Genomic DNA, 57,671 nt, shown 5'->3' on the forward strand with positions numbered 1-57,671 from the left:
AACATCTCACGACACGAGCTGACGACAACCATGCACCACCTGTCACTTTGCCCCCGAAGGGGAAGCTCTATCTCTAGAGTGGTCAAAGGATGTCAAGACCTGGTAAGGTTCTTCGCGTTGCTTCGAATTAAACCACATGCTCCACCGCTTGTGCGGGCCCCCGTCAATTCCTTTGAGTTTCAACCTTGCGGTCGTACTCCCCAGGCGGAGTGCTTAATGCGTTAGCTGCAGCACTGAAGGGCGGAAACCCTCCAACACTTAGCACTCATCGTTTACGGCGTGGACTACCAGGGTATCTAATCCTGTTTGCTCCCCACGCTTTCGAGCCTCAGCGTCAGTTACAGACCAGAGAGCCGCCTTCGCCACTGGTGTTCCTCCATATATCTACGCATTTCACCGCTACACATGGAATTCCACTCTCCTCTTCTGCACTCAAGTCTCCCAGTTTCCAATGACCCTCCCCGGTTGAGCCGGGGGCTTTCACATCAGACTTAAGAAACCGCCTGCGCTCGCTTTACGCCCAATAAATCCGGACAACGCTTGCCACCTACGTATTACCGCGGCTGCTGGCACGTAGTTAGCCGTGGCTTTCTGGTTAGATACCGTCAAGGGATGAACAGTTACTCTCATCCTTGTTCTTCTCTAACAACAGAGTTTTACGATCCGAAAACCTTCTTCACTCACGCGGCGTTGCTCGGTCAGACTTTCGTCCATTGCCGAAGATTCCCTACTGCTGCCTCCCGTAGGAGTTTGGGCCGTGTCTCAGTCCCAATGTGGCCGATCACCCTCTCAGGTCGGCTATGCATCGTGGCCTTGGTGAGCCGTTACCTCACCAACTAGCTAATGCACCGCGGGTCCATCCATCAGCGACACCCGAAAGCGCCTTTCAAATCAAAACCATGCGGTTTCGATTGTTATACGGTATTAGCACCTGTTTCCAAGTGTTATCCCCTTCTGATGGGCAGGTTACCCACGTGTTACTCACCCGTTCGCCACTCTTCTTTTTCCGGTGGAGCAAGCTCCGGTGGAAAAAGAAGCGTACGACTTGCATGTATTAGGCACGCCGCCAGCGTTCGTCCTGAGCCAGGATCAAACTCTCATAAAAAGTTCGAACAATCTCGCGATTGTTAAGCTCAATTTGTTTGCTAGCATATTGCTTGCTTGTTAAAAATGCTTGTTGTCTTGAATTGAATCAAGACGCCCTACACATTTGGTTTGTCTTACTTTGTTCAGTTTTCAAAGGTCTACTTCATCGGAAGTGTTTTTCCGATTTATTTTCGGCTGCCGTAGCAACTTTTATATCATACCAGAGCGACAAGTGATTGTCAACTCTTTTTTAAAAGTTTTTTTCGATTTCGTTTTTCAAAATCTTTCAGCAACTCATTTATCATAACTCATCGTTTGTTATTTGTCAAGAACTTTTTTGAAGTTTTTTTCGATAGAATCAAGCTTCGCAAGCTATTCTTTTTTAACGACTCAGTTATCTTATCATGTCGTTAGCAACATGTCAATAACTTTTTTGTTATGTTTTTGAAGAAATATTTCCTTCTGTCTTTTGGACAAGTAATAATATACCAACTAAATTTATCTTGGTCAACGAATTTTTTGTATTTTTTCAAGTTTTTTTCAATAAGCGATTATTCACTACTTTTCTTTCTTCATCGTTCGCTTTCGGCTCCATTAATGTCTGCAATATTTGATAACAGCTTTTGAACATTCGTTATTGTTTGTTGCTTTCTACATAGCAAAAGCTGCCTAAGGAGTCCCCTAGACAGCTTTTATTTGATTATCTCATTGTTGGGAATAGTAGAACGTCCCGAATGGATTGAGCGTCAGTTAGCAGCATCACTAATCTGTCAATCCCGATACCTAGACCACCAGTTGGTGGCATACCGTATTCTAATGCTTCCAAGAAGTCTTCGTCTACACCGTGAGCTTCATCGTTCCCTAGTTCACGTTCTTTTTCTTGTGCTTCAAATCGTTCTCTTTGATCAATTGGATCGTTTAGTTCTGTAAAGGCATTAGCAAATTCGCGTCCTACGATAAACAGTTCGAATCGGTCTGTGAATCGAGGATCTTCTGGATTTTTCTTCGCTAACGGCGAAACTTCGACTGGATGTCCGTAAACAAATGTCGGTTGTGTCAACGTTTCTTCAACAAACGTTTCAAAGAATTCATTGATAACATGTCCGACTCCCATCGCTTCTGTTACTTCTACGTTATGCTTTTCAGCTAAGGCTAATGCTTCTTCCAATGTCATTTCTTTCCAGAAATCTACACCAGTTTGTTCTTTGATTGCATCTACCATATGGATACGTTTAAAGTCGCTTTCTAAGTCAACAGCTTGTCCATCATATGTGATTTTCGCTGTCCCTAGTACTTTTTGAGCTGCGTTACGGATAATACCTTCTGTCAGATTCATTACATCATTGAAATCAGTATATGCTGTGTATGCTTCTAACATCGTAAATTCTGGATTATGCGTAGTGTCAATCCCTTCATTACGGAAAACACGACCGATTTCATAAACTTTTTCCATTCCGCCGACAATTAGTCGTTTCAAATGAAGCTCCAACGCGATACGCAAATATAAATCAATATCCAGTGCATTATGGTGCGTGATGAACGGACGAGCAGCGGCTCCACCTGCCTCATTATGCAATACTGGCGTTTCTACTTCGATATAGCCATTGCCATCTAAATAACGACGGATCTCGCTGATAATTTGGCTTCGTTTCATAAATCGGTCAAAGCTTTCGCGATTACTGATCAAATCCAAGTAGCGTTGTCTGTAGCGTTGTTCAATATTCGTCAAGCCATGGTATTTATCTGGCAGTGGACGAAGTGCTTTTGACAAAATCGTGATTTCTGAAGCTTTGATAGAAACTTCGCCTGTGTCTGTTTTCATGATTTGTCCAGTTACACCAAAGAAATCTCCAAGGTCTGCATGTTTGAATACTTCATAGGCTTCATCACCTACTTGGTCTTTTCTCACATAAATTTGAATTTGGCCTTCACGATCTTGTAGATGCGCAAATCCAGCTTTTCCTTTTCCTCGGCGAGTCATCATACGACCAGCTACACTAGCGGTCAATCCCATCTCTGCTAGTTCTTCTTTTGTTCTTGGATCAAATAGTTCATGCAATTCTTCTGAGTTGTGTGTGCGTTCAAATCTTTTTCCAAATGGATCGATTCCATCTTCACGCAATTGTTCCATTTTTTGACGACGTACAAGCATTTGATCATTTAAATCTTCTACTTGATGTTGTTGTTCCTGTGTCACAAAAGTTCCTCCATTCTCATGTTAATCTCTTTCCTATAATGCCAATGAAACACAAAAAAAGCAAGCCGAACTTGGAATTTCGGCTTGAAAATTCACGAAAAACTTAGAAATCACAACGTTTGTTTCAATAGTACTTTTTCCGTTTTTTCTACAAATTGATCCAGCAGATCATTGATTTCTTGCTGATTTTCTGTCTGATTGATTGCTACTTTCACTTTTGCTGCTCGAGGAATCCCTTTTAAATAATAAGCCGCATGTGTTCTGAATTCTCTACATGCTACTTTTTCTCCTTTGAGATCTGCTAAGCGTTGTAAATGAAGTTTAGCTGTAGCAATCTTTTCGGCTGGTGTTGGCTCAGGAATCAATTCTCCTGTTTCTAGATAATGCTGTGTACGATGAATCATCCATGGGTTTCCCAAAGCTGCCCGGCCAATCATCACACCGTCTGCACCAACATAATCAAGCATCCGTTTTGCATCTTCGGGTGTTTTGACATCCCCGTTCCCCATAAATGGGATGGTGAGATGTTTTTTTACTTCTTTTAATATTTCCCAATCTGCTTTTCCCTCATACATCTGAACCCGTGTACGCCCGTGCATAGCGATGGCACTTGCTCCAGCTGATTGTGCTGCTAATGCATTTTCTACAGCAAAGACGTGTTCTTCATCCCAACCGATACGCATCTTGACCGTTACAGGGATATCCACTGCTGAAGAAACAGCTTGGACCATTTCGTATACTTTCTCAGGATCTAAAAGCCACTTTGCCCCTGCTTCTGCTTTGATCACTTTGTTTACTGGACAGCCCATATTGATGTCTATTATATCTGCAGCTGTGTTTTCTTCGACAAATTGAGCAGCTTCAACTAGGCTGTCTTTGTTCCCGCCAAATATCTGTAAACTTAATGGATGTTCTGTTTCTTCAATGTGGAGCATCTCTAAAGTTTTTTTGTTTCTGAAATGGATACCTTGGTCACTGATCATTTCACATACGACTAAGCCTGCACCAAATTCTTTGACAGTGACTCGAAATGCTGAATTTGTTATTCCAGCCATCGGCGCAACAACGACACGATTAGGGATTTCAACATTGCCGATTTTCCATTTGTGTTCCACTTAAATTCCTCCTAAGGCTTCTTTCTTCAATCCAGCTAATTCTTCTTCACTATACTTGTATTTATTGTTACAGAAAGAGCATACCGCTTCTGCTCCATGATCTTCATCTATCATTGCTTGGATTTCTTCTGCACCTAGCGCGATAATTGCTTCTGCAAATTTTTCTTTCGAACAGTCACATTTGAATTGAATAGGCATTTTTTCTAAAACGTTCAGCTCTTCTGTATCAAGCAATCCCTTCAATATTTCTTCTGGTGTCTGTCCTTCATCTAAGAGAGTAGAGATTCTTGGTGTTGTTTTTAATTGTTCCTCAATCTTGCTGATTGTTTCTTCATCGGCACCTGGCATGATTTGAATCATGAATCCACCCGCTGTCTTGATACTGTCATCAGTATTGACCAGTACACTTAGTCCAACAGCTGAAGGGATTTGTTCTGAGATAGCGAGATAGTAAGTAAAATCTTCAGCGATTTCTCCAGAAACAATTGGCGTTTGTCCAGAAAAAGGTTCTTTTAATCCTAAATCTTTTGTGACAGTAAACATCCCTTGTGTCCCAACTGCTCCTCGCACATCGATTTTACCTTCACTATTCAAAGGAAGACTGAGATGCGGATTTTTGATGTAGCCTTTCACATCTCCCTTCCCATTTGCATCTACTACGATTCCCGCTGCTGGACCATCGCCTTGGATTCGAACAGTTAGTTTATCTTCTCCTTTAAGTGTTGCACCAAGCAGCAGACTGCCCACTAATGTTCGTCCTAAAGCAGCTGAGGACGTATGCCAAGTATCATGACGTCTTTGTGCTTCCGCTACGGTATTTGTTGCTTGAACGGCGTATGCTCGTACGAATCCGTCGTGAGCAAGTGCCTTAACCAGATAATCTTTCATTTGTTATGTACTCCTTTTTCCGTTTTTAAACTCATAGTGAATCATACTAGCAACTCCTGCTTTTTTCAACTTTGGAATGCTTCTTTTAAAAATAATTCAGAATCATCTAGAAAACAGGACATCATTCTATTTACATCTTAAATAAAGAAATCTCCCGAAAACCGGTTTTTGTTCCGGTTTTCGGGAGTCCTATCAGATCAATTGACCTATATTTTTTTATTTGTATCGATCGTCTGAATGATCATCTTCTGATTGTTGAGAATCTGAATCATGCTCTGCTTTATTTTCCTCATGCAGTTCATGTTTTGCTTCTTCAAAATCACGTTTTTCTTCTGCTTGTTTTTCAGCGTCTTTTTCTTCCAAAGCACGTTTTGCTTCTTCAAAAGTTTTCGCTTCTTTTTCGCTTGGATAATCATTTGACTCAGTACCTTCAGGCATCACACCGTGTTCGAATAACGATTTGATTGCTTTGGCATCCAATGTTTCGAATTCCAGAAGTTTTTCAGCAATCAATTTATGCTGTGCACGATGCGCTTCGATGATTTCATGAGCTTTGGCATGAGCTTCCATCAAAATCTTGCGTACTTCTTGATCAATTTCGAAAGCAACTTGTTCAGAGTAAGCTTTTGTTTGACCGTAGTCGCGGCCAACGAACACTTGATGATTGCCTTCATATTGAACGGGACCTAAACGATCGCTCATTCCATATTCTGTTACCATGCTTCGTGCTAAAGCTGTCGCTTGTTCAAAGTCATTGGAGGCACCAGTTGATTGGACATTGAAGATGATTTCTTCAGCTGTACGTCCACCAAGCAAGCCTACGATTTGTTCAAACATATCTTCTTTTGTCATCAAGAACTGATCTTCTTTTGGCAAAGCGATCATATATCCACCGGCGCGTCCGCGAGGGATAATCGTTACTTTGTGGACGACCCGAGCGCGACTTAACACTAATCCGACAATCGTATGACCAGCTTCGTGATAAGCAACCATTTCGCGTTCTTTTTTGCTGATTACACGATCTTTTTTAGCTGGACCTGCAATCACGCGATCTTCCGCTTCATCGATATCAGAAGCATCGATTTTCTTTTTATTTCTTCTAGCAGCTACTAGCGCCGCTTCGTTCAAGACGTTTTCCAAATCTGCTCCGGCAAACCCTGGAGTCTGTTGAGCAACAACTTTCAAGTCAACATCATCGGCCATCGGTTTATTCCGTGCATGGACACGTAAGATTGCTTCACGTCCTTTTACATCTGGACGGCCAACTAAAATTTGACGGTCAAAACGTCCGGGACGTAGTAACGCTGGATCTAGTACGTCAGAACGGTTAGTTGCAGCAATGACGATTACTCCTTCATTTCCGTCGAAACCATCCATTTCTACAAGCAATTGGTTCAATGTTTGTTCGCGTTCATCATGTCCGCCGCCCATACCGGCACCACGTTGACGACCTACTGCATCAATTTCATCGATGAAAATGATAGCCGGTGCGTTTTTCTTCGCTGTTTCAAACAAATCACGAACACGGCTTGCCCCGACACCGACAAACATTTCTACGAAATCAGAACCTGAGATCGAATAAAATGGTACGCCAGCTTCTCCGGCAACAGCTTTTGCTAACAAGGTTTTACCTGTTCCTGGAGGTCCTTCTAAAAGTACACCTGCCGGGATACGGGCACCTAATTCAACAAATCGGCGAGGATCTTTCAGAAATTCAACAACTTCAACTAGTTCTTGTTTTTCTTCTTCCGCACCCGCTACATCAGAAAAACGTACGCGATTAGCTTTTTTGTCTGCTTCTTTGGCTTTTGATTTACCAAAGTTCATGACACGGCCGCCACCGCCACCGCCGCCGCCTTGTTGTCCCATCATCATGTAGAAGAAAAAGATGATGATCACGATCGGCAAGAAGCTAAGCAATAACGAAACCCATACGCCGCTGCTTGATTCTTCTTTTACTGTTGTAGCAACTTTGTTTTCTTTTGCCAGTTCTGTTACTTGGCTCAATGTTGTATCATTTGGCAAAATGATTGTTGTGAAATGGGTAGTAGTCGTATCTGTTGAACCCAAGATAGCTAACCCGCCGCTGTTAGCGACTGTCTGCTGTTCCTTGTATTCACCAGTGATCTTATATACACCATTTGCAGGCTGCACTTCAAACTCTTTGATTTTGCCTGCTTGTAGTTGTTCTGTGAATTTTGAGTACTCGATATCTGACGATCGCTGGCCGTTATTACCAAAAATGAAATAAACGACCATTACCATCGCTAAGATTACGAGGACATAATACAAGGCATTTTTCATCATGCCATTGTTCTTTTTGTTCATAGTTGCCCTCCCTAAGCGTCAATTTAATTTAACAGTTTTTTATCAATCCTGACCATTCTATTGTACCATAATTTAATTGAGATACAGCATTAATTTGATTGATAAACACTAGGTTTCAATACACCGATGTACGGAAGGTTACGATATGCTTCTGCATAATCCAGGCCATAACCGACAACAAATTCATTTGGTACGTTGAACCCAACATAATCTGCTTCGATGTTTACTACTCTTCCTTCGGGTTTGTCAAGTAGTGTAACGATTTTGACTGATTTAGCTTTGCGGTATTTGAAAAGATCCACTAAATAAGCGAGTGTTCTTCCGCTGTCAATGATATCTTCAACGATCAACAGATCGCGACCTTCTACATTTGTATCCAAGTCTTTGACGATTTTTACTTCCCCTGACGAGACTGTTGCATTCCCGTAGCTTGAAACATCCATGAAATCCAATTCCAAATACGTATCGATAGAACGAACGATATCTGCCATGAATGGTACCGCTCCTTTTAAGACACCTACTACTAGGGGATTGGTGTTTTGGTAAATTTCTGTTAACTCTTTGCCTAGTTCTTTGCAACGAATTTTTATCTCTTCTTGTGAGATCAAAATTCTCTCAATATCCTTTTCCAACATCAGGTTCTCCTTCCAATTGCTTCTTTTTGATATTTGTAAAGAAGTATGTAGTGTATTTTATCAGTTTCTTCACGAATACTCAAATATGAAAAGGCAAAAGGTATCAAGCTATATATATTTCTTTTGGCATCTGTAATGATCCAAGCATGCTGCCTTTGTGAATTAGGTACTTTCTGATCGATAAAATATCTAGATACTTTTTTTGTAAGTTTCTCCGTTAATTGAATACGGTCTCCTGCTTTTCTTTTTTCGACATATAGTTGCACATCGGCGGGAACCCAAATGTCATGAGAAAACAGAGACCATGAATCTGTTGCTTTGATGTCCTCTGAATGTTCAGGTTTGAGCAGACCAATCCATTCTGTTTCGTTCAACTGTATCCCTTGTTCTGGAATAAGCAACAAGCGCTGATCTTCTGTCTGAGCAGTGGCTTGTTTTTCTTTTTTAGCGAGTACAACAAAATGGTACTCTCTTTTCAGTACCCAGTTGCTGCCGATGCTAAGCTGCCATTGACTTTTTTTCTGTTGCCACTGCTCTAAAATCGATGTCATTTGCTGCTCTTTCAAAATGACCCCTGTTTCTGAGAATACTTTGTCGAAGAAGGAGTGGAAAAAATAGTATCGTTCCGCTTCTTCCATTTTTTCTATCATTTCTGCTGAAAATTGAAATCGATCCTTTAACTGTTCGACTTCCTTTTCGATTAACTGCCCCATACATTTTTGAATGACTTGGTCTGCCCATTGAATCTGTTGCGAAAACTGCTGAAAATGTCTCATCACCTGGGTGTTTTCTTGTTTTAACTGAGGAACAACCAAATGGCGAAGCCGATTTCTTTGGACATCTAATAATTGGTTCGTCTGATCCTCAAAGTAAACAAGCTGTGATTCTGCTGCATAAGCATATAATTCTTCTTTACTGAAACTCAGCAATGGACGAACAAGCCTGCCCGTAGCAAATGGTTGTACTTCTTTGATTCCAGAAAAAGTACTTAACTGTCCTCCACGAATGATTTTCATCAACACCGTCTCGATTTGATCATCTCCATGATGAGCAGTCATCAACGTATCATATTGTTCTTCTTCCATCACGCGAGTGAATGCTTGATAACGAAAGTTACGGGCTGCTGTTTCTATGGCCGTTTTGTCCGGATCTTCCCAAACACTTACATATAAAGGGAGATTCTTCTTTTCACAATATGAGCGAAGATAAGCAGCTTCTTCTGCTGATTCTTCTCTCAATTGGTGATTGATATGGACGACGCCCAAAGAAAAACCGATTTGGCGTTGCGCTTGCAAAAGCAAATGGAGCAAAACCATCGAATCAACCCCACCTGATACCGCTGCTAAAATCCTTGATTCTTTTTGCCAGAATCTTTGTTCATTCCCGTGCCGAATAAATGACTGCTGCAATAGCGGTACTTTTTTACCGTCTTTTTCAACGCTCATTCTTTCCACACCCTTTCTTCCTAAAAAAAGAGAGCGGGAAAACGTCTAAAACGACAATTAACCTGCCCTCTGTTGATACTCTGACTAAAATAGTCGCATCATCATTATTTTCAGCTTTATTAGCTGCGGCGTCCGCCACGACCACCGCGTTTTCCTTCTGTGTTTCGCTTCAATGAAGATAAGCGGTCATCGCTATCTTTCAAAAATGAACTCATCAATGAATCGAAGTCTTCTTTTTGAGCTGAAGGCTGACTGCGAGAAAAAGATTTTTTCTGTGCTGGACGATTGCGGTTGTCACGGGAATCTTTTTGTTGAAATTTTTTAGGACGGCTTTCTTCTCCAGATTCTACAGGTTGTTCCTGCGCTTTGCGGATAGATAGTCCGATTTTCCCATCATCATTTACTGAAATAACTTTGACTGTTACTTCATCTCCTACACTTAAAACATCATGGATGTCTTTTACATATCCATTTGACACTTCGCTAATATGAACTAGACCCGTTTTTCCAGCACCTAGATCAATAAACGCACCAAAATTTGTAATTCCTGATACTTTTCCTTGCAGTTTTGCTCCTACCTCGATTGACATAAAAAAAATGTTCCTCCTAATTATTTCCCTTTTTTATATTCCTGCTTATTTTGCAGTTGTAGAACTAGTTGATTGATCTGTTTCATTTGTCGAGCTGTCTGTATTTGATTCTAATATAGGATAAACTTTTTCACCGTCTTTTGAGTAAAAGAATTTGCTTCTGGCAAGTTTAGCTACATATTCATCATCTTTCAGCAATGAAACATCTTGGTGCAGCTGATCAACGTCTGCGTTGACTTCTTTCATTTCAGCATTTGCTTCGACTCTCAATTCGTTCAATTGATGCATCCTTTGCATATCATGGAAAATCTGCACACCTATTATCGCGAAAATGACCAAAGCACCAACAAAAATTGCAGCCAGTCTGCGTCTTCGAAAAATCAGTTGTCGTTGTTGTTGCTGAAATTCAGCATACTTTTTCTTTGCATATTCCGTATCTAGCGCAGCGATTTTATTGCTTTTTTTCGTCACTTGGATTCGCTCCAATCTTTTTTGATTGTCTTTCTCATTATACCAATATCATGAAAGCTTGTCTAATCTATTTCTCTAGTGTTTCTGTGCGATTTTCAGAAATAATTTCGTACATTTTTTGTGCATCTTCTTTTTTGGTCGATTCATGTAATTCCGTAATTTTCACTTCCAATGTTTTGTTGCCGAACTGGACTTTCAAAATGTCGCCTACTTTGACGTCACTGGAAGATTTTGCCAATTTTCCGTTGATTTGGATCCTTCCTTTATCAGCCACTTCTTTTGCTACTGATCGTCTTTTGATGATTCGGGATATTTTTAAAAATTTGTCTAATCGCATATCTTATTCCTCACTTTTTGATTTTTTTGTTTAATCGTAGAATTTTCTTACCAAATGGCAACATGAGCCACTCTCTTACTGTAAACAGACGGAGACGAATCACTGCATAAATGAACACAGATGCGCCAACCCCAACGCCTATCACACTGACAAAAAAAGCAGTGGAACGATGAGTTACAGGACCAAACACTATATTCAATACACCATAATACAGCAGCAGGACTGCTGTCATACAAAGAAGGCTGATAATCAACTTCCGCCCAAAATGTCGTTCTTTCCAAAAAGCATTTAGCTCTTTCGTTTCGATTCGGACAAAATACCAAAGCGTCACACCTAATCCTAAAAGGGTAGACAGGCTTGCTCCGGCTGTTCCTAATAAACCAGTTAGAAAAGAAGTAGTCAATCCTTTTACCAAGAGCCCCCATCCTGCTCCTTTTAAAGAAGGGCGAAAAGAGTTCTTGCTTTGAGCAATACTTTGATAGGCTTGGATGACTGCAGTAAAAGCAATGGAAAAAACAAACAATACAAGCGCTGCATTTCCTGCATAATCTTTAAACAACGCATAATTAATATAAGGAAGCAGTAAGGCTAATCCTAAAGATGCAGCTAATGCCAAAGCGGTCGTCAATCTAAGATAGATTTTGGCTGTCTGCAAAAACTGACGATAGATCCGATTGGTCAAATGACGGGTCAATGCAGGCAGAAATGTCGCACTTAATGCGGTGGCAATCACTAAACCTAATTGAACCAAAGGCTGCCCTCGGTCATAGACCCCTTTTGCTATCTTCGCACCATATTCCGATAGACCGTAAACTTCCAAAGCATTTTTTACAAAGAAAGAGTCGATCAGCTGAAAAAAGATGAGTAATCCGCTATAAATCGAAACCAGACCGCCTTCTACTAGAAAGCGTCGGATCAAAGATTTTGGTGGCTGTTTGAATAATGGGAACCGGCGGAAGCTTAATACTCCTCCATGAATCTTTTGTTCATAGTAGTGAAGGATTCCATATGCGCATAACCCGCCAAAAACGGCTCCACTCATCGCTGCCGTCCCTGTTTGGTACACCGTCCATCCGAGCTTTCTAAAAGCAAATGCACTACAGACGATTACAGAAACACGAACGAACTGCTCAACTACTTGAGAAACTGCCGTTGGTTCCATCAAAAATCTTCCTTGAAAATTCCCTCGATAAAAAGATAAACCAGGCATCAGCAAAAAGGTAAAAGAAACTACTTGGATCAGTGGTTTCAATTGTATATCCCCCATCATCCAAGCAATCCAACTGCTAAATGAAAAGACAAACAGCCACAGAAAGACGCCTGTCCAAAACACCAAGGGATAAAGACTTTGCAAAGCTTGCTTTCGCTCGAAAGGATTCTTTCTTTCTGCAACGTACTTTGATATGAACTGCGGAAGACCTGATAAAGCTAAAGTCATTGCTATACCATAAATTGGATAAACTTGCTGATAAACATAAAAACCTTCGTCGCCGACTAAGTTTTGGAGGGGAATTCGGTAAAGGGCACTTAATACTTTTGCTATGAAAGAAGCAATCGTCAGTACAAATGCTCCTTGCATGACGCGCCGCATTTCTTTATGATCCAAATCGTTGCTCCTTCCTACGCTGACAGATATTTTTGCTCACGCAATGCTTTGACAAACTTTTGGATTTCCTGAAGCCACACTGCTTCTTCCATTTGGTTTGGAATCGTCAAGCGTATCACCATCTGTTCTTTTTCAACGCCTAGACTGGCTTTTAGTTTCGTCGCCGTTAGCGCTTCGAATAATTGTTCCACGCTGTAGCGTTTCGTTCCAACTTTGCTTAGAGTAAAGACGATATGCGGCTCCTGTTTCCTTATCGTTTCCAAGAGCGCTCGATCGCCATCCATTTTAATCTGTCCGATTGTCAGGAGGTGTGCTACTTCTTCTGGGTATTCTCCAAAACGGTCGAGCAGATCATCTTCCAGTTCATCTAGCATTTCTTGCGAATCAAGTTCACGAATTCGTTTATAGATCTCGATTTTCTGCCGCTGATCTGCCACGTATGTTTCAGGTAGATATGCGTCAACACCGAGGTCGATCTCAACAGTGGTCTTCTCCACTTGACTATTCTTTCCTTGTTTACGAGACACTGCTTCGCTCAGCATTTGAGAATACATATCGAAACCGACTGCATCAATAAATCCATGTTGCTGAGCACCTAAGAGATTACCTGCACCGCGAATGGAAAGATCACGCATCGCAATTTTGAACCCAGATCCCAGTTCTGTAAAATCTTTGATTGCCTGAAGACGCTTTTCACTGACTTCATTAAGGATCTTCTGCTGCTCATACATAAAGTAAGCATATGCGACGCGGCTACTTCTTCCTACCCGTCCGCGTAATTGATATAACGTGGATAAACCCATATAATCAGCGTTCTCAACAAACAATGTATTTGCGTTCGGGATATCCACTCCTGTTTCAATGATGGTCGTAGTGACAAGAACATCATACTGACCTTCAATAAATTCAAAGAGCGTATTTTCTAATTGCGCCTCTGTCATTTGTCCATGAGCATAGCCGATCCGCGCTTCCGGAACGAGTTCTTGGATTTCTTCTACTTTTTGTTCGATCGTTTCTACTCGATTATATAAATAGAATACTTGTCCACCTCGTCCCATTTCTCGATGGATTGCTTCGCGGATAGCCCCAGGATTTTTTTCCATAACATATGTTTGGATCGGATAACGATTCGCAGGCGGTGTTTCGATTACTGAAAGATCTCGCACGCCTAGCATCGACATATGCAAAGTTCTCGGAATCGGTGTTGCTGTCAGAGTCAAAACATCCACTTGTGCACGTAACTGTTTCAATCGTTCTTTATGTTTTACACCAAAACGTTGTTCTTCGTCAATGATCAATAGACCCAAATCGCTAAATTCAATATCTTTTGACAAGATTCGATGGGTTCCTACAACAATATCAACTTGACCTGTGCGCAGTTGTTCGATGGTTTCTTTTTGTTGCTTTCTTGTTCTGAAACGACTTAATAGCCCGATATTTACGGGGAAACCTTCAAATCTTTCCAGCATCGTTTCATAGTGCTGCTGTGCCAAGATCGTTGTTGGAACTAAAAAGGCTACTTGTTTGCTTTCCTTTATCGCTTTAAAGGCCGCTCGAAGCGCTACTTCTGTTTTCCCATAACCAACATCACCTACGAGTAGTCGATCCATTGGTTTTTCTTTTTCCATATCCCGCTTGATCTCCGCTGCACTTCTCAACTGGTCGTCTGTTTCAGAATAAGGGAAAGCATTTTCAAATTCTTTTTGGTAGGCGTCATCAGGACCAAAAGCATATCCTTTTTCTGATTCTCTTGCTGCGTATAGTTTGATTAAATCGTCAGCGATATCTTCGATTTTCGAAGATACTTTTCGTTTAGTTTTCGTCCATTCACTTCCGCCTAACTTATTGATGCGAGGTGCTTTGGCTTCCGAGGCGACATATTTTTGGATCAGATTCAGTTGAGTAACAGGAATAAACAGTTTGTCGTCGTTTTGATACAAAATAGTCATATAGTCTTGGTGAACGCCATCTACTTCTAGCGTTTCCATCCCAATGTATTTCCCGATACCATGATTGGCATGGACAACGTAATCTCCTGCTTTTAACTCATTATAGCTTTTCAATCGCTCTGCGTTTGTTACTGTTTGTCGTCTCGTTTGTTTTTTCGTCGTTTTTTGGAAAATTTCTTTTTCTGTGATAGCTACTATTTTTTCTTGAGGAAGTTCAAAACCAGCCTGCAAAGCTCCTTCAACTAATTGTACCTGTCCTCTGATCAATGCATTTTTTTCTGTTTCTACTACTAATATATCTTCATCTCGAAGCATTTGTTCTGCTTTACGTATTCTGTCCTTTGTCGGAATAAAGATCACAACAGTCTGTTTTTGCTTGCGCCAACGATCCATTTCTGTTTTCAGCAATGGCATTTGTCCGAAGAACTGTTGCATCGTCCGATAGTGAAAATTATGGATTGCTTGGAAACGAAGATTTCCCATCCCTTTTTGGAAGAGTGAGAAAAAGGTTGTAGTAAATTTTTCCTTTTGAACGATTCTTTGTACATCTGCTGAAAATGACTGCTCAGAAAAAACCCGCAATTCGCTGATTTTTTGAGTATGCCATTCTGCCGCTTCCCTTTCGATTTCCCGATTTGTTTCCATGATCCGCTGGTAATCATCAACGACTAGTAAACTATTTGAAGGAAAATAATCCAAGATCGTTACAAATTCTTGGTAAAGAAGATCTGAGTAGAATTTTGCTTCTTCTGTCGGGATACCTGCTTGCCAACTTGAAGTCATCTGACCGAAGTAATCTTGTAAAAACTCGCGGTCTGCTTCTTCTGTGGTCGCAGCAAGCCGTTTTTCTAGCATTTTTTGCATTTGCTCTATTCCATGTTCCAGATCCTCTGGTCCATAGACTTGTTCACTCGTTGGAGAAACCCAGATTTCTTCCGTTTTTTCGATTGAACGTTGTGTTTCTGCTTCAAAATACCGCATAGAATCTATCTCTACATCAAATAATTCTACACGAATAGGATAGTTTGTTGTTAATGGGTAAATATCGACGATGCTTCCTCGAATACTGAATTCTCCGGGTTTTGCGACCATTTCTTCTCGTACATAGCCCATCAAAGTCAATTGGCGAGGAAGATTTTCCACATCTATCTCATCACCAACATGCCAATTCAATTGCGCCTGTAGCCAAGTTTTCTTATTCGGCAGCCGCTTGTGCAAAGCTGCGACTGGCAACAAATAGATACCTGCTTTTTTTTCTTGAAGTGCGTTGAGCGTTGCGACTCTCTCGCCTCGCGCTTCTGGAGAAGAAAAGGCCATTTCAGCAGAAAGCACTTCATCCACTGGAAATAAATGGATCTGATCCTGCGGAATCACATGTTGCAGATCTTCTGCTAACTGATTGGCATAATACAAATTTGGCATCAGAATGATCATATTTTTATTTGTTTTCTTAAATGCTCGAGCAAATAGAAGCGTCTTCGCTGAGCCAGCTAATCCTGTGATTAGTTGTCTAGGCATTTTTTCTTCTAAATTGCTGATCCATTCTTTTACTTGCGGATCTTTTCCGACTAATTGAATGATATCCATTCCTTTTCCTCCTTTCTCAATTGAATTGATTCATCGCATCCACGAACGAATGCCCTTCTATGAGATATTCGACTGCTTTAACAGATTGAAATATGCTTTCTTCTATCAAAGGCTGATTTTCTTTGCTGAAAGGACTAAGCACATGCTGGACCACTGTTTTTTTTCCTTCTGGTCTGCCGATTCCCACCTTGATTCGATCAAAGACATTCGTATTCAAATGGGAAATGATACTTTTGATACCATTATGCCCGCCGGCACTCCCCTTTTGACGGAGCCGGATCTTTCCTACTGCCAGATCCAAATCATCGTAGATGACGACTAATTCTTCTGGATAAATCCCAAAATAAGTCATTAACGGTCCGACTGCACGACCAGATTCATTCATAAATGTCTGTGGTTTGACTAGAAGGATCTTTTCTCCATTATGAAAAAATTCGGCAACTTCTGCTTCGAATGGATTTTTTTTGAAAGTAGCTTGATGTTCGCGTGCAATTTGATCCACGACCATAAAGCCGATATTGTGTTTAGTATATTGGTATTTGGTACCTGGGTTTCCTAACCCGACGATCATTTTCATTTTTGTTTTTCCACCTAATTCTAAAAACAGCACAAAAGGCTGGACTGCTAATTAGCGGTCCAGTCCATCGAGCTTTTTTTCTTTTTTATACTGTCAATGTATAGTATACCACAAAACAAAGCGTTTCGGCTAAAAGAGAATCGTTAATAAATGATAAAGAAATTAAAAATTTCTTCAAAGTTTAATGAAATAATTGATTTATAAAAATAGTGAAATAACGCACATGTAAGCTTTTACATATAATACAACCTTGTTATCTGTTATATTTTATAGCCAAATAGCGTGACATGGGGCTTGAGAAATGTTAGCATAAGCATGGGAAAAAACAAATCAATGGAAGGATTGATACTAAATGACTGCAGCTGCAGAAAAAAAAGATCATCAAAAAGTTATTCTTGTTGGAGACGGCGCCGTAGGTTCTAGCTATGCCTTTGCTCTAGTTACTCAAAATATTGCTCAAGAAGTAGGTATCGTGGATATCAATACTGCTAAAACTGAAGGAGACGCAATTGACTTGTCTCACGCTTTGGCATTTACTTCACCTAAAAAAATCTACTCTGCTACTTACGCAGACGCACATGATGCTGACTTAGTTGTTATTACAGCTGGCGCACCACAAAAACCAGGTGAAACTCGTTTAGACTTAGTAAACAAAAACTTAAAAATCAACCGCGATGTTGTCACACAAATCGTTGAATCAGGATTTAACGGTATCTTTTTAGTTGCCGCTAACCCAGTAGATATTTTGACTTACTCAACTTGGAAATTCTCAGGTTTCCCTAAAGAACGCGTTATCGGTTCAGGTACGTCTCTTGACTCTGCTCGTTTCCGTCAAGCACTTGCGGAATTAGTTGACGTTGATGCACGTAACGTCCATGCTTACATCTTAGGTGAACACGGAGATTCAGAATTCCCAGTTTGGTCACATGCAAATGTTGCCGGCTTGCAAATCTATGAATGGGTGAAAAACAACCCTGAAATCGATGAAGAAGCTATGGTTAACCTATTCTTCGGCGTACGTGACGCTGCTTACACAATTATCGAGAAAAAAGGTGCTACTTTCTATGGTATCGCAGTAGCATTAGCACGTATCACTCGTGCCATCTTAGATGATGAAAATGCTGTTCTTCCTTTATCAGTCTTCATGAATGGCGAATATGGATTGAACGACATCTACATTGGTGCACCTGCTGTTATCAACCGTCAAGGTATCCAAAAAGTAATCGAAATTCCTTTAAGCGACAGCGAACAAGACCGCATGGCTGCTTCTGCTAAACAATTAAAAGAAATTCTAGATGAAGCTTTTGCTAAACTAGACGCTGAATAATTTTTGAATATGACGGAAAACATCTAAACGGTGTTTTCCGTTTTTTTATTTTATCACTCTTCTGGTTTCTAAATTTTTTCATAAAGAAGAGATAACCTTCGTCTTTTCGTCTAAATTATGCTATCATGAGACCGTTCCACCCTAAACTTTTACTTAAGGAGTTGTCGATATGACAAGATCTTCGCATCGAAAAAAATCGAAACATGTTGCTTTGCTTTCAGCTCTTGGTGTTCTCTTAGTGCTGATTAGCTTTTATACCTATCGCAGTACATACTACACAAAACATTTTTTGCCGAATACGGAAATCAACGGAATAAATGTCAGCGATCTAACAGTCGAAAAAGCAAATGAAAAATTAAAAGAAGCTTATTCCGATAAAAAATTAGCTATTAAAGAAGATGGAAAAGTCTGGCAGGAAGTACCAAAATCTGAGCTCGGCTATAAAGATGATTTCACTTCTGAGCTTTCTCCGATCCTAAATGAACAAAACGGATGGACTTGGGGAATGACTTATGTTTCAGCAGCGGAAAAACAAGAAATCGATCCTATCAGTCAAGACCACCAGAAACTGGATACTACCGTTCAGACATTGACAACTAAACTGACTGATCTGAATAAAGACCGGACACCTACAACTGATGCAACAATTGAAAAATCAGGCGACTCTTTTGTTATCAAGCCTGAAGTCAATGGAAATACCATCAACGTCGATGCTGCGGTCAAACAAATAAAAAGTGCAGTAAATTCCGGTAAAGATACGATTGAATTAACTGAGTTCAAAGAAAAACCAAAAGTAACCTCCGGAGACAGTTCACTGAAAGAACAGCTCGAATCCATGAATGCTATCGCAAAAGTAAAAGCTACTTACAGTATAAACGGTGAGACTTTCCAGATTCCATCAAGTGATATCATGAGCTGGCTGACCTACGACGGAAAAGTCGATTTAGATACAGAACAAGTACGTCAATATGTAACAGATTTAGGCACAAAGTATAACACAAGTACGAATGACACAAAATTTAAAAGTACAAAAAGAGGAGAAGTTACGGTCCCAGTTGGCACTTACAGCTGGACGATCCAAACAGATAGCGAGACAGAAGCGTTGAAAAAAGCTATTCTGACAGGCCAAGACTTTACTCGTTCTCCGATTGTGCAAGGTGGCACAACCGCTGATCATCCATTGATCGAAGATACGTATATCGAAGTTGATTTAGAGAACCAGCATATGTGGTATTATAAAGACGGAAAAGTAGCCCTTGAAACAGATATCGTTTCCGGAAAGCCATCTACACCTACACCTGCTGGGGTCTTCTATGTTTGGAATAAAGAAGAAGATGCAACTTTAAAAGGAACAAATGACGACGGAACGCCTTACGAGAGTCCAGTAAATTACTGGATGCCGATTGACTGGACAGGTGTTGGTATCCATGATTCTGACTGGCAACCTGAATACGGCGGAGATTTATGGAAAACCCGCGGTTCACATGGCTGTATCAACACTCCGCCAAGTGTAATGAAGGAATTATTCGGGATGGTCGAAAAAGGAACACCTGTATTGGTCTTCTAACAAAAAAGAATTGATAAAAAGAACGCACCAGTACGAATCGTACAGGTGCGTTCTTACTTATTATCTCAACTATGCGCTTGCTTACATTTCAGCAGCAGTAAAGACTTCTGAGACATCATCATCGTCTTCTAGCTTATCTACTAGACGTTCCAATTGCTCCCGTTGTTCCTCATTTAAATCGATCGTCGTTTGTGGGATCATCGTCAATTCTGCTTGCGCTAAAGTGAACTCTTTTTCCAGCTCATCTCGTACAGCAGCAAAATCTTCTGGTGCAGTATAAATCTCGAACACTTCAGGAGAAGTTTGCAGATCTTCTGCCCCCGCCTCTAATACATCTTCAAACATCGTCTCTTCATCCACAGCCAACCCATCGCGTTCAATGACGATATACCCTTTACGATCAAACAAGTAACTGACTGAACCCGTTTCTCCCAGTGACCCGCCGTTTCGAGTAAAAGCTACTCGGACATTTGTCGCTGTCCGATTACGATTATCCGTCAATGCATGGACTAAGATTCCTACTCCACCCGGACCATATCCTTCATACGTGATTTCATCGTAATTTGTTTCATCTACGGCACTGGTAGCCTTTTTAATCGCCCGTTCTACATTGTCGTTTGGCATATTTGCAGCTTTTGCTTTGTCCACAACAAGCCGCAGAGCTGGGTTCATGGATGGATCAGGACCGCCTGCTTTAGCTGCCATATAGATTTCACGAGAAAGTTTCTGAAAGACTTTTCCTCGTTTCGCATCTTGGGCATTTTTTCTTCCTTGGATATTATGCCACTTACTATGTCCTGACATGATTTTTCCTCCCTTGTTCTTTTGAGAATACACTTCTATTCTAGTACTATTTCACAAAAAAACAAAGCCACAGCCAATCTATAAACGCTTCTTGAATGCCGCAAAAAGCACACATAATACCACAGCAGTCAGAGCACCGATCGAATCCAACATGACATCTTGGAACATAGGTGTTCGTCCACCGGTCATCATTTGATGGAATTCGTCCAAACCTGCGTATCCTGTTGCTGAAAGCCAAGCAAGGATCGCTGTCAGCCACCAAATTTTTAGTTTAGGGAAAACACCTAAAAACAAGCTACCACCCAAAACAAAATAAGTACCAAAATGTGCGCCTTTTCTTAAAAAGAACTCTACAAATTTGGCGTAGCCCAGATGGTCGATACTCACGATACTTCCACCATAATTAAAATGTATACCTGCTAATGTGTCCTTAAATGGCTGATTAGGAAGCCAGCTTTCTAATCGCGAAACTTGTGATTGCTGTCCGTAAGTTTGAGAAGAACTGTAAAATAAGATGGCAACGACTATAAGTGCGATCACTAAATAAATATTTCCGTTTTTCAGTTGTTTTTTTGAAGAATTCATAAGTCACCTCTGTATTTATCTTAGACTTTTTTTGAAGAAACAACAATCATTTTCATAGAGACTTCTTCTATAAAAAAGTGCTATACTTAATTTTGTATTACAATATGAAGGGAGTTTTTTCATGAGTTATTCATTAAATTGGGATCTAGAATCTATTTTCCCCGGAGGAAGTCATTCTGATGCTTTGAACCAACGGATGAAGCAATTGGAAGACCAAACGAACGAATATTATCAACGTGTAACAAAATGGTCACCTAGTTCTGACAATGCAGAGCAGCTAAAAGCGGTTCTTCAATTGCAAGAAACGATTACGAACGGCTTTACCCAATGCAACAGCTATATTACTGCATTGCTTTCTGCCAATGTCAATGATTCAGATGCAAAGATCTTATCAGGTAAGCTTTACGCCTTGCTTCCTCGTCTACAATCAGCCGAAACAGTATTGTCGAAGAAATTTGCAGAAATATCTGACAATGATTGGAATCAGATGCTTTCCCATGGTTCGTTTGAAACAATCGCGTTTCGTTTAAACGAGATCCGTCGTGACGGTTCACAATTATTATCAGAAGCTGAAGAGAACATTATCAACACGCTCTCATTAGATGGTCTAAATGCCTGGAGCAGTCATTATGATACGATTGTAGCCAGCATTTCGATTCCCTTCGAACAAGATGGTCAAGTTGTCGAATTATCTGCTGGCCAAGCCTTCAATAAGATGATGGGCGATCCAGATCCAAAAGTCAGAGAAACACTTTTCGCAGCATGGGAAAAAGCATGGAAAGAAAAGGCTCCCCTCTTCACAGATACTTTGAATCATTTAGATGGTTTCAGACTTTCTAACTATGAACTTCATGGCATCACAGATTTTCTGCAAAAACCATTAGAATACAACCGTTTGAAAAAAGAAACATTGTCTGTCATGTGGGAGACGATCCAAAAAAACAAACAACCCCTTGTTGATTACTTGACTAGAAAAGCCAATCTTTTCGGTAAAGAAAAAATGGAATGGCAGGATCAAGATGCACCTATTATTTTAGGCGATTTGAAAGAAAAAACCTTTAGTTTTGACGAAGCAGCTGCATTTATTATCGAAAACTTTAATAAATTCAGTCCAAAAATGGCTAAATTCGCACAATCTGCTTTTGAAAAGAGCTGGATCGAAGCAGAAGATCGTCCTGGAAAACGTCCTGGTGGCTATTGTACTGAGTTACCAGAAACAAAAGAATCAAGGATCTTTATGACCTACAGCAATTCTGTTAATGAGGTTGCGACACTTGCTCATGAATTGGGTCATGCTTTCCATAGCAGCACGATGTGGGACTTGCCTTCTTTAAATCGCGAATACGCAATGAATGTCGCAGAAACAGCAAGTACATTCGCAGAACTGATCGTAGCCGATGCTACATTAAAAGCCGCAAAAACAAAAGAAGAAAAAATCAATTTGCTAGATACAAAACTGCAAAATGCTTTAGCTATGTTCATGAATATCCATTCTCGATTCATTTTTGAAAATCGATTCTATGAAGCACGGCAAGAAGGATTAGTCTCAGAAGATAAGATCACAGAGATGATGGTTGAAGCACAAAAAGAAGGCTACCAAGGAGCTTTAGCCACTTATCATCCATATTTCTGGGCTGCAAAATTACATTTCTTTATTGATGACGTACCGTTTTATAACTTCCCATACACCTTTGGCTACCTGTTTAGTTTAGGCATTTATGCTTACGCTAATCAAAAAGGGGCAAATTTCGAAGAAGAATATATCCATTTACTACGTGATACTGCTTCAATGACGACGGAAGAGCTTGCAAAGAAACATTTGAATGTCGATCTCACTCAACCAGATTTTTGGCAAGCAGGTATCGATATGGTGATTGAAGATATCCAAACGTTCATGGAATTGACAGAAGAATTCATCTGATTTCTATTTTCTCTCAATAAAAAAAGAGTTAGTCCAGAAAAGGGCTAACTCTTTTTGATTAATCATTCTTACATGCTGACAGCAAAGTCAGGTGCAAACCATTGAACTGAACCAACTTTTACGCTTTCGCCTGGTTGAGGAGCATGGATATATTGTCCTCCGCCTAAAGCAATCGCTACGTGGTAAGTTCCGCCTGGTGAACCCCAGAATAATAAGTCTCCAGCTTTTGCTTGAGAAACTGAGATTTTTGTTCCAGCTGATTCTTGAGGAACTGTCCAACCACCAATGTCACGACCAGTTACTTGCAAGTAAACATAGCGTGTGAATCCTGAGCAGTCAAATCCACTTGGATCTTTACCGCCCCAAACATATGGAGTACCGATATATTTGTAAGCTTCTGCTACGATTGCTGCACCATTCACACTTCCAGAAGGCGTTGGCGTTGGCGTTGGTGTTGGTGTTGGTGTTGTATTAGTTGTGTTATTAGTTGCATTACTACCAGTACCGTTCCCAGGATCAACACTTTGATCTGTTGATGGTGTTGTAGGCGCAGGTGTTGTTGATTCTTCTGTTGAAGATTCAGGTACAGTTGTTGACTCTTCTGTTGTTGAAGATTCAGGCACTGTTGTTGATTCTTCTGTTGTTGAAGATTCAGGCGCTGTTGTTGATTCTTCTGTTGTTGAAGATTCAGGCGCTGTTGTTGATTCTTCTGTTGTTGAAGATTCAGGCGCTGTTGTTGATTCTTCTGTTGTTGAAGATTGAGCAGCTGATGATGATTCTTCAGTCGTTGAAGATTGAGCAGCTGATGATTCTTCTGTTGCTGAGCTTTGTGCAGCTGATGAAGCTTGAGTAGCTTGTGCTTCAGCTTCTGCTTGTTCGCGTGCTTCTTTTTCAGCTTTTTCTTGTGCTGCTTGTTGACGTGCTTGTTCTGCTAGACGTTGTTGTTCACGAATGCGTGCTTGTTCTGCTTCAGCTTCTGCTTTTTGGCGGTTCAAGTCAGCTTTCTTGTCTTCAGCAGTTGCTTGTTCAGCAGCTAATGAAGTTTTCAGTACGTTCAAATCAGCTTGTTTAGATAAAAGATCGCCTTTTTGAGATTCCAAAGCAGCTTGGTTTTCAGCTAATTCTTTTAGTTTAGCATCGTTTTCAGCTTTTTTGTCTTCTACAGCTTTTTTATCTTGTTTTTGTTGTTCCATCAAGTCGTTGTTTGCTTTTACCATCGTTGTCATTGCTTGAACGCGTCCGATAGCATCTGCTAATGAATCAGCATTCAATACAGCGTCAATATAGTTTGAGCTTGTATTGCTTACTTGTGCTTCACGTGCTTGTTTTTGGATTGTATCTTCACGTTTTTCAATACGTTCTTGTAAATCTGCAATATCTTTTACTAATTGTGCAGATTCTTGACGCAATGTGTCTTGTTTTGCTAATAGATCTTGTGCTTGTGTGTTGATTTCAGAAACTTGGCTTTCTAGGGCATCGATTTGTGATTGTGCATCTGCTTGTTGGTTTTTCAAGTCTGCAATCTTTTGATCTTGTTGTTGTATCTGAGAATCAAAATCGTCCGCCGCGGCAGCGATCGGTGATGCTACGGCAGTCAAGGTCATTGAACATACCATTACTGCTGATATTAAACTCTTTTTCACTCTTCATTCCTCCGACTGGCTTAATTTAATAAATATCTAAATATATTTAAGTCTTTCTTAACGATATAAAAATTGTACCATAGCAGTATGTCAGCGATATAATAGTTATGTTACAAAAATGTTTCAAAACAACCTCTAAAAATGACAAAACTGTTCGTTTCAGAAAATGATCATGAAAAAGGCATGCTAAGACGGGCTTTTTTTAAGATAACAACAATTCTTTTTTACTTTCAGAGGAAAAACAAAAAAAGAAATTATTCATCACTGAATAATTTCTTAAATGGAAAAATGAATAATACAAAAATAATCATGTTCAACAGCAGTGTAGGCCCTAAGAACCTTGTAATAAAATACGTGTTATTTACTACTGCTAGTTTAAAAATCAATTGGACCACCATCGTAAACAGTTCATACCCCGTGACAAAGATAATCATACTGAAAAATTCAGTAAAGATGTTGACGTGGATGACATCTTTCATTACATACATCAACCATACGATCAAAGGGAGAGCTACGGCATAGATACCGATAACACCGATATAGTAAACATCATAGACTGCACCGAGAACAATCGTGGTGATTAGCAAATAGCGTTTTTCAAATGCCATACTGCAACATAACAATGCCAAGATCAGAAAGTGGGCATTTGACATATAACTGCCTTTCGACCACTCTCCTAGCATTCTTGTTAAATGGCCATCTATCAACATCAAAAAGAAAAGAACGATTGGCAGATAGTACTTCATTGTTTCTTTTTTCAACATGGACTAATCCTCCGCTAGCCGTTGGACAATCGTCACAACTGACACATCATACATTTCTGCATAAGGTTTCACATAAACTTCCCGATCCAGGCCATAACTGTCTGGTTTCGTTTTGATAACCGTACCGATCGGCAAGTTAGCTGGAGAATTTCCTCCAAGACCGGATGTCTGAACAACATCCCCTTCTTTGATATCCGTATCACCAGTCAATTGGGTCACCACTAATGCATGGAGTTTTTCATCATAGTTTTTAAGCAAACCGAATGCTTCGCCATTAGCCGAAGATACCCGTACTGGAAAATGATTGGAGCTTTCGTTAGAGGATGACAGTAATTCGATTTTAGACGAAGCTGTATTGACTTCGATCACTCGGCCGATCAATCCTTTTTGCGACATGACTGCCATATTTGCTTCGATACCGTCTTTAGAACCCTTGTCTACGATCAGCATGTCCTGCCAGCTATCTGGTGAACGAGTAATGACATTTGCCGTTACTTTTTCGTAACTCGTCAGCGTCTGGTTCAAATCAAGTTCTTTTTTCAAAGATTCGATTTCTCTCTCGTAATTCTTGTTTTGCTGTGCAACGTCATCATAGCTATCGATTTTTTCTTTTAGCCGCTCATTTTCGGCATAAGTTGAAAAAAGATTATGGACAGAATCTACTCCGTTTCGCACCCACCGTACTGGGGCAGAGATTGTTTTATCAACCATTGCAACACTGTCATTAACGATGGATTGGAAGAAATTAGGCTTTCCTTCATTCGCTCGCTGTGCAGCGGTCACACTTAGTATCGTCACCACGATGATAACAATAACCAAGGTAATAATAATATTTTTATTAGGATTGAACTTCTTCACAAAGACACCTCGAATTAATTAGACTCTTGTGTTCAATTTTATCACTAAATGCTGGGAAACAAAAGGCAAGTTGCTCCTCTTAAGCTTTTTTTTAGTAAATAATAGATTCTGTCATTTTTAGCCTGAAAGACAAAACTTTTCCTTTTGTTCATTGGTCAGTCTTTGCTTTGAATAACTGCAATCATACCATCTGAAAAAGAAAATTCAGCGGTATCTGAAAGAAACTCGTTACTTGCATAAGATGTCGGGTATTCAACTGCTTTATTTTCCAATACATACTTACTGCCTTTCAATGTAAGAGCCGAGACGGGCGTCAAACAGCAATAAGCTAGATACTTCATACTTGGAACCTGTCTTACTATATGCTTTCCAGGCAAATAATAAGCCAAATAATTTTGACGATCTCTAATAATAAGCTGATGGGCAAACGGTTTGAATCGAGGTTCCAGACCTAACCAGAGATTGGCTAAAAGATGATCCAATCTTCCGCCTGTGGCGCCGATCAAAGTGACTTCAGCTTGCGGATAACGTTCAAATGTCTTTAAGATCCCCAATTGTGTATCTGTATCGTCTTTTTCTGCGGGTGAACGGGCATACTCTTTGGCTTTTGCAAATACTTCCTCCTGCTCTTCGTTCGACAATGAATCAAAATCACCTACTGCCAGATCTACTGGGTAGCCTGCTTGAAGCAGATACAGCGCACCACGATCTATTCCGACATAGGCATCGTATTTGGTCAGTAGAGGCTGCGGCCAGTTTTCCGGATTACCTCCAGCAGCTAATAAAATTTTCATTTAATTTAATGCCTCTTTTAACCGTTCGATTTGTCCGACTGGATTTTCGGCTCCATAGATATATGATCCTGCAACAAAGACATCCGCCCCTGCATCTTTACAGATTTTTGCTGTTTCTGGAACGATTCCGCCATCTACTTCGATTGCATAAGACCAATTGTTCTCTTTACGTAGATCAGCGAGTTCTGTGATTTTTTCTACCGTTTCTTCAATAAAGCTTTGTCCGCCAAACCCAGGATTGACAGTCATGACCAGCACTTGATCAGCCAAAGGCAAAACATGTTTGATCATGGAGACTGGTGTCCCCGGATTAATAACTACTCCAGCTTTGACACCTAAGCTTTTTGTCATTTGGAGTGCCCGATGGATATGAGGAGTTGCTTCTACATGAACAGTAATGATATCTGCTCCAGCTTTCGCAAATGCTGGAATGTAATTTTCCGGATCAACGATCATCAGATGGACGTCTAGCGGTAATTTAGTGACAGGTCGGATTGCCTGAACAATATTTGGCCCTAACGTGATATTTGGGACAAATTGGCCATCCATGACATCTACGTGGATGTAATCTGCGCCTCCTTTTTCTACTAACTCAATATCTCTTTGCAAATTGGCAAAATCTGCGCTCAAAATGGATGGTGCTATTTTCATTCTTGGTTCCTCCTATTTTCGTTTACCTTCTTTTTTCGTATACATGGGTTTTCTTTTCTCGATTTCTTGTAAGAATTGCAAATAATTATCGTAACGTGTCTGTGCGATACCACCTGTTTCTACTCTATGTTTCACTTCACAGCCAGGTTCTTTGGCATGCATGCACTCTCTAAATTTGCAATGGGCAGAAGCTTCCACAAATTCCGGAAATTGTCTTGGCAATTCTCCTGCTTCGATAGTCAAAAAGTCAATCGAGCTGAATCCTGGTGTGTCTGCTACTAACCCACCGTAGATAGGGAGCAGCTCCACATGCCGTGTTGTATGCCGCCCTCTTCCAAGTGCATCAGAAATCTCTCCTGTTGCTAAATTCAGTTCTGGAGATATTTGATTCAGTAGTGTTGATTTTCCTGCTCCAGACTGTCCCATGAAGACCGATAGCCGTTCTGGAAAATAACGGATCAATTCTGTCGTGTCACCCGCATGATTGGGTACAATCACTGGGTAGCCTATTTTAGTATAGATTTGCTTGATTTCTTCGATTTTTTTCGGGTCGTCTGACAAGTCGGTCTTCGTCAAAAAAATAAGCGGTTCGATTGATTCATATTCCAAGGTAACTAGAAAGCGGTCAAGCAGATTATAAGAAAATGCAGGTTCCACGATACTTGTGACAATGATTCCAAGATCAACATTTGTGACTGGCGGGCGAACTAATTGATTTTTTCTCGGCAAGATTTCCAGAAGATAGCCGTCTGTTTGATTTTCACTCTCAAAGATTACCTGATCTCCGACAAGCGGCGTGATTTTCCGATTCCGGAAATTCCCTCTTCCTCTTGTTTGATAGGTCTCTCCGTCTGCGTATACATAGTAAAAACCGCTGATTGCTTTTCTGATTTGTCCTTTGATAAGTGCCACCTCCGTTTTTGTTTATTTTACCATATGAAGAGGAAAGTAGGTGTCGTTCCACGCAAACTTCTCAAAGTAAAAGGCTTGAAAACTAATCAAAAGGGATAGAAAACACAAAAAAGGGACTGCGGCACAGTCCCTTCGAATAAACGGTGTTCCAGAAGTAGCTTCTGTCACAACCTCTTTGTTCTATTTTATTAAAAACTTATTTTGAGCTTTCTGAGGTACTATCTGATGAACTTGTAGTGCTGGAAGATTCTTCTTTGGAAGAGCTGCTCGTACTGCTAGAGCTACTTGAGCTGCTAGAACTGTCTGAAGAATCTTTCTCAGAACTAGAAGACGCTGGGTCTGGTCCTTTAGAGTAAATCACGTTTACAACCATTCCTTTGGTAATCGTCGTACCTGCCCCTGGCACTGTACGGATTACTTTGTCCTTATCCACCGTGCTTGAATATTCAGAAGTCTCATGACCGATATATTCTGCACCAATACTAGCCAAATAACTTTGTGCTTCGCTTTTTGTATAGCCGGAGATGTCATTCAGTTTAGGTTCTGTTCCTTGGCTTACGACAAAACTGATGTAAGTTTCTTCTGCTACAACTTCACCTGAGGCTGGATCCTGACTAATGATCGAACCCGATGGCACAGTGTCGCTATAGTCATAAGTAGCACTAATGTTATTGATATTGAATCCTTGTGTAACAAGCCAATTACGGACAGTTTCGTAGTTTTCTCCTACATGACTACTCAAAGTCACTGTTTCTGGTCCTTTGCTGACTGTGAAAGTAATCGTGTCTGTTTTAGGATCGACTTCTGTATCTTCTGATGGAGATTGCGAAATGATCATTCCGCTTTCTACCTCTGAACTGAATTCCTCTTCTTTTTGAATCAAATCAGCAGAAAATCCTAATTCTTTCAAACTTGCTTCAGCATCTTCATAACTTTTACCACTGTAATCATCTAATTTGATTTTTTTCGTGCCACTGCTGATATAAAGAGTGACTTCGCGTTTTTGCTTGACTGTCGTTCCCGCTGCCGGGTCTGTCTTCACCACATTGCCTTCTTCGATTTTGTCATCTGCAATTTCTTCTGTTTTTGTTGCTACTTCTAATTTCGCTTTTGCGAGTGTTTCTCTGGCAGAAGCTTCAGAAAGATCAGAAACATCAGGAACAACAACTTCTCCTCGTCCGCCAGAAGCAAAGAATACAGCTGTTCCGATTCCTAAAACAGCGAGGACAGCTAACAGAATCAGCCACCATTTTTTCTGTCCTTTCTTTTTAGGGTCAGGCAGAACTTCTTCCTCTTCCGGCAATGTTTCGTTTCTCGGTTCGTCTTTTGGCAGAGGCATAGATTTGAATGAATCCGGCATTGGTGTATCTGCCGCAAGCGGTGTGATAACTTTTGTTTCGTTATCCATCGCATGAGGTTGCCATTTTTCTTCGTTTGCACGAGCTGGTGATAATACTGTAGAAAGATCATCAGACATTTCTTCGGCTGACTTGTAACGGTCTGCAGGTTCTTTAGCCGTCGCCCGTAAAATCACATTTTCCAGTGCTTGCGGTACATTTGGATCAAGTGCCTTTATGGATGGAAGATCATCTTGGAAATGTTTTAAAGCAATCGTCACAGCAGATTCACCGTCAAACGGCACGCTACCTGTCAGCATCTCATAAAGAATGATCCCTAAAGCATAAATATCTGACTGCTTCGTTGCCATACTCCCTCTTGCTTGCTCAGGAGATAGGTAATGAACAGATCCCAACATCGTATTCGTCTGTGTGATCGATGTTTCAGATAAAGCAATAGCAATCCCGAAATCCGTGATTTTTACTACACCTTCGTTATCGATCAATACGTTTTGGGGTTTCAAATCTCGGTGGATGATTTGATGGTTATGAGCTAAAGAAATAGCAGAAAGAATCTGCTGCATAATATTTACTGCTGTTTCATAAGGAACAGGATAATGTGTTTGGATATATCGTTTCAAGTCCATTCCTTTGACGTATTCCATCACTAGGTACTGCATATTGTCTTCTTCACCAACATCGTAAACACTGACAATATTTGGATGAACGAGTTCTGTTGCTGCTAAAGCTTCTCGCTGAAATCGTCGAATCGCGGTTTGATCATTTTGAAAGTCGAATCGTAAGACTTTGACTGCTACATCTCGATCCAAGATCAAATCGTGCGCCAAAAATACATTAGCCATACCACCACTACCGATATTCCCCGTGATCTGATAACGGCCATTTAATTTTTTTCCCAACTCGATCATACACTGTCCTCCTTATATTCGATAAGAAGAACGGTGATATTATCCGCTCCGCCTGCTTCATTGGCACGATCAATCAGCTCAGTTACTTTATGGGATAACGGGCCTTCTTGATTAATGATCGTTCCTATTTCTTCTTCAGATAGCATATTCGTCAAGCCATCTGAACATAACAGCAAGCGATCTTTTAGCTGCCAAAGATGAGTAGAAACATCTACTTCGACTGTTCCTGGCATGCCGACAGAACGTGTTAAAATATTCTTTCTTGGATGGTTCACTGCCATTTCTTCGCTGATTTCCCCTGATTTGACTAGTTCGTTAACTAAAGAATGATCCTCTGTCAATTGCATGATTTTATCTTCGCGAATCAAATACGCTCTGCTGTCGCCAACATTCGCAATCGTGAACCAGTCATCTGACAGAGCTGCCGCTACGATTGTTGTTCCCATACCATTATATTCCGGCTGTTCTTGTCCTCGCTGATAAATCAGCATATTTTCCTCTTGAATCGATTGAATGAACCACTGGGCGATTTTTTCATCGTCGGCAGCTTCTTGTTCTTCCCAAGCTTCGCCTAGATTTGTTACCGCCATTTGACTAGCAATGTCTCCAGCACGGTGGCCACCCATCCCATCTGCTAATACAGCAAGCTTGAGACCTGAACGGCTAGTAAATACACTGGCATAGTCTTGATTGGTGTTACGTCGTCTTCCTACATCTGATTGATATTCAATCTGCATTTTTTCACCTCATTACTTTTTGCGCAAACAACAAATGAAAAATCCATCTGTGTAAAACTGATGCGGATACAAAGTCAACATTTTCTCTACGATTGATGATTGTAGCATAGGATCGGTCAAAACATCAATCCTCTCAAAATCAGGGTGTGTTTCCAAGAAAGCAGAAACAACGTCTTGGTTTTCTTCTTTTAAGATCGTACAAGTACTATAAGTCAGAATACCGGAAGACTTTAAAGCTGGTGCGCAGCTTTCTAAAATTTCCAATTGGATTTTTGGTAAATTCGCTAATTCATCCGGCTGTTTTTTATAACGGATATCTGGTTTTCGCCGAAGGAGCCCTAGACCTGAACAAGGCGCGTCTACTAAAATCCGATCGAACTGCTCTGGTTCAAACTGCTTGCTGACTTCTCTAGCATCCATCTTTTGAGCGTAAACAGCAGAAGAGACACCCAGACGTGTTGCATTTTCTTCAATGAGTTTGACTTTGTGTTCATGTACATCTAAAGCAATCACTTCCCCACCACATGAAGGATCCAAAAAAGAAGCAATATGTGTCGTCTTACCTCCGGGTGCTGCACAGGCATCTAAGACATGATGTTCAGGCTCGATTTGCATAGACGGCGCTACAAGCATCGAACTTTCATCTTGGATCGTCATGACGCCATCGTGGAACAATGAGCTAGAAGCTAAATGCCCTTTTTTCGCTACTATACCGTATGGACTGACTTGGCTTTTTTCAGCTGTGATCTCTTCTTCTTGCAAAACAGTGATGGCCTGATCTCTGGAAAGTCGGCGTGTATCTACTCGGGCACTAGCATGGCTAGGCTGATATAGCGATAAACCGAGCTTTTCAGTTTCTTCGTAACCGATTTGATCCACCAACCGCTTCGTCATCCATAGAGGCAGGCTGATTTTGACAGAAAGTCTTTCGATAGGATCAGTAATGCCTTGCAGATCTGGTGCTCCTTGACGCTGATAATTCCTCAAAACACCATTTACAAATTTTCCTGTCCCAGGATTTCCTTTTACTTTCGCGATTTCGACCGCCTCGTTTAAAATAGCATGTGCAGGGACTTTATCTAAAAATTCTAATTGATATACAGAAAGATAAAGAAGCGTCTTGACCCAGTCATCCACTTTTTTTGCTTTAGCGATCAATGGTGCAACGTAAAATTCCAATAGTCGCTGATGGCTAATCGTACCGTAGATCAATTCTGTAAATAGACCCACATCTTTTTGATTTAGCTCGCTTTGTTTGATCATCTCATTCAACAAAAGATTCGAGTAGGCGCCGCCCTTGTTCACTCGCTCTAATGTCAGTAATGCCATATATCGTACAGATTTTTTCATTTTTTTAGGGATTTTTTTCATTATTTCACCTGCTGACCAATCTGAACTTGCTGACCGCTTCCGTTAAGAAAATCGTGTACGGCTTGTTTTCCTTTACCAGCTGGCTGTAATTCATTGATGGCTAATACGGTCTGTTTACCGCAAGCAATCCATAGATTTTTTTTGTCTTTTCGGATGATCGTGCCTGGTGCTTCGTCTGTACTTTCTGCCAGTACTTCAACCGATAATAATTTCCAGCGTGTACCTTCATAGGTCGTGAATGCAATCGGCCAAGGACGCATCCCGCGTACTTGGTTGTCAATTTCTTCTGCAGTTTTATGCCAATCGACCGCTTCTTGTTCACGTGTGATGTTTGGCGAAAAAGTGGCTTTTGACTCGTCTTGAGGAACTGGTTTTTGTCCATTCAAAATATTAGGCAATGTTTCTAGCAATAGCTTTCTTCCTAAAAGGCTGAGCTTTTCAAACATCGTCCCCACATCATCTTGTTTAGTGATTGGCATGCTTTCTTGCGCATAGATTCCGCCTGCATCCATTTTTTTGATCATTTCCATGATCGTTACACCAGTTTCTTTCTCCCCGTTCATGATGGCATAATGAACAGGCGCACCTCCCCGATATTTAGGAAGTAAAGAAGCATGGACATTGATTGCCCCTAATTTTGGCACTTGCAATAACTTTTCAGGCAAGAATTGACCAAACGCCGCAGTGACGATCAAATCAGGCGCCAATTCAATGATTTCTTCCATTTCTGGCGAACCGGAGATTTTCTCTGGCTGCAACACACGGATACCGTGCTTTAGAGCAGCTTCTTTTACCGGTGTCGGCGTAATTACTCGTTTCCGCCCAACTGGACGGTCGGGCTGTGTGACTACTGCCTGGATCTCGTAGCCTGATTCTATCAGCCCTTCAAGAATTGGCACAGAAAAAGCAGGTGTGCCCATAAATACTAACTTAGTCATCAAGATGTTCCTCCATATATTCTTCAAGTTCTTCTTCCGGGATCTGCTGTACCATTTTCTCAATGAACAGAATACCGTCTAAGTGATCGATTTCATGCTGGAAGGCACGGGCTAAATAGCCGAAAGCTGTCACTTCTATCTCTTCTCCATCGCGGTCATAATAGCGTACAGTCACTTCATCTGCTCGCTTGACTGTTCCATAGACATGCGGAATACTGAGACAGCCTTCTACGTCCATGCTTTCACCTTTTGCTTCAATGATTTCTGGGTTTATCAGTTCGAATTTTTCGCCTTCATCTACTTCGATCAAAGCGATTCTCTTGTTTTGTCCTACTTGAGGAGCAGCAATCCCTATTCCGTCATTCGCAATCATCGTCTCATATAAGTTGTCTAACAAAGCAATCGTTTCATCCGTGATCACGTCGATTGGCTGAGCAGGTCTTTTTAATTTATCATTAGGGTGGATCAATATAGGATAGCGCATAAGTTGGTCCTTTCTTAAATAAAGTTTAATGGTTCGTTGTCAATTGCCACAAAAAGACCTTGCCGCTGTTCTTTCTGGCTTCCATTCAAGATTTCATCCAAAACATGAGGAAGATTCGGCTCATGTTTATATTTGATAATCAGTTGATAATAGTATCGATTTTTCACTCTCAAAATCATGCTGGGTGTTGGTCCTAGTAACAAACTTTGAGGACTTAATACTTCTTTTAGCTGATTGGCAATCTGAAAGATTTTCTTTGCCGCCACTTGTTCTTCAGGATGGCTGGCAGTTATTTTCACAGTAAAGTAATAAGGAGGGTAGCCTCCACGATGCCGTACATGCATTTCCTGCTGATAAAACTGTTCATAGTTTTGTTTTTTAGCCAATTCTATGGCGTAATGCTGAGGATTGAACGTTTGGATCACGACTTCGCCTGGTTTTTCCGCTCGTCCTGCTCGTCCTGAGACTTGGGTCAGCAATTGGAATGTATGCTCGCTAGAACGAAAATCCGGTAAATTCAGGGAGGTATCGGCATTCAACACGCCAACTAATGTGACTTCTGGAAAATCCAAGCCTTTAGCGATCATTTGTGTCCCTAATAAAATATCTGCTTCTTTTGCACCGAATTTTTGTAAAATCTGTTCGTGTGCCCCTTTTCTTCGGGTGGTATCTACATCCATACGCAAAATCCTAGCTTGCGGATAAAGTTCTCGGAGTTCCTCTTCTACTTTTTGGGTGCCTGTCCCATAGTAGCGGATTTTGTTGCCCCCACAATTGGGACAGCGATTAGGAATAGGTTCTTCGTGTCCGCAATAATGACAGCGCATCGAACGTGTATCCATATGCAAGGTAAGAGAGATATCGCAATTAGGGCATGGGAGAACAAATCCGCAGTCTCTGCACATCACAAAAGACGAATATCCTCGACGATTGAGCAGTAGGACAGTTTGTTCTTTTTTGTCTAACCGATCTTGTATCTTTTCCTGCAAATTAGCAGAAAAAGTAGAGGTCCGATGATTCTGAAACTCTTCACGCATGTCTACGATCTCAATAGCTGGAAGTTGTGCAGCTGCTTTGGCTCGGTGGTTCAACTGCAATAACTGATACACGCCTTTTTGAGCTCGTGCTCTTGATTCCAAAGAGGGGGTCGCACTTCCAAGGACTATTGGGCAATGATGGTATTTACTGCGCCAAATAGCTAAATCTCTCGCATGGTAACGCGGCGTCTCATCTTGTTTATAACTTGATTCATGTTCTTCATCGATAATGATCAATCCTATATTTTTCAGCGGAGCAAAAATAGCAGAGCGTGCTCCTACTACTACTTGTGCTTCTTCCCGCTCGATCTTGCGCCATTCATCATATTTTTCACCTTGGGAAAGTCCGCTATGTAAGACCGCAACTGATTCACCGAAGCGTCCTTTGAATCGCTCGACCATTTGCGGAGTCAATGCGATTTCAGGCACTAACATAATAGCCGTTTTATTTTCTGACAAAACATCAGCGATTGATTGAAGATATACTTCTGTTTTTCCGCTACCGGTGATTCCCTCTAGCAAAAAGACCTGATCTTTTTGTTGCTGACCTGCTGTGATGATTTGTTCGACAGCATTTTTTTGTTCTGCATTCAGTTCCAATGCCGTCGTTTGGTCAAATACTCGGTCTTGATAAGGGTCGCGATAACGTTCTGATTCTACAAACTCCAGCCAGCCCTTTTCTTTTCCTTGATTCAAGACAGCAGTACTGATTTCTTTATCTTTGAAATAAGCGATTGATTCTTCTTGGCTCAGTTCAGATAAACACAAAAGAAGCTCTTTTTGTTTCTTGGCATTTTGCCGTAATTTTGCCCATTCTTCTTCGATTTGTTTTTCAGTTAATAGGGAACGGACCAAACGAATCGTTTTTACTTTATTTCGTGTATGGACTTCGTATTTGATATCTACTAACTGCTCTTGGCGCCAACGAATCAACTGAGAAAGGCTGCCTTCTTCTTCTGCTTCTTTCCAGGAAATCACTTCCCGTTGACCAAACAATGCCTGAATTTCTGGTGTATCTGCCAAAGGATAGATCAATTTATCATATTCTGCTTTCATCACACTCGGAAGCATCGTTTGTAGACAAGTGATTTTGAATGCATAAGTGATCTTTTTCATATAATCAGCTAATGAAAGTAATTCTTCATTGACCACTGGGGCAAGGTCCAGCAAACGGATCACTGCCTTCAACGATGGGTTAGCTGATTCTTCTGATTTTTGGATAGCCATAACAAATCCTTGGACATGACGATTGCCATTACCAAAAGGGACCTCTACCCGCATCCCGACTTGCAAAGCTGTTTCCATTTCAGAGGGAACCAGATAGGTGAATGGCTGATCGGTCTGCATAGTAGGTACGTCCACAATGACTTCAGCTGTTAATGTCATGGTTCGTTTCCTCCTTTTTTTGTCTTTTCATATCAAGCGACAAAAAGTTCCTTGCCTATTTTACTAGAGATCGCTGGATTTGTCTTATTTTCTGCCAAATCCTAACAAAAAATTAACAGCGGATAAGAAAAAAAAGAACTGTGTCAAAAAGTTCAGACACAGCCTTTTCTACCAGACAATAAGAGGCGAATGTTTGAAAAGGAAACAGCTGGGTTTGCTTTTCTTTTTAGATGCTCGCTCTACTTTTCTTTATTACATTTTTTGCTCTTCGCGGATACGTGATTCCAATTCGTGTTGTTCACGCTCTTTTTGAGCTTGACGTTCCTCTTCTTCCATCTTCAAACGTTCACGTTTCAATTCAGGATGGGGATCATTGACTACATTCCCTGCATCGATTTCTTCTAAAGCTTGACCAACGCTTTTTACTGAATCAAAAGAATCTAGTGTAGGTTGTGCACTTGCATCCAACTCATGCGCGCGTTTGCTTGCTAAAATTACTAGAGAATATTTTGAATTTACACGATCTAATAGTGAGTCAATTGAAGGTTTTAACATCATAAGACTACATCTCCTTTAACATTTTAATATATTTACCGATTACGCGATCTACTCGAAAATGTTCACTGGCAATAATGTGTTTGATTCGTTCAACTGCTAGCGGCACTTCATCATTTACAACAGCATAGTCGTAAAGAGCCATCATTTCGATTTCTTCTTTTGCAACTTTCATTCGTTCTTCGATTACTTCATCTGCATCTGTTCCTCGGCCTACGATCCGTGATTTTAATTCCGCTAAATCTGGCGGAGTCAAAAAAATGAATACACCATCGGGCACTTTTTCTTTGACTTGTTTTGCTCCTTGGACTTCAATCTCCAAGAAAACATCTTTTCCTTCATCCAATGTCTTGTTGACATATGACAAAGGCGTTCCATAATAATTCCCGACATATTCTGCGTATTCCAGCATCTCTCCAGCTTCGATCATTGATTCAAACTCTTCTTTGCTTCGGAAGAAATAATCAACGCCTTCGACCTCCCCTTCACGCATTTTACGGGTAGTCATTGAGATTGAATACTGAAAATCATTATCCTCACTCTCAAAAATTGCTTTTCGTACTGTGCCTTTTCCTACACCGGATGGACCAGACAACACGATTAATAATCCACGCTCTGACATGACGACGTCCTTTCAACTAGTCTTTTTGTACTTATCGTTTATTTTGCACTTTTTTTCTGCAACTTTCAAGGTTATCTTTAATTATAGCTAGAAATTGGCAAAAAAGCTACCCTGCATCAAGTAATAAGAACAGCCAAATAAAAATGGCTTCTCACATTTTTGCATAAATTTGGCTTCATACCGAAAAAATGTTTTTTGAACATCACTTATTCAAAATAAAAAAAGGTTGTGACACGAATTTTGTCACAACCTTTAAATGTATTCCTAGAGCAAAGAAGCTAAGCGTAGAAATGCAATCCTGATTATTTATTGTATTTCTTTGTTCAGCATCCTTGCTAAAAGCCCATATTGGACAAAGTATTCACTACACCCATGATCTCATCTTTTCGAGAACGTGCTTTTTCTGTCGGATCTTCTACCTCTTCTGTGTCGATTCGAACAATAAATTTCCGATTCATCGTCACGTAAGCACCGTCGTTGATCAAAATAAACAGTTCGTTCTCATTATAGTCTGCACAGGCATCTTTCCATACGTCAAAGCCGTTTTTTTCAGAAGGGATATCCCGTTTAACAACAGTTTTTCCACTTAATTCGTGGAACGTTACGTCATAGTATTTCATTGTCTCTACCTCTTTCGTCATTCAATATTTTGGACCTGTTCTCTGATTTTTTCTAAGATCGTCTTGGATTGGACGACTTGATTTTTAATTTCGATTGCATTAGATTTGGAACCGATCGTGTTGATTTCCCGATTCATTTCCTGGATCAAAAAATCTAATTCTCGCCCTACAGGACATTGCGCCTCGATAAGTTCATCTAGTTTTTGGACATGGATTGCCAAACGGTCCAGTTCCTCGTGGATATCTCCACGTTCCAGCAAGATAGCCAACTCCGTCAGCAACCGTTGCTCATCCACTTTCGCTCCAAGAAATTCCTCCAGCTTTTTTTGATACCTTAATTGAAATTCCTGTTCATAGACGTCTACAAAACTATTGAGTTTTTTTAGTACTTGTTTGAATTCTTCCGTGTTCTTTTTCAGCACTGAAGCTAAGGCTTGTCCTTCTTTTTCTCGACTGGCTTCAATAGAATCAAGTGCACTTTTCAATGTATCTAGAGCTAACTGTGCCAATTCTTCCATGCTCTCTTCCGGTTTTTCTTCTACCGTTACGAAGTTTTCATCCAGCGCGAAGCGTTCCGCCAGCCGACGAATTGAGACTTGATTTTGACTCCCGTATCGTTGTTGAATCCCGTCTGTCAATTGGGTGATAAGTGAATCAATCAATTCCCAGTTGATGACGATCTGCTTTTCGTTTTTGCCAATATAAGCTAGATTCACAAATACCTCGATCCGTCCGCGGCTTAACTGCTGTTTGATAAGCTGACGAAAATCGTTTTCAATAAAGTTCAGGATTTTAGGACTTCGTATTTGGACATCTAGAAAACGCTGATTGACACTTTTTATTTCGATATCCAGCTGATATGCTTTTGTTTCGCGGATGGCTTTGCCAAAACCAGTCATACTTTTCATTCGACAGGGTCCTTCCTCATTACATATTTTCTATTGCTTTTTGCAGTTGTTCAAACTCTTCGTTCGTCAGTGTCAGCCCTTTCCCCATCTTTTCATGGTCGGGTGCCCAATCTCGAAGATCGAATTTCGGCGGACGACCATTCCAGCTGACTAAGTTCAGCTCTTTACGCCATCCTTTGTTGTTTTCTGATAAAACAGCGATTTCTTCTACGATTTCATATGAAAATTCTTGTGCCATGGTTGTTCCTCCTTGAGATAATATAAATATAGGATCAGTAATGTGTCAACTGGCTGTTCAAGCAGTTCACGCTGCAAACGATCCTTACATTTTTCTTGCAGCAGTTTTTCAAAATAAACGGCTTTCGTGCGTTCATTTTGTATTTTCTGCTGATATTTTCGATACCTCCGCCATTCTTCTGTACTTAATTGACCAACTTGTGCCAATAAATCGTCTGGCATACTTTTTTTATCTTGTCGGCAGATCATTTGAAACATCCAATCTACTTCATAGACTTTGTTTGGCAATAAAAAATGTTTTTTTGCTAAAAGTTCCAGCATCGCCAGTCCGCATGTTTCTGGTTCGACCCTGTTCTTATATATATTACGCAGTTTTTGCCAAAATTTTATGGTTTTGAAAAAAGATAGCTCTAACTGAAGTTCTTTTATTAAGTAAGATAAAAATCCACGCCAGCATGTTCCTGCTTGTTTGACAGAATCAAATGTATACCAATTCCCGTAGTAACAGCCTAATCGTTTTTTCATTTCCAGATAGCCTAATTGTAAATTTAATTGGTTTCTTTGGCTATCAAAAAGCAGAAAGCTGCCAAGCGTCCACAATGTTTGACATTTCCAATGGATAAACGTATCTGGCACACGGATTCTTTTCGCTGGCCCTGGTCCTTGCACATCCACGACAAACGCCTCTGTTGCGCCTTCGTTAATCGCGATGTCAATAGGAATTTTGTTACGATATCCACCATCTGCATATTTATTTTTTCCGATCTTTCGGTAAGCCATAGCAGGATAAAATGAAGCAGAGGCAAGTATCCAATCTGGTATTTCTTCTGTTTTTGTTTGTTGGATAGCAGTCACTACTTCCGCTAGTTCTGGCAATTTAGTAGACACCGTGTATAAACGTATTTTGGAATTGTATTTGAGCAAAGACAAATCTAAATTTTCCTTGACCAGCTTTTCCAATGGCGCAGACGAAACCCCACCTTCAACTAGTGCCGTTTTCGTCATTTGGCGTCTTTCTTGATAGAAACGTTCACGCAAGTCTTCTACGTCAGCCATTTCTGGTAACGCAAGCACTTGTCTGGTTGATAGCTTTTTCCATAAACCCACAGCTTTTTCCATGTCTCCTTGTAAAATCAATGCGCCGTTCAGCGCACCTACCGAGGTCCCAGTGATGATTTCAAATTGGATGTTATGTTCCTTCAGCGCCTGCCATACACCAATCTGATAGGCACCGTGTGCTCCCCCTCCTCCTAATACAAGTGCTGTGTGATAGACCAGCTTTTTATTTAGTTGCATGGTTCCTTGATAGCCGTTTTTATGAAAAATACGCAACCATTCTTCTGATAGAGGAGATTGAAATAAAAAACAACAGTTTTCTTTAATAAAAAAACGAGCGCAAGCTTCCATATGCTGAAAAAGTTTTTGCCATTCAAAAGTTTCGCCTTCGATCAGCAAGTTATTAAAAATAACATCTTCTCTACTTTTATCAATAGTAAAATAGATGGTATATTTTTTTGATACTGCTTCAAAGGCACATTGCTTTTTTGCAGAATGCCAAAATGCTTCTCTACTTTCTTGATGGCTTTGAAAAAACGGAAGAGGTTGTTTTGCTTGGTTGATACGCGAATACAGCGACATTTTCTGTGAAAAGTAAACTTTTTTTATCTCCATCGCTTTCTCCTTTTTCTTCAAGTATACCAGTACGTCGAAAAAAGTTCATGAGTATCGTATTCGACTTTGGATATTCCATAAGAAAACAATTCATAAAACCACCTTTAAATAAAAAATACAAAAATTAATTGAAAATGAGAGTATTTTTAATGAAAACGTGATTTTGTAATGGAATTTTAAAATAAAAGAAACAAGCTTTTTTTATGCAAATGTTGTAAAATAAAAGAGATTAAGAGGAAATAAGAGGAGGAACATGATGACTGAGTCAGTTTATGTACATATTGATACCACAAGTAATGCTGTTTTAACAAAAGGACTGACTGCTACTGATTTTGCAAACAGTATCGTGCATTTTCCTCAAAACTTGCTCTTGCTTGATCCATCTGCTTCTGCTGGAGAATACGAATCTCATACAGGGCTGAAAGTAATCCGTGGTACAGAAAATATCCAGCGTTTCTTTTCCTCTTCTCGAAACAGGCGTGGATTCGATGAATTGAAGTGGATCGACTTTACTGATTTAACGATGCTGAAAGAATTGACACCTTTAGAAATTTCAGAATTGTTATATTTTGGCCATATGAAAACACACCTCCACTCACCATTTTTTTATAAGCTACAAAATAATTTCGTGTACTTCGATCTGAACGATCAATTGAACCGAATTTATTATCGCTATTTAGATGAATTTTACAGGATTTTTGCTAGTAAATTAAGTTCTATCCTGTCAGATAAGATCAATGTAAAAAAATCCTTTTTTAAAAAGGAAACACCTGTTGAAAAAATCAGTGTGGAATTATTGAAAGAAATGCGTAATTTAATGCAGGAAGGGATCATTTTTTCTTTTGATCAAGTTGGTTTGATCGATGACGAATACCGTATTCCTATTTATGTGATTGAGGACTATATTTGGAAATTGAAAGGTACTCGGTATCGGGAAGAAGAAGTCGTCGCTACTTTAATCTACTCTGTCAACGATCGGCGCTGGCAATTGGTAGAAGATGCCGGTCTTTCTTATCTGCCATTGAAGTGAATCTATTTCTTACCGAAAAACAAAAAGGAAACAAGAAACTAGGACATGATTTTGTCTCAAGCTTTTTGTTTCCTTTTTTATTTAAAGATTCTGTCGTTTATCTGGCACAAAAAGCGATGGAATCGTTTGTTAGATCCCTAATAAAACGATCATCGTCACAATCGCTGTGCTCAACCCACTAGCACCATTCATTACGAAAGAAAAGAGCCAAGGATTCATCCCCCATAGTGCATAGGCTCCCCAGAAAACAACTCCCGCAATAAAATGCCAAAAATATCTGGAAAGTGCGCCAATCAATGCACCAAACACTATGTTTTTTCTGATTTGTTTCGTATTTCCATCTGCATAGCTTTTTTGGACATTTGAAGCCATGAGCCCTGCTGCACCTGCAAAAGTATAAGCAATCGGATACTCAATCAACACTTGAACGACACTTAAATAATAAACTTGTCCCAACGGAAAGTGTAAGATCCCCCAAATGAAACCTGCCAGCATCCCTGCCTTTGTCCCTCTTCTTAACGCAAAAAGCGTCAACGGAATCTGCCCTAATGAAATAGAAAAGCTGCTGCCGATCTGGATTGGTATCAATGACAGCACCATCGCTAACGCTGCAACAATCGTTCCTTCTACCCAAACTCTATTTTTTCCCATAAAAAAACTTCCTCCTTTGAATAAAAAAGTCACAAAGGAGGGAGCAGCTTTCGAAAAATTTCAAACAGCTGTTTTTTCACAATTCCTACGCTCGCATAACCGAAACAGGTACGAAGGGTTTAGAAATAGATTCAATCTCAGCCCAATTGGACTCCCCTTTGTGAGTTTATTTATTATTTATTTTTTGTTTCAAATAATGGACTAACTGGTTTGTTTTCATGGATACGTTTGATTGCATCTCCCATTAGTCCGCCAACACTTACTTCATCGATTTTATCGATTTTACGATCTTCTGGAAGATAGATCGAGTCTGTGACAACTAGTCGCTCGATAGCTGAATCTTCTATTCTTTGTAAAGCAGGACCAGATAATACTGGATGGGTACATGAAGCATACACACTTGTTGCACCAGCTTCTTTCAAAGCATTGGCAGCCAATGTGATCGTACCTGCTGTATCGATCATATCGTCGATCAGTACACAAGTTTTGCCTTTGACTTGTCCAATGATGTTCATTACTTCTGCAACATTTGCTTTTGGACGGCGTTTGTCGATGATCGCAATCGGAGATTTCAAGAATTCCGCTAATTTACGTGCTCGTGTAACGCCACCGTGGTCTGGTGAAACAACGACAACATCGTCGCCTTTGATTCCTTTTTCCAAGAAATAATTAGCAATAAGTGGCGCACCCATCAAATGATCGACGGGAATATCAAAGAAACCTTGGATTTGGACTGCATGAAGGTCCAAAGTCAGCATTCGTGTTGCACCGGCTTTTTGAATCATGTTTGCTACTAATTTCGCTGTGATTGGTTCCCGTGCACGTGCTTTACGATCTTGACGCGCATAACCATAATAAGGCATGACTACGTTGATTGTTTTTGCACTTGCTCGTTTCAGTGCATCAATCATGATCAGCAACTCCATCAAGTTATCATTGACTGGGCTGCTCGTTGATTGGATCACATAGACATGCGATCCACGAATACTTTCTTCAATGTTTACTTGAATTTCTCCATCACTAAATTGAGTAACAGATGATTTTCCTAACTCGACACCGACTGCTGCTGCAATTTTCTCTGCTAATGGGCGATTGGAATTTAACGCAAAAATTTTTAATCTTGGGTCAAAGTAATGTTTTGACATGGGGACCTCCACTTTCTTTTTCACAACTCTAGAATTCTACCTAATAAATAGTAGTCATATTTTTTAAATAAATCAAGTGATTTTGCAAAAGTCTTAGTTTAGATAAGGGAGTTTTTTGGCATATCCTTCTTTATTGACTTGTCTTGCTCTCGCAATTGCCAGCGCATATTCTGGAATATTGTCTGTAATTGTTGACCCGGCAGCAATCGAACTGTTTTTAGCTACCTCGACAGGTCCGATGATATTCGTGCTAGAACCAATAAAGCTGTGGTCGCCGACAGTCGTATGATGCTTGTTCTTTCCATCATAGTTGACGAAGACAACACCACATCCGACATTGATCTCTTCTCCCAACGTAGCATCACCAACATAAGTCAAGTGACCGACTTTCGTTCCTTTGCCGATTTGAGCATTTTTCACTTCCACAAAGTTTCCGATATGGACGTTTTCGCCAATTTCAGCTTTTGGTCGTAAATGTGCATAAGGTCCCACATCTGCATGTTTCTTGACATGGCTGCTTTCAATGACTGAGTTTTCAATGACGACGTGATCCTCAATCATACTGTCTACGATTTTTGAATGTGCCCCGATGACACAATCAGAACCGATGACTGTATTGCCTTGGATTTGTACACCTGCTTCGATCAATGTGTCTGGACCAATCTCTACGCCTGCATCGATGTATGTCGTTGCTGAATCGACAAAGCTTACGCCATTGACCATATGCATCTGGTTGATCCGCTTTCTCATGATCTCATTTGCTTTAGCTAACGCGATCCGATCATTGACTCCCATTGATTCTTCGAAATCATCTGTTTGATAAGCAGCAACTGTATTGCCTTCTTCTTTTAAGATTTCGATGATATCTGTCAGATAGTATTCACCTTGAGCATTGTTTGTTCCGACTTTGCTTAACGCATCGAATAAAGCTTCGTTGTCAAAACAGTATGTTCCTGTATTGATTTCTTGTACAAGTGCTTCTTCTGGTGTTGCGTCTTTTTGTTCCACGATTTTTTCTACGATCCCAATATGGTCACGAATGATCCGACCATATCCTGTTGGGTTTTCTGCTTGTGCCGTCAAGATCGTCGCACTTGCATTTTTTCCTTGGTGATATTCAAAAAGATTGTTCAGCGTTTCAGTAGTCAATAATGGTGTATCGCCACTGATAACTAACGTCGTTCCTTTTTTTCCTTCCAAGAAAGAAGCGGCTTGCAAAACAGCATGTCCTGTTCCCAATTGCTCCGCCTGTAACGCATATTTACTGCGTTCTCCTAGTTGTGCTTTGACTTGTTCTGCTCCGTGTCCAACGATGGTAATCACTTCATCTGGTTTCGTTTCACTGACCCGATTGATGATATGTTCTACCATAGGTTTACCAGAGACGGGATGTAAAACTTTATATAATTTTGACTTCATGCGGGTACCTTTCCCTGCCGCCAAAATAATTGCATAACGTGCGTCCAACTGCGTCACTCCTAAATATAGTTTGCTGATTTCAGTTTATCCCAGTATACCCATTTTTTCAACAAAACAAGTGATTTTCTTTCATTACGGTGTTCTTTGGATAAAAAAATAGATAGACCATAAAGGGCCTATCTATTGGGTAACCGGCGCTCTCCTACCAACCCCTCAGTCACAAGTCACACTACTCATAAAACATGAAAAGCTGTTTTTTGAAATCGTTTCTTGTGACTTAGAGTTAAACGGTAGGCTTACAACCTCTAGATAAACGGTGTTCAAAAGCCAGTTTCTCGGTATTAAGCCAAATTTATGAAAAAATGTGGAAAGCCATTTTCACAAAATTTTTCTTACTACTCGAAACTAAGCGGCTTTTTCACAACCTCTTATTCTGAAAAATAATTTCCCGGCACAACCGTGATGTTTTTCGTTTGAGTATCTACATCTTTGACATAAAGCAGTGACGTATAATCATCGATAGCGCGATGTCCGTTGAATTTCGATTCGGCAAATACAGTGATGCCAACAAGTTCTGATTCGAATTCTTCGATCAAGCTCTTCATTCCGTTGACTGTTCCGCCGCCTTTCATGAAATCATCCACTACAAGAACACGTGAACCACGTTTCAAGCTTCTCTTAGACAATTCCATTTTTTCAATTCTTTCAGAAGAACCGGACACATAGTTGACACTTACTGTTGATCCTTCTGTTATTTTTGAGTCTCGGCGTACAATAACGAATGGTGCATTCAGATAATAGGACACAGCTTGGGCAATAGGTACGCCTTTTGTGGCTACAGTCATTACAGCATCGATTTTTTCACCAAGGTATTTAGAAGCAATGATTCTCCCAACTTGACGCAGCAGTTCAGGTTCTCCTAACAAATCAGAGAGATAAACATATCCTCCTGGAAGCAGACGATCTTGTTCTGATAGACGTTCTGCTAGAGATTCAATATATTTTTTCGCCTCTTCATATGAAATTTCAGGGATGAACAATACACCACCTGCAGCACCTGGGATTGTTTCCAAGGTACCATACCCTCGTTCTTTAAATGTTTTCTTGATGATTCCCAAATCTTCACTGATGGAAGATTTAGCAGATTCATAACGTTCGGCAAAGCTTGTTAAGGAAATCAATTCATGCGGGTGATTCAATAAATACTGTGTCATGTCAACCAGACGTTCACTGCGACGTACTTTCACCTATTCCAACTCCTTTTAAGAAATTTTATCGTTTTACATTATATAAGTTTTTCTTCAAAAATTCGAGCATTTTATGAAAAAATAAGAAAATAGTTCGGTATTTATTAAAATAAAAAGAAGCCTATAAAAAATTTTTCGTTTTTATCAGGCTTCTTTTCTTTATCATTCAGTTATTTTTTCTTCTAAAGGCAACCAATATTCGTTTGATGATATTTACAATCAGGAACAAAGCAATAAAGACTAATGTGATTGTTGCTCCTGGAGGGGTATCTAGATAAAACGAGCTAGTCAATCCTGACAGCATCCCTAGAAATCCGACACAAACACTGATAGCAATCACAACATTGAAACTTTTACCTAACCGCATACCGATTGCTGCAGGAAGAACCATGATTGCGGATATCAAAAGTGCACCGGCAATCGGGATCATCACAGCAATAGCTACACCAGTAATCACATTGAACATCATTGACATCAAATGAACGGGTAATCCATCCACATGGGCGGTATCCTCATCAAAAGTCAGAACATACATCGGACGTTTGAATAAAAAAAACAATATACCGATCGCAACGAATAAGATTCCTAAAAAGATGACTTGCTCCCAAGTAATGGTCACGATCGAACCAAACAGATAAGATTGGATGCTTGTTGCAGAATTCCCGCCACTCAGATTCATTAGTACTAAAGCTAGCGCTAAACCGCCAGCCATTAAAATGGCAATGGAGATTTCCGAATAGGTTCGGTAGATCGTTCGCAGATATTCCAATATCACAGCTGCTAGCACAACGACTAGCATGGTCGTAAGTGTAGGATTAAGGTTCAAAAAGAATCCTAACGCTACCCCTGCTAAAGAGACATGGGAAAGTGTATCAGCCATCAGCGATTGTCTTCTGATCACTAAAAACACACCTAGCATCGGGGCGATCCCCGCTATGAAGATAGCCGCAAGAAAAGCTCTTCTCATGAATTCATATGAAAGCAACGCCATTGAGAATCCTCCTTTCTCACCAGTCGGATCTGTCTGTCCGCATACTGTTTGATATCTTCATGATCATGAGTGATCATTAGAACTGATTTCCCATGGACATGGGCACTATGTCGAAGAAGGCGATAAAACTCATTTCGAGACTCTTCATCCATTCCTGTTGTTGGCTCATCAAGGACAAATAAGTCAGGATCAGTAGCAAAAATACGTGCTAAGCTGATCCGCTGCTTTTGTCCGCCAGACAATTCACCTATCCGCCGGTTTCGCATATCCCACATCCCAACAGCTTCTAGAGTCCGCTGTACATGTTGATGATCTTTTTCAGAGAGACGCTTGAACCAGCGGCCTCTTGGGTATCTTCCTGATCGGACTAATTCGATCACCGTACTTGGAAAACCTGCATTGAAAGATGCAACTTGTTGGGGAATATAGCCGATACTTAATTTTTTTCCCTCTTGATTTTTCTCAGCAATCTTTATCGTTCCTTTTGAAGGTTTCAGTAATCCTAACGATGCTTTCACCAAGGTTGACTTGGCTGCTCCATTTTCTCCAGTCAAAATGACAAATTCACCCGCGTCTACATGATAGGAGACATCTTCTAGTACTGGTTCATCATCATAATAAAAGGTCAAATCAGATATTTCGATGTAACGCACCTTATAACCTCCATTCTAGACTTAATTGATACTTTCTTTTAAAGCTTCCAGATTTTTTTCCATGACAGAAATATAATTTTCGCCTGCTTTGATTTGTTCATTGGTCAAGCTTTCTAAAGGATTCAACACCTCTAACTTCACACCCGTTTCATTCGATAATGTCTCTGCCACCTTCGAAGAGGCATTTTCTTCAAAGTAAATCACTTTGATGTTGTTTTTCTTCACAAATTCTTTTAGTTCAGCTAAGCGGCTTGGTGTTGGTTCCTGATCTGGCGAAACACCTGAAATCGCCACTTGTTCTAAGTTGTATTGATTCGCTAAATAAGCAAAAGCAGCATGCTGAGTGACGAATGTGCGGTTTGTCGCATTTTTGAGTTCTTCGGAGTATTTTTGATCCAGTGCTTCAAGCTTTTTGATATAAGCATCAGCATTCTTCGTAAATATTTCCTTTTTATCTGGATATTTTTCGCCTAATTCTCCAGCAATCGTTCTGACTTCTTTTATAGCTAATACCGGATCGAGCCAAACATGGGGATCATATTCATGCGCATGATCATGTCCTTCTTCTGATTCTTCGTGTTCGTCTGCTTCTTGAGATTCTAAGCGGTCAATTCCTTTAGCTGCTTCGATCATCAAGGTCTGTTTGCTGTCCACTGAATCCTTCAACGAATCCACGAAAAATTCCATGTCTGAACTATTATACACGAAAACATCTGCATCGGAAATTTCTGCTCTTTCTTTTGCGCTTGGTTCAAAATCATGAGGCTCCGTTCCGGCAGGGATCAAAAGTTTCACGTTTCCTTCGTCCCCTACGATCTCTTTTGTAAAATCATATATCGGATAAAATGTCGTAACGATCGTCAAGTCTTCTTTTTTATCTGCTTCCTTATTCGTATTTCCACATGCTGCAAACAATAAAGCACCTATCATTACCGTAGCTGTCAAAAGATATTTTTTCATCTATATGCTCCTTTCAAATAAACAAATCGTAATTTTACGATTTATCAACGTGAATTAATGTATCAAAATAAAAAAACGCCGTCAATAGAAATCCATCAATTTCTGATTTAAACATGGATATTCTGATTAAATCGTAAAATGGATGAGTTAACACTCATGTTTAAGCTGTTCATTACAATAAAAAAACTGAAGAATCCCATTTTAGGACTCCTCAGTCTTTTCTTATCTGTTTTACTTCTTCTATTTTTATTGCAAGGTTCGTACTAAATAAACTTCTTCACAAAAACCCTTTAACCCATTATATACTCTCTGCGCTCTTGAATAATGTTGGCACAAGGCAAAAACGGTTGGTCCGCTTCCACTCATCAATGCAGCATCTGCTCCGTACTTGACCATACGCTCTTTGATTTGATGGATGACTGGATGCCGGTTTCCCGTGACATCTTCTAAACTGTTTCCCATTTTTTTGATCATCTGCTGATAATCTTGCTCTCGGATGGCTTCAACAAGTCCGTGGATATCTTGATGTTGGATAGCTTGCGTATCTACTTCCCTAAACACTGTACGTGTGGAAACACTCATTCTTGGTTTGACCAACACAACCCAGCACTGCGGCATAGAAGGTAATACTTGGATTTCTTCCCCTTTACCTCCGACAAAAGCCGTACTTCCATATACACAGTAAGGAACGTCTGTACCAACTTCCAAACCGATCTCTGCTAGCTCTTCTAATGAACAACCTAGATTCCATAATTGGTTGATCCCTCTTAAAGCAGCTGCACAGTCTGTACTTCCTCCGCCTAATCCAGCGGCTACTGGAATATTCTTCTTAACAAAGATCTTGACACCGGTTTTGATATTGTATTTGTTTTTTAATAATAAAGCAGCTTGATAAACATTGTTACGCTCATCTACCGGTAAAAATGCTTTATTTGTTTCTACAATGATTTTGTCTTCTGCTATTTCTTCAAAAAATAGATGATCTGCCAAGTCTACGCTCGACATCACCATTTCCAACTCATGATACCCATCTTGCCGTCTATATAATACATCCAGTCCTAAATTTATCTTGGCTGGCGCTTTTTCAATCAATTCCATCCTCTCACCCATTCGAAAAGTCTAAGTCGCAAGTATTCTATCATAGGGAAAAATAAAAGTATAGCTTATGTCCGCTTAGCTGTTGATTTTGTCATCGTTTCAACAGCTTTCATAGAATTTTCTCTTCATAATTCAAATAAACTCTAGTGATTCTTATAATTCTGTGAGCACTTCTTCTGCCAAACTCGGCACATTTCCTTTTTCTTTCCCTATCAGACTGAGCAGCTGCATGGTAGCAAATCCGAAATTACTTCCTTTCCGATATGCAAAGTAGCGACCTTCCCAATGATCGACATATTTTAATTTCTTTTCATAAGCAGACTGGAAGGAATAGAAAAAATTACCATAATTATATACGATATGCATGACTTTTTCTTGAAAGAAAGAAAAATCTGTTTCTCCAACATTTGCTAAAGGAGCTAATCCTAGATTTGCTTCCAGATAGCCCATTTTCTCGTATACAATGAACAAATTAGCTAATAGATAATCCGCTAATTCTTCAGGCTCTTCAGGCAAGATTCGCAGCAAATCATACCCCGCTTGTTCTTTCGTCATCGGTTGAGCGGTGATGAAGCCTACGACTTTTTGATCTTTACGGACAATACCGACGCCACTAGACAATACATAGGATTCATCAAATCGTCCCACAGAAAAGTATTTTTCTCGTGCCCCGTGAAGCCATTTTTGTGAAACTTCATTTACAGCTTGATGTAATTCTTCTGGTAGTTGGTCGTACCAAGTGAAATGGTATCCTTCTTTCATCAAACGTTGATATTCAAGTTGCTGACTCAGCCGAGACAAGTCTTCTGTCGCTAGATCAACAATTCCTGCTTCACCTACTTTCGTGAAATGAAAGCCCAATTCGTGAAGCATCACTACGTAGCTTTCTGATATCTTATAAAAAGCAAGCTGATAACCTAAACAATCTGCTCGTTTCATGAACTGATTCGTTGCTGCCCGCATCATTTTGGGATTACCAATTGGATCTCCTAAAACAAAGCATTTGTTCCCTTTGATTTGATAGCCAAAAACGACTTGGTCTTGGTCGTCTTTTTGGTAATAAAAATAACTGTATCCTGGCAAGCGAAGCTGATGGCTTGTAGCTGTGCCTCCATATGTTTCCAATAAACGGTCAAAACGTTCTTTTTCGTACTCAATGCCAAGCGTCGTAGTATCTTCTGCTAAGTATTGATAAAGCGCCACTAAAGCTAGCAATGAGATGCCCAAACCAATGAGCCCTGAGAACCACACATCATCTGAAGGAAACAAAATAAAATGGTTACCTGTTATCCGTCCAACTAAAAAGCGTCCACTATGATAACCTGCAATTGCGTAAACAATAAACAAGAAACCGAACAAGCTAGCATCAAAGAGTATAGCTCCCCAAGAATAAACGAATTTTGTTCGATAAAATTCTTTTCTAGATAACCACACAGCCAATAGAATCAAGACATATACCAATAACAATTGCCAAGATAATGTACGTGTGATCGTATTTAAAATACCAAAAGCTAGTAAAGCGATCGTAGGCAGAAATGCCTTTTTGACTTTTACTGAAAGTGCTCGAGCAAGACCGAGCAATAAAAAGCCCACTAATAGGTTCAATGTCTGGTCTAAAAAGTTGAACGAGAACGGCAATAATACCTGAAACAGCCGACTGATTGCAGACAGATTAGTGATCGTTGACAGGAGTACCATCATGATCCCTGCAAAATATACAGCACTTACGAGCACGATATGCGCAACCTTTTGGAAAAATAATCGCGGTATATTATCTAAAAATCGATTGATTTTGACTCCTGTATGTGTGATGAACAATAGAAGTCCCGTCAAAAAAGGCAGGACATAATAAAACAACCGATAATATAACAACCAAACTACTGCTACGTCTTGCCGAACAGACAATTGACTCATTCCTAAGATCATCAAAACATCAAAAGTCCCCATTCCACCTGGGACCATTGTCAACATTCCTATCAGCGTCGCAATCATGAACATAGGATAGATCGAAAACATGGAAATATCTATTCTCATCAACTTGCCGATAGTCAGAAATACTGCAAGTGCCCCCGTCCATTGTCCAAAGGATGCCAGTAGCAGACCAAGCAAGCCTTTTGGATAAAACTCAGAGAACAAGGTCTTTCTCTTTAGGTAAGCAAAAAAGAAAATGACTGGCGCTAAAAAACTACCGCCGAAAAGCCAGATCCAATAGCTCCGAAAAATACTTTCTGACTGAATAAAAAAGACATCAATAAATGTAAGAAACGACCATACAGACAAACCAGTCAGCATAAATAGTGCGACTTTTGAAACAGTCACTAAAACCATTTTCCTATTTGTCTGCTTTCCATAAAAACTAGCCCGAAGACTGGCTCCTACCAAACCACCAAAACCGGCGAGATTGTTGATCGTGTTTGTTACCCACGCAGCAAGAAGAAACTCTTTTCTTTCCATTTTTGGTTTTCCTTGTTTTTCTAAGACTCTGATCGTCACCCAATCATACAACAACATCGGAGTGACACCCAGCAGTCCAGCCAGAATCATGAGCAGGATCGTCATATGGCTTTGTTGTCCCATCCTTTGCCAAATATCTTGCCAACTCATGCCATTAGCAATATTTGCGACTTGATTTGCCACAAAGACTAACACGGAGCCGAAAAAAATCAATTTTAAAATCAGACTATGTTCCTTTATCCATTGCAGCATCAAGTATCGTTTATTTTTCACATTTTCCCATTCCTAACTTGTATACTTTTGTGTTATACCCCAATGTTATCTTATTTATTTTAATTTTTCCACTTTAGACCTGTTCTTTGCTTGCGATCACAGAAAAAGAAAGATATCCTAATGCTAAAGGAGAGGATAACATGAAAGTAGGATTTATCGGTACAGGGAATATGGCACAAGCTATTATTGATGGTTTATTGAAAACAGGAACAGTCTCGAAAGAAGAAGTGTTCGTTTCCAGTGGTCATTTTGAAAATGCACAAACATTCGCTGCTGAAACTGGCGTCCATGCGTGCAAAAGCAACCAGGAAGTTGCATCAAAATCAGATATCGTTCTTTTAGCCGTGAAACCAAAAATCATTGAAAAAGTATTGAAAGAACTAAAAGAATACAGCCAGAAGGTCTTATTCATTTCTATTGCTTCAGGAAAATCATTAACAGATTTAGAAACAGCGCTTGAAGATCCTCAGGCCTCCATCGTACGAGTGATGCCGAATGTCAATGTCAGCGTAGGAGCAGGCGTTTCTGCGATTTGCAAAAATGAAGCTGCCACGGAGGAACAGCTTCAACAAGCCACGATAATTTTTGAAGCAATCGGTAGCGTCTATCCTTTAGCAGAAGCAGATTTCAGTACATTCATCGGCCTTGCTGGCAGCTCGCCCGCATTCATTTATATGCTGATCGATGCGATGGGACGGACTGGTGTATTAAATGGTTTGTCCAAACAAACAGCAACTGAAATTGCTGCAAAAGCAATCATGGGTTCTTGTCAAAAATTCCTTTCAAGTGATAAAAATCCATGGGAACTTGTAGACCAAGTTTCTTCTCCTGGTGGTACGACCGTTGCCGGTGTAGTTGCCCTAGAAGAAGCAGGATTCATCCCAGCAATCATCAAAGGAATCAATACGACGATCGAGAAAGATCTTGAGATGTTGAATAAATACTAATAATAGCAATGTTTTTTCGTGCCTTACAAAAAAAGAAGAGCTGCGACTTTTGCCGCGACTCTTCTTTTTTGTTTACTCTTATTTAGCATAATCAGTTGCGCGAGTTTCCCGAATAACGATTACTTTGATATGTCCAGGATAATCCAGCTCTTCTTCGATTCGTTTACGGATATCGCGTACTAAACGAACAGCGTCCAGATCCGAGATTTCTTCTGGTTTGACCATTACCCGAACTTCGCGTCCAGCTTGAACTGCGTAACTTGATTCTACACCGGCGAAGCTGTTCGAAATATTTTCCAGACTTCTTAAACGACGGATGTAGTTTTCCAATGATTCACTTCGCGCACCAGGTCTTGCTGCAGAAAGCGCGTCTGCTGCAGCTACAAGGACAGAGATAACAGAAGTCGCTTCCACATCGCCATGGTGAGAAGCGATTGCGTTGATGACTACTGGGTTTTCTTTGTACTTGGCAGCTAATTCCGCACCGATCTCAACGTGAGATCCTTCAATCTCATGGTCAAGTGCTTTTCCAATATCATGGAGCAATCCGGCACGTTTTGCTAATTGGATATCTTCGCCAAGTTCTGCTGCTAAGATACCAGCTAATTTTGCAACTTCGACCGAATGCTTCAAGACGTTTTGTCCGTAACTAGTTCTGAATCTCAGACGTCCGATGATCTTGATTAAATCTGGATGAAGTGTATGGGCACCGACTTCAAATGCTGCTTCTTCCCCGTATTCACGAATACGTTCATCCATTTCTTTACGAGATTTCTCGACCATTTCTTCGATTCGTGCTGGATGGATTCGTCCATCTTGTATCAGTTTTTCCAAGGTCATTCGTGCGATTTCTCTTCGGATTGGATCAAATCCGGAAAGAACAACTGCTTCAGGTGTGTCATCGATGATCAAATCGATACCAGTCAGTGTCTCAAGCGTTCGAATATTACGACCTTCTCGTCCAATGATACGACCTTTCATTTCATCATTCGGAAGGGTAACGACTGAAACAGTCGTTTCTGAAACTTGATCTGCTGCGCAGCGTTGAATCGCTAATGATAATAAGTTTTTCGCTTTGCGATCTGCTTCTTCTTTGGCACGCTGTTCAGATTCTTTTACCATTAGAGTTAACTCATGATTCAGCTCTTCTTCAGTCGATTTCATGATGACATCTCGTGCGTCCTCTTTTGATAAACCAGCAATTTTTTCTAGTTCTTTTTGTTGATCTTCAATCATTTTTTCAACGTCTTTTTCTCGCTCTTCAATTAATTGCTGTTTTGAACTAAGTGCTTCTTCTTTACTTTCAAGTGAGTTCTCGCGTTTTTCTAACGAGTCATCTTTACGATTCAGCGTTTGTTCGCGTTGAATCAAACGATTCTCTTGAGATTTTAATTCTAACTTACTTTCTCTCAGCTCACTTTCAACTTCAGAACGGTATTTCTGATTTTCTTCCTTAGCTTCTAACAATGCTTCTTTTTTTAGAGTTTCTGCTTCTTTTTTTGCACTATCGATGATCCCAGCAGCTGATGATTGTGCACCAGCTATTTCTTTCTCGTGACGTGACTTTGCGACCATAAACCCTAAACCAAGACCGACAATTAAACCGATGATAGCGAGGAGAATGTTGAATACCATAAAATCCACCTCCATACTATCTTTTTCATTTTTATCATCTATACAGCTTCTATGATAAATTATTCTAAACTTGTCAATATGCATCTTCGCATATATGTGTACAAAAAACATGCACAACTTTATTCTAATGTTTGTACCCCGTAGTGTCAACTTTAAATAAACAAAGAAACGGCTTTCTGATTATTCATTAAACGGTGGTTTTTAGAATAAATGACATTAGTTTCATATAGGTAAACCTTTAAGTTGAGAAACTTTTTCACTAAATTACTTTTTGTAGTCGAATAGATATTTTTTATTTTATGTAGCTACTCGTATGATTAAATAACTCAAGATTTCTTTGTTCTTTATTCAATAAAAAAACGGCAGGTCAAGGAGAGTATCTACTCTTCAGACCAGCCGTTTTTATTTATGTTGTTTATTATTCTTCTTCTAAAGGTAATTCTTCTTGGCCTTTTGTATCTTCTGGGACAGCCACTTCTTCACCAATGCCATAAGCTGCTCTAACTAGAGCAGAAACTTCTGCCATCATTTCAGGATGATTAGCCATATAGATTTTAGCATTTTCTCGTCCTTGGCCAATCCGATCTTCTTTATAAGAGTACCAAGCACCGCTTTTATCAACGATGTCTTTTTCTACTGCCATATCTAGAAGTTCTCCTTCTTGTGAGATCCCTAAACCATACATGACATCTACTTCAGCGATTTTGAAAGGAGGTGCTACTTTGTTTTTTACGACTTTGATCTTTGTACGGTTACCAACAATATCTGTTCCTTGTTTCAATTGTTCTGCACGACGTACTTCTAAACGGATCGTTGCGTAGAATTTCAATGCGCGTCCTCCAGGAGTGATTTCTGGATTCCCAAACATCACGCCTACTTTTTCACGGATTTGGTTGATGAAAATAGCGATTGTTTTTGTTTTGTTGATCGAACCAGAGAGTTTACGCAATGCTTGAGACATCAAACGTGCTTGTAACCCGACATGTGAGTCACCCATTTCGCCGTCGATTTCTGCTCGTGGAACTAAAGCAGCAACTGAATCGACTACTACGATATCTACAGCCCCACTTGATACTAAAGCATCAGCGATCTCCAGACCTTGTTCTCCTGTGTCAGGCTGTGAAAGAAGTAGTTCATCGATATTCACACCTAATTTTTGTGCATATTGCGGATCTAACGCATGCTCAGCGTCAATGAAAGCGGCCGTTCCGCCATTTTTTTGTACTTCTGCAATAGCATGTAGCGCCACTGTTGTTTTACCTGAACTTTCAGGTCCATATACTTCGATGATACGTCCACGGGGGTAACCGCCGACACCTAAAGCGACATCTAACGCAAGAGAGCCACTTGGAATTGTAGAGATTTGTTGGTCGATTTTTTCGCCCAATTTCATAATAGAGCCTTTACCATAGCTCTTTTCAATTTTTTTCAGTGCAGCATCTAGGGCTGCTTTACGATCATCTGCCAATACGATAATCCTCCTTATATTTACAAATCAGAGCAACATTTCATTATCCTTATCATATCGTTTTTAGTAATAAAAAGCAAGAAAAAACCGAACAAATATTCGCATTTATCATTTTCTTAAAAGCTGTTTTCTCAAAAGATCAAATCCTTGCATAACCGCATTATATCTGATAGCCGCACGGTCTCTGGCAAAATGATATTTTTCTGAAACCACGCCATCTTTAGATGAAAT

49 protein-coding genes, 1 rRNA gene and 1 riboswitch (2 of these 51 running past the window's edge) are annotated in these 57,671 nt (G+C 40.2%); of the genes, 5 read left to right on the plus strand and 45 right to left on the minus strand.

All coding sequences use genetic code 11. From position 1 onward, the window contains the following. The 13 genes from QK255_RS11700 to pth form a co-directional block, all read right to left on the minus strand. Positions 1–1,105: ribosomal RNA gene (locus QK255_RS11700) — 16S ribosomal RNA — on the minus strand (it extends 456 nt beyond the left edge of the window). Positions 1,106–1,786: 681 nt separating this feature from the next. Beyond that, positions 1,787–3,283 (minus strand): lysine--tRNA ligase, encoded by a 1,497-nt coding sequence (gene lysS / locus QK255_RS11705; RefSeq protein ID WP_002290948.1) that lies wholly within the window; start codon positions 3,281–3,283, stop codon positions 1,787–1,789. Between the two features lie 110 nt (positions 3,284–3,393). Next, complete coding sequence (gene dusB, locus QK255_RS11710; RefSeq protein ID WP_002290947.1) at positions 3,394–4,398, minus strand: tRNA dihydrouridine synthase DusB; 1,005 nt, start codon at positions 4,396–4,398, stop codon at positions 3,394–3,396. Beyond that, on the minus strand, positions 4,399–5,286 hold the full coding sequence (hslO, locus tag QK255_RS11715) for an Hsp33 family molecular chaperone HslO (RefSeq protein WP_002290945.1): 888 nt from the start codon (positions 5,284–5,286) through the stop codon (positions 4,399–4,401). 216 nt (positions 5,287–5,502) lie between these two features. Next, a complete protein-coding gene (gene ftsH / locus QK255_RS11720; protein ID WP_002290943.1) occupies positions 5,503–7,614 on the minus strand; it encodes an ATP-dependent zinc metalloprotease FtsH in 2,112 nt (703 codons plus the stop codon). Positions 7,615–7,703: 89 nt separating this feature from the next. Further along, positions 7,704–8,249 carry a hypoxanthine phosphoribosyltransferase gene (gene hpt / locus QK255_RS11725; RefSeq protein ID WP_002290941.1) on the minus strand — a complete coding sequence of 182 codons (546 nt, stop codon included), beginning with the start codon at positions 8,247–8,249 and terminating at the stop codon, positions 7,704–7,706. Continuing rightward, positions 8,249–9,694, minus strand: a complete 1,446-nt coding sequence (tilS, locus tag QK255_RS11730; protein ID WP_283341622.1) for a tRNA lysidine(34) synthetase TilS — start codon at positions 9,692–9,694, stop codon at positions 8,249–8,251. Before tilS ends, hpt begins: the two co-directional genes overlap by 1 nt. 119 nt (positions 9,695–9,813) lie before the next feature. After that, entirely contained in the window at positions 9,814–10,284 is a 471-nt protein-coding gene (locus tag QK255_RS11735) for a S1 domain-containing RNA-binding protein (protein ID WP_002290937.1), read from the minus strand. A 45-nt stretch (positions 10,285–10,329) separates the two neighbouring features. Beyond that, a complete protein-coding gene (locus tag QK255_RS11740) occupies positions 10,330–10,755 on the minus strand; it encodes an FtsB family cell division protein (RefSeq protein WP_002290936.1) in 426 nt (141 codons plus the stop codon). 67 nt (positions 10,756–10,822) lie between these two features. Then, positions 10,823–11,092, minus strand: coding sequence for an RNA-binding S4 domain-containing protein (locus tag QK255_RS11745; RefSeq protein ID WP_002287407.1), 270 nt, complete (start codon positions 11,090–11,092; stop codon positions 10,823–10,825). Between the two features lie 10 nt (positions 11,093–11,102). Further along, the gene (locus tag QK255_RS11750) at positions 11,103–12,698 is read right to left on the minus strand and encodes a putative polysaccharide biosynthesis protein (RefSeq protein WP_002290933.1); all 1,596 of its coding nucleotides are present in this window, start codon (positions 12,696–12,698) and stop codon (positions 11,103–11,105) included. Positions 12,699–12,712: 14 nt separating this feature from the next. Continuing rightward, a complete protein-coding gene (mfd, locus tag QK255_RS11755) occupies positions 12,713–16,234 on the minus strand; it encodes a transcription-repair coupling factor (protein WP_002290931.1) in 3,522 nt (1,173 codons plus the stop codon). Positions 16,235–16,250: 16 nt separating this feature from the next. Beyond that, positions 16,251–16,811: an aminoacyl-tRNA hydrolase gene (gene pth, locus QK255_RS11760; protein ID WP_002315906.1), complete on the minus strand. Its 561-nt coding sequence runs from the start codon at positions 16,809–16,811 to the stop codon at positions 16,251–16,253. A 352-nt stretch (positions 16,812–17,163) separates the two neighbouring features. On the opposite strand from pth, the gene QK255_RS11765 reads away from it, so the two are divergent. Both QK255_RS11765 and QK255_RS11770 read left to right on the plus strand, forming a co-directional pair. Next, on the plus strand, positions 17,164–18,138 hold the full coding sequence (locus tag QK255_RS11765) for an L-lactate dehydrogenase (RefSeq protein WP_002287399.1): 975 nt from the start codon (positions 17,164–17,166) through the stop codon (positions 18,136–18,138). Positions 18,139–18,307: 169 nt separating this feature from the next. Beyond that, complete coding sequence (locus QK255_RS11770; RefSeq protein ID WP_002329834.1) at positions 18,308–19,705, plus strand: L,D-transpeptidase family protein; 1,398 nt, start codon at positions 18,308–18,310, stop codon at positions 19,703–19,705. A gap of 81 nt (positions 19,706–19,786) precedes the next feature. Here the strand turns inward: QK255_RS11770 and QK255_RS11775 are convergent, their stop codons facing one another. Together QK255_RS11775 and QK255_RS11780 are read right to left on the minus strand one after the other, a co-directional pair. Then, positions 19,787–20,509 carry a YebC/PmpR family DNA-binding transcriptional regulator gene (locus QK255_RS11775; RefSeq protein ID WP_002290927.1) on the minus strand — a complete coding sequence of 241 codons (723 nt, stop codon included), beginning with the start codon at positions 20,507–20,509 and terminating at the stop codon, positions 19,787–19,789. A gap of 78 nt (positions 20,510–20,587) precedes the next feature. Continuing rightward, the gene (locus tag QK255_RS11780) at positions 20,588–21,094 is read right to left on the minus strand and encodes a VanZ family protein (RefSeq protein WP_002290921.1); all 507 of its coding nucleotides are present in this window, start codon (positions 21,092–21,094) and stop codon (positions 20,588–20,590) included. A 121-nt stretch (positions 21,095–21,215) separates the two neighbouring features. Here QK255_RS11780 and QK255_RS11785 point away from each other — a divergent pair, with 121 nt between their 5' ends. After that, complete coding sequence (locus QK255_RS11785; RefSeq protein WP_002290919.1) at positions 21,216–23,015, plus strand: M3 family oligoendopeptidase; 1,800 nt, start codon at positions 21,216–21,218, stop codon at positions 23,013–23,015. Between the two features lie 68 nt (positions 23,016–23,083). Here the strand turns inward: QK255_RS11785 and QK255_RS11790 are convergent, their stop codons facing one another. The 18 genes from QK255_RS11790 to QK255_RS11875 all read right to left on the minus strand — a co-directional run bounded on the left by QK255_RS11790 (position 23,084) and on the right by QK255_RS11875 (position 41,469). Further along, on the minus strand, positions 23,084–24,658 hold the full coding sequence (locus QK255_RS11790; protein WP_081185811.1) for a C40 family peptidase: 1,575 nt from the start codon (positions 24,656–24,658) through the stop codon (positions 23,084–23,086). A 254-nt stretch (positions 24,659–24,912) separates the two neighbouring features. Continuing rightward, positions 24,913–25,422, minus strand: a complete 510-nt coding sequence (gene mreD, locus QK255_RS11795; protein ID WP_002315901.1) for a rod shape-determining protein MreD — start codon at positions 25,420–25,422, stop codon at positions 24,913–24,915. 3 nt (positions 25,423–25,425) lie between these two features. Then, on the minus strand, positions 25,426–26,280 hold the full coding sequence (gene mreC / locus QK255_RS11800) for a rod shape-determining protein MreC (protein WP_002293051.1): 855 nt from the start codon (positions 26,278–26,280) through the stop codon (positions 25,426–25,428). Positions 26,281–26,435: 155 nt separating this feature from the next. Beyond that, the gene (locus QK255_RS11805; protein ID WP_002293052.1) at positions 26,436–27,074 is read right to left on the minus strand and encodes a thiamine diphosphokinase; all 639 of its coding nucleotides are present in this window, start codon (positions 27,072–27,074) and stop codon (positions 26,436–26,438) included. Continuing rightward, on the minus strand, positions 27,075–27,725 hold the full coding sequence (gene rpe / locus QK255_RS11810) for a ribulose-phosphate 3-epimerase (RefSeq protein WP_002293053.1): 651 nt from the start codon (positions 27,723–27,725) through the stop codon (positions 27,075–27,077). It lies immediately after the preceding gene. A gap of 12 nt (positions 27,726–27,737) precedes the next feature. Then, the gene (gene rsgA / locus QK255_RS11815) at positions 27,738–28,637 is read right to left on the minus strand and encodes a ribosome small subunit-dependent GTPase A (protein ID WP_002293055.1); all 900 of its coding nucleotides are present in this window, start codon (positions 28,635–28,637) and stop codon (positions 27,738–27,740) included. Positions 28,638–28,833: 196 nt separating this feature from the next. Then, positions 28,834–30,903: a Stk1 family PASTA domain-containing Ser/Thr kinase gene (gene pknB, locus QK255_RS11820; RefSeq protein ID WP_002293056.1), complete on the minus strand. Its 2,070-nt coding sequence runs from the start codon at positions 30,901–30,903 to the stop codon at positions 28,834–28,836. Beyond that, positions 30,900–31,640: a Stp1/IreP family PP2C-type Ser/Thr phosphatase gene (locus QK255_RS11825; protein WP_002293057.1), complete on the minus strand. Its 741-nt coding sequence runs from the start codon at positions 31,638–31,640 to the stop codon at positions 30,900–30,902. The genes pknB and QK255_RS11825 overlap by 4 nt, the downstream gene beginning before the upstream one ends. Before the next feature lie 12 nt (positions 31,641–31,652). Then, on the minus strand, positions 31,653–33,011 hold the full coding sequence (gene rsmB / locus QK255_RS11830; protein WP_002293058.1) for a 16S rRNA (cytosine(967)-C(5))-methyltransferase RsmB: 1,359 nt from the start codon (positions 33,009–33,011) through the stop codon (positions 31,653–31,655). Then, the gene (gene fmt / locus QK255_RS11835; RefSeq protein WP_002293059.1) at positions 33,011–33,949 is read right to left on the minus strand and encodes a methionyl-tRNA formyltransferase; all 939 of its coding nucleotides are present in this window, start codon (positions 33,947–33,949) and stop codon (positions 33,011–33,013) included. The genes rsmB and fmt overlap by 1 nt, the downstream gene beginning before the upstream one ends. Then, a complete protein-coding gene (gene def, locus QK255_RS11840; protein WP_002293060.1) occupies positions 33,942–34,433 on the minus strand; it encodes a peptide deformylase in 492 nt (163 codons plus the stop codon). Before def ends, fmt begins: the two co-directional genes overlap by 8 nt. A 14-nt stretch (positions 34,434–34,447) precedes the next feature. After that, positions 34,448–36,856 (minus strand): primosomal protein N', encoded by a 2,409-nt coding sequence (gene priA / locus QK255_RS11845; RefSeq protein ID WP_002293061.1) that lies wholly within the window; start codon positions 36,854–36,856, stop codon positions 34,448–34,450. Positions 36,857–37,108: 252 nt separating this feature from the next. Continuing rightward, on the minus strand, positions 37,109–37,414 hold the full coding sequence (rpoZ, locus tag QK255_RS11850; protein ID WP_002287365.1) for a DNA-directed RNA polymerase subunit omega: 306 nt from the start codon (positions 37,412–37,414) through the stop codon (positions 37,109–37,111). Positions 37,415–37,418: 4 nt separating this feature from the next. Then, positions 37,419–38,033: a guanylate kinase gene (gmk, locus tag QK255_RS11855; RefSeq protein ID WP_002293062.1), complete on the minus strand. Its 615-nt coding sequence runs from the start codon at positions 38,031–38,033 to the stop codon at positions 37,419–37,421. A gap of 335 nt (positions 38,034–38,368) precedes the next feature. Beyond that, positions 38,369–38,653, minus strand: coding sequence for a hypothetical protein (locus QK255_RS11860; RefSeq protein ID WP_002287356.1), 285 nt, complete (start codon positions 38,651–38,653; stop codon positions 38,369–38,371). Between the two features lie 17 nt (positions 38,654–38,670). Beyond that, positions 38,671–39,561: a YicC/YloC family endoribonuclease gene (locus QK255_RS11865; protein WP_002293063.1), complete on the minus strand. Its 891-nt coding sequence runs from the start codon at positions 39,559–39,561 to the stop codon at positions 38,671–38,673. A gap of 19 nt (positions 39,562–39,580) precedes the next feature. Then, positions 39,581–39,799, minus strand: coding sequence for a YdbC family protein (locus tag QK255_RS11870; protein WP_002293064.1), 219 nt, complete (start codon positions 39,797–39,799; stop codon positions 39,581–39,583). After that, on the minus strand, positions 39,769–41,469 hold the full coding sequence (locus QK255_RS11875) for a patatin-like phospholipase family protein (RefSeq protein WP_002293065.1): 1,701 nt from the start codon (positions 41,467–41,469) through the stop codon (positions 39,769–39,771). The genes QK255_RS11870 and QK255_RS11875 overlap by 31 nt, the downstream gene beginning before the upstream one ends. Before the next feature lie 256 nt (positions 41,470–41,725). Between QK255_RS11875 and QK255_RS11880 the strand changes: the two genes are divergently transcribed. After that, positions 41,726–42,499, plus strand: a complete 774-nt coding sequence (locus QK255_RS11880) for a hypothetical protein (RefSeq protein ID WP_002293067.1) — start codon at positions 41,726–41,728, stop codon at positions 42,497–42,499. 129 nt (positions 42,500–42,628) lie between these two features. Here QK255_RS11880 and thiT read toward each other — a convergent pair whose 3' ends face one another. The 9 genes from thiT to mprF all read right to left on the minus strand — a co-directional run bounded on the left by thiT (position 42,629) and on the right by mprF (position 53,390). Beyond that, the gene (gene thiT / locus QK255_RS11885) at positions 42,629–43,150 is read right to left on the minus strand and encodes an energy-coupled thiamine transporter ThiT (RefSeq protein ID WP_283341555.1); all 522 of its coding nucleotides are present in this window, start codon (positions 43,148–43,150) and stop codon (positions 42,629–42,631) included. 65 nt (positions 43,151–43,215) lie between these two features. Then, positions 43,216–43,318: riboswitch (TPP riboswitch) on the minus strand. 5 nt (positions 43,319–43,323) lie between these two features. Further along, complete coding sequence (locus QK255_RS11890) at positions 43,324–44,295, minus strand: ribose-phosphate diphosphokinase (RefSeq protein WP_002287347.1); 972 nt, start codon at positions 44,293–44,295, stop codon at positions 43,324–43,326. Positions 44,296–44,388: 93 nt separating this feature from the next. Further along, positions 44,389–45,762 (minus strand): bifunctional UDP-N-acetylglucosamine diphosphorylase/glucosamine-1-phosphate N-acetyltransferase GlmU, encoded by a 1,374-nt coding sequence (gene glmU / locus QK255_RS11895; RefSeq protein WP_002293070.1) that lies wholly within the window; start codon positions 45,760–45,762, stop codon positions 44,389–44,391. Between the two features lie 380 nt (positions 45,763–46,142). Next, positions 46,143–46,961, minus strand: a complete 819-nt coding sequence (gene purR, locus QK255_RS11900) for a pur operon repressor (protein ID WP_002287345.1) — start codon at positions 46,959–46,961, stop codon at positions 46,143–46,145. Between the two features lie 166 nt (positions 46,962–47,127). Continuing rightward, positions 47,128–47,952, minus strand: coding sequence for a metal ABC transporter permease (locus QK255_RS11905; protein WP_002287344.1), 825 nt, complete (start codon positions 47,950–47,952; stop codon positions 47,128–47,130). After that, the gene (locus QK255_RS11910; RefSeq protein ID WP_002293071.1) at positions 47,925–48,605 is read right to left on the minus strand and encodes a metal ABC transporter ATP-binding protein; all 681 of its coding nucleotides are present in this window, start codon (positions 48,603–48,605) and stop codon (positions 47,925–47,927) included. The genes QK255_RS11905 and QK255_RS11910 overlap by 28 nt, the downstream gene beginning before the upstream one ends. A gap of 21 nt (positions 48,606–48,626) precedes the next feature. Then, positions 48,627–49,565, minus strand: a complete 939-nt coding sequence (locus QK255_RS11915; protein ID WP_002293072.1) for a metal ABC transporter substrate-binding protein — start codon at positions 49,563–49,565, stop codon at positions 48,627–48,629. 246 nt (positions 49,566–49,811) lie between these two features. Beyond that, on the minus strand, positions 49,812–50,663 hold the full coding sequence (gene ispE, locus QK255_RS11920; RefSeq protein ID WP_002293073.1) for a 4-(cytidine 5'-diphospho)-2-C-methyl-D-erythritol kinase: 852 nt from the start codon (positions 50,661–50,663) through the stop codon (positions 49,812–49,814). A 153-nt stretch (positions 50,664–50,816) separates the two neighbouring features. After that, positions 50,817–53,390 (minus strand): bifunctional lysylphosphatidylglycerol flippase/synthetase MprF, encoded by a 2,574-nt coding sequence (gene mprF, locus QK255_RS11925; protein ID WP_002293074.1) that lies wholly within the window; start codon positions 53,388–53,390, stop codon positions 50,817–50,819. A 140-nt stretch (positions 53,391–53,530) separates the two neighbouring features. Here mprF and proC point away from each other — a divergent pair, with 140 nt between their 5' ends. Then, positions 53,531–54,337 (plus strand): pyrroline-5-carboxylate reductase, encoded by an 807-nt coding sequence (gene proC, locus QK255_RS11930; RefSeq protein WP_002293075.1) that lies wholly within the window; start codon positions 53,531–53,533, stop codon positions 54,335–54,337. Positions 54,338–54,415: 78 nt separating this feature from the next. Here the strand turns inward: proC and rny are convergent, their stop codons facing one another. The 3 genes from rny to QK255_RS11945 all read right to left on the minus strand — a co-directional run. After that, positions 54,416–55,972: a ribonuclease Y gene (rny, locus tag QK255_RS11935; RefSeq protein ID WP_002287336.1), complete on the minus strand. Its 1,557-nt coding sequence runs from the start codon at positions 55,970–55,972 to the stop codon at positions 54,416–54,418. Positions 55,973–56,390: 418 nt separating this feature from the next. Beyond that, entirely contained in the window at positions 56,391–57,440 is a 1,050-nt protein-coding gene (gene recA / locus QK255_RS11940) for a recombinase RecA (protein ID WP_002293077.1), read from the minus strand. A 108-nt stretch (positions 57,441–57,548) separates the two neighbouring features. Beyond that, positions 57,549–57,671, minus strand: the 3' portion of a protein-coding gene (locus QK255_RS11945) for a competence/damage-inducible protein A (RefSeq protein WP_002293079.1). It continues 1,119 nt past the right edge of the window; the window shows 123 of its 1,242 coding nt (coding positions 1,120–1,242); its start codon lies off the right edge, out of view — the gene reads right to left on this strand; it ends in the stop codon at positions 57,549–57,551.

The sequence above is a fragment of the Enterococcus sp. ZQ21 genome (genome assembly GCF_030053755.1).
Lineage (GTDB): Bacteria > Bacillota > Bacilli > Lactobacillales > Enterococcaceae > Enterococcus_B > Enterococcus_B lactis.

What these genes read in the sequence shown, in the direction of transcription:
- QK255_RS11870 (WP_002293064.1), bottom strand. Translation starts at nt 39,799, where the DNA reads ATGGCACAAGAATTTTCATATGAAATCGTAGAAGAAATCGCTGTTTTA.
- QK255_RS11875 (WP_002293065.1), bottom strand. Translation starts at nt 41,469, where the DNA reads ATGGAGATAAAAAAAGTTTACTTTTCACAGAAAATGTCGCTGTATTCG.
- QK255_RS11825 (WP_002293057.1), bottom strand. Translation starts at nt 31,640, where the DNA reads ATGCAGATTGAATATCAATCAGATGTAGGAAGACGACGTAACACCAAT.
- hslO (WP_002290945.1), bottom strand. Translation starts at nt 5,286, where the DNA reads ATGAAAGATTATCTGGTTAAGGCACTTGCTCACGACGGATTCGTACGA.
- QK255_RS11880 (WP_002293067.1), top strand. Translation starts at nt 41,726, where the DNA reads ATGACTGAGTCAGTTTATGTACATATTGATACCACAAGTAATGCTGTT.
- ftsH (WP_002290943.1), bottom strand. Translation starts at nt 7,614, where the DNA reads ATGAACAAAAAGAACAATGGCATGATGAAAAATGCCTTGTATTATGTC.
- proC (WP_002293075.1), top strand. Translation starts at nt 53,531, where the DNA reads ATGAAAGTAGGATTTATCGGTACAGGGAATATGGCACAAGCTATTATT.
- QK255_RS11915 (WP_002293072.1), bottom strand. Translation starts at nt 49,565, where the DNA reads ATGAAAAAATATCTTTTGACAGCTACGGTAATGATAGGTGCTTTATTG.
- def (WP_002293060.1), bottom strand. Translation starts at nt 34,433, where the DNA reads ATGCGCTATCCTATATTGATCCACCCTAATGATAAATTAAAAAGACCT.
- pth (WP_002315906.1), bottom strand. Translation starts at nt 16,811, where the DNA reads ATGAAAATGATCGTCGGGTTAGGAAACCCAGGTACCAAATACCAATAT.
- QK255_RS11735 (WP_002290937.1), bottom strand. Translation starts at nt 10,284, where the DNA reads ATGTCAATCGAGGTAGGAGCAAAACTGCAAGGAAAAGTATCAGGAATT.
- QK255_RS11765 (WP_002287399.1), top strand. Translation starts at nt 17,164, where the DNA reads ATGACTGCAGCTGCAGAAAAAAAAGATCATCAAAAAGTTATTCTTGTT.
- tilS (WP_283341622.1), bottom strand. Translation starts at nt 9,694, where the DNA reads ATGAGCGTTGAAAAAGACGGTAAAAAAGTACCGCTATTGCAGCAGTCA.
- mreD (WP_002315901.1), bottom strand. Translation starts at nt 25,422, where the DNA reads ATGTTGAAAAAAGAAACAATGAAGTACTATCTGCCAATCGTTCTTTTC.
- mfd (WP_002290931.1), bottom strand. Translation starts at nt 16,234, where the DNA reads ATGGATATCATTCAATTAGTCGGAAAAGATCCGCAAGTAAAAGAATGG.
- rpoZ (WP_002287365.1), bottom strand. Translation starts at nt 37,414, where the DNA reads ATGATGTTAAAACCTTCAATTGACTCACTATTAGATCGTGTAAATTCA.
- priA (WP_002293061.1), bottom strand. Translation starts at nt 36,856, where the DNA reads ATGACATTAACAGCTGAAGTCATTGTGGACGTACCTACTATGCAGACC.
- thiT (WP_283341555.1), bottom strand. Translation starts at nt 43,150, where the DNA reads ATGGGAAAAAATAGAGTTTGGGTAGAAGGAACGATTGTTGCAGCGTTA.
- QK255_RS11860 (WP_002287356.1), bottom strand. Translation starts at nt 38,653, where the DNA reads ATGAAATACTATGACGTAACGTTCCACGAATTAAGTGGAAAAACTGTT.
- rsmB (WP_002293058.1), bottom strand. Translation starts at nt 33,011, where the DNA reads ATGAAAAAAATCCCTAAAAAAATGAAAAAATCTGTACGATATATGGCA.
- QK255_RS11775 (WP_002290927.1), bottom strand. Translation starts at nt 20,509, where the DNA reads ATGTCAGGACATAGTAAGTGGCATAATATCCAAGGAAGAAAAAATGCC.
- gmk (WP_002293062.1), bottom strand. Translation starts at nt 38,033, where the DNA reads ATGTCAGAGCGTGGATTATTAATCGTGTTGTCTGGTCCATCCGGTGTA.
- QK255_RS11785 (WP_002290919.1), top strand. Translation starts at nt 21,216, where the DNA reads ATGAGTTATTCATTAAATTGGGATCTAGAATCTATTTTCCCCGGAGGA.
- fmt (WP_002293059.1), bottom strand. Translation starts at nt 33,949, where the DNA reads ATGACTAAGTTAGTATTTATGGGCACACCTGCTTTTTCTGTGCCAATT.
- QK255_RS11780 (WP_002290921.1), bottom strand. Translation starts at nt 21,094, where the DNA reads ATGAATTCTTCAAAAAAACAACTGAAAAACGGAAATATTTATTTAGTG.
- QK255_RS11905 (WP_002287344.1), bottom strand. Translation starts at nt 47,952, where the DNA reads ATGGCGTTGCTTTCATATGAATTCATGAGAAGAGCTTTTCTTGCGGCT.
- QK255_RS11865 (WP_002293063.1), bottom strand. Translation starts at nt 39,561, where the DNA reads ATGAAAAGTATGACTGGTTTTGGCAAAGCCATCCGCGAAACAAAAGCA.
- rny (WP_002287336.1), bottom strand. Translation starts at nt 55,972, where the DNA reads ATGGTATTCAACATTCTCCTCGCTATCATCGGTTTAATTGTCGGTCTT.
- QK255_RS11805 (WP_002293052.1), bottom strand. Translation starts at nt 27,074, where the DNA reads ATGAAAATTTTATTAGCTGCTGGAGGTAATCCGGAAAACTGGCCGCAG.
- QK255_RS11745 (WP_002287407.1), bottom strand. Translation starts at nt 11,092, where the DNA reads ATGCGATTAGACAAATTTTTAAAAATATCCCGAATCATCAAAAGACGA.
- rpe (WP_002293053.1), bottom strand. Translation starts at nt 27,725, where the DNA reads ATGAAAATAGCACCATCCATTTTGAGCGCAGATTTTGCCAATTTGCAA.
- ispE (WP_002293073.1), bottom strand. Translation starts at nt 50,663, where the DNA reads ATGGAATTGATTGAAAAAGCGCCAGCCAAGATAAATTTAGGACTGGAT.
- pknB (WP_002293056.1), bottom strand. Translation starts at nt 30,903, where the DNA reads ATGATCGAGTTGGGAAAAAAATTAAATGGCCGTTATCAGATCACGGGG.
- QK255_RS11770 (WP_002329834.1), top strand. Translation starts at nt 18,308, where the DNA reads ATGACAAGATCTTCGCATCGAAAAAAATCGAAACATGTTGCTTTGCTT.
- QK255_RS11890 (WP_002287347.1), bottom strand. Translation starts at nt 44,295, where the DNA reads ATGTCAAAACATTACTTTGACCCAAGATTAAAAATTTTTGCGTTAAAT.
- hpt (WP_002290941.1), bottom strand. Translation starts at nt 8,249, where the DNA reads ATGTTGGAAAAGGATATTGAGAGAATTTTGATCTCACAAGAAGAGATA.